The sequence below is a fragment of the Pseudonocardia aurantiaca genome (assembly GCF_039526725.1).
Lineage (GTDB): Bacteria > Actinomycetota > Actinomycetes > Mycobacteriales > Pseudonocardiaceae > Pseudonocardia > Pseudonocardia aurantiaca.
The window spans coordinates 53,817-111,138 of the sequence record NZ_BAAAJG010000011.1 but is presented as its reverse complement, the minus strand read 5'-3'; the positions used below and the strand labels follow the sequence as shown (position 1 = coordinate 111,138).

At 71.0% G+C, this 57,322-nt stretch carries 53 protein-coding genes and 2 pseudogenes (2 of these 55 only partly in view); 19 read left to right on the top strand and 36 right to left on the bottom strand.

The genetic code is table 11. The annotated features are described in order from the left end of the window. Positions 1-131 carry the 3' end of an ATP-dependent Clp protease ATP-binding subunit gene (locus ABD143_RS18320; protein ID WP_343979465.1) on the top strand. Its footprint begins 2,428 nt before the window's first position, so the window shows 131 of its 2,559 coding nt (coding positions 2,429-2,559); the start codon falls outside the window, past its left edge; its stop codon occupies positions 129-131. 82 nt (positions 132-213) lie between these two features. Here ABD143_RS18320 and ABD143_RS18315 read toward each other — a convergent pair whose 3' ends face one another. Beyond that, positions 214-531: a uracil-DNA glycosylase family protein gene (locus ABD143_RS18315; RefSeq protein WP_343980284.1), complete on the bottom strand. Its 318-nt coding sequence runs from the start codon at positions 529-531 to the stop codon at positions 214-216. 195 nt (positions 532-726) lie between these two features. Here ABD143_RS18315 and ABD143_RS18310 point away from each other — a divergent pair, with 195 nt between their 5' ends. Further along, positions 727-2,121, top strand: coding sequence for a N,N-dimethylformamidase beta subunit family domain-containing protein (locus ABD143_RS18310; RefSeq protein WP_343979462.1), 1,395 nt, complete (start codon positions 727-729; stop codon positions 2,119-2,121). Positions 2,122-2,124: 3 nt separating this feature from the next. Here the strand turns inward: ABD143_RS18310 and ABD143_RS18305 are convergent, their stop codons facing one another. From ABD143_RS18305 to ABD143_RS18295, 3 genes are read right to left on the bottom strand one after another with little or no spacing between them, the layout of a single operon-like run. After that, entirely contained in the window at positions 2,125-3,837 is a 1,713-nt protein-coding gene (locus tag ABD143_RS18305; protein WP_343979459.1) for a carbamoyltransferase family protein, read from the bottom strand. Positions 3,838-3,863: 26 nt separating this feature from the next. Next, entirely contained in the window at positions 3,864-4,055 is a 192-nt protein-coding gene (locus ABD143_RS18300; protein WP_343979456.1) for an MBL fold metallo-hydrolase, read from the bottom strand. 23 nt (positions 4,056-4,078) lie between these two features. Further along, entirely contained in the window at positions 4,079-5,302 is a 1,224-nt protein-coding gene (locus tag ABD143_RS18295) for a glycosyltransferase family 9 protein (RefSeq protein ID WP_343979453.1), read from the bottom strand. 42 nt (positions 5,303-5,344) lie between these two features. Between ABD143_RS18295 and ABD143_RS18290 the strand changes: the two genes are divergently transcribed. Then, positions 5,345-6,367 (top strand): glycosyltransferase family 9 protein, encoded by a 1,023-nt coding sequence (locus ABD143_RS18290; RefSeq protein ID WP_343979450.1) that lies wholly within the window; start codon positions 5,345-5,347, stop codon positions 6,365-6,367. A gap of 149 nt (positions 6,368-6,516) precedes the next feature. On the opposite strand, the gene ABD143_RS18285 is transcribed toward ABD143_RS18290, so the two are convergent. The 13 genes from ABD143_RS18285 to ABD143_RS18225 all read right to left on the bottom strand — a co-directional run bounded on the left by ABD143_RS18285 (position 6,517) and on the right by ABD143_RS18225 (position 20,687). Next, positions 6,517-8,031 carry a PfkB family carbohydrate kinase gene (locus tag ABD143_RS18285; RefSeq protein WP_343979447.1) on the bottom strand — a complete coding sequence of 505 codons (1,515 nt, stop codon included), beginning with the start codon at positions 8,029-8,031 and terminating at the stop codon, positions 6,517-6,519. Then, on the bottom strand, positions 8,028-8,855 hold the full coding sequence (locus ABD143_RS18280) for a glycosyltransferase family 2 protein (RefSeq protein WP_343979443.1): 828 nt from the start codon (positions 8,853-8,855) through the stop codon (positions 8,028-8,030). Before ABD143_RS18280 ends, ABD143_RS18285 begins: the two co-directional genes overlap by 4 nt. Next, the gene (rfaE2, locus tag ABD143_RS18275) at positions 8,852-10,411 is read right to left on the bottom strand and encodes a D-glycero-beta-D-manno-heptose 1-phosphate adenylyltransferase (RefSeq protein ID WP_343979440.1); all 1,560 of its coding nucleotides are present in this window, start codon (positions 10,409-10,411) and stop codon (positions 8,852-8,854) included. Before rfaE2 ends, ABD143_RS18280 begins: the two co-directional genes overlap by 4 nt. Further along, positions 10,387-11,622 (bottom strand): glycosyltransferase family 9 protein, encoded by a 1,236-nt coding sequence (locus ABD143_RS18270; RefSeq protein WP_343979436.1) that lies wholly within the window; start codon positions 11,620-11,622, stop codon positions 10,387-10,389. The genes rfaE2 and ABD143_RS18270 overlap by 25 nt, the downstream gene beginning before the upstream one ends. Then, positions 11,613-12,356 carry an SDR family oxidoreductase gene (locus ABD143_RS18265; protein WP_343979433.1) on the bottom strand — a complete coding sequence of 248 codons (744 nt, stop codon included), beginning with the start codon at positions 12,354-12,356 and terminating at the stop codon, positions 11,613-11,615. Before ABD143_RS18265 ends, ABD143_RS18270 begins: the two co-directional genes overlap by 10 nt. A gap of 13 nt (positions 12,357-12,369) precedes the next feature. After that, entirely contained in the window at positions 12,370-13,458 is a 1,089-nt protein-coding gene (locus ABD143_RS18260) for a glycosyltransferase family 9 protein (protein ID WP_343979430.1), read from the bottom strand. Further along, the gene (locus tag ABD143_RS18255; protein WP_343979427.1) at positions 13,455-13,994 is read right to left on the bottom strand and encodes a D-glycero-alpha-D-manno-heptose-1,7-bisphosphate 7-phosphatase; all 540 of its coding nucleotides are present in this window, start codon (positions 13,992-13,994) and stop codon (positions 13,455-13,457) included. Before ABD143_RS18255 ends, ABD143_RS18260 begins: the two co-directional genes overlap by 4 nt. 83 nt (positions 13,995-14,077) lie before the next feature. Continuing rightward, positions 14,078-14,644: a D-sedoheptulose-7-phosphate isomerase gene (locus ABD143_RS18250; RefSeq protein ID WP_343980282.1), complete on the bottom strand. Its 567-nt coding sequence runs from the start codon at positions 14,642-14,644 to the stop codon at positions 14,078-14,080. A gap of 50 nt (positions 14,645-14,694) precedes the next feature. Beyond that, complete coding sequence (locus ABD143_RS18245) at positions 14,695-15,963, bottom strand: glycosyltransferase (protein WP_343979424.1); 1,269 nt, start codon at positions 15,961-15,963, stop codon at positions 14,695-14,697. 5 nt (positions 15,964-15,968) lie between these two features. Continuing rightward, positions 15,969-16,988 carry a glycosyltransferase gene (locus ABD143_RS18240; protein WP_343979420.1) on the bottom strand — a complete coding sequence of 340 codons (1,020 nt, stop codon included), beginning with the start codon at positions 16,986-16,988 and terminating at the stop codon, positions 15,969-15,971. Positions 16,989-17,731: 743 nt separating this feature from the next. After that, complete coding sequence (gene zwf, locus ABD143_RS18235; protein WP_343979418.1) at positions 17,732-19,195, bottom strand: glucose-6-phosphate dehydrogenase; 1,464 nt, start codon at positions 19,193-19,195, stop codon at positions 17,732-17,734. After that, on the bottom strand, positions 19,192-20,208 hold the full coding sequence (locus ABD143_RS18230) for a UBP-type zinc finger domain-containing protein (protein WP_343979416.1): 1,017 nt from the start codon (positions 20,206-20,208) through the stop codon (positions 19,192-19,194). The genes zwf and ABD143_RS18230 overlap by 4 nt, the downstream gene beginning before the upstream one ends. A 23-nt stretch (positions 20,209-20,231) precedes the next feature. After that, entirely contained in the window at positions 20,232-20,687 is a 456-nt protein-coding gene (locus tag ABD143_RS18225) for a GreA/GreB family elongation factor (protein WP_343979413.1), read from the bottom strand. A gap of 602 nt (positions 20,688-21,289) precedes the next feature. Between ABD143_RS18225 and ABD143_RS18220 the strand changes: the two genes are divergently transcribed. The 3 genes and pseudogenes from ABD143_RS18220 to ABD143_RS38235 form a co-directional block, all read left to right on the top strand. Next, complete coding sequence (locus ABD143_RS18220; protein ID WP_343979410.1) at positions 21,290-21,820, top strand: alpha/beta hydrolase; 531 nt, start codon at positions 21,290-21,292, stop codon at positions 21,818-21,820. A gap of 55 nt (positions 21,821-21,875) precedes the next feature. After that, positions 21,876-22,319, top strand: coding sequence for a cation:proton antiporter domain-containing protein (locus ABD143_RS18215; RefSeq protein WP_343979407.1), 444 nt, complete (start codon positions 21,876-21,878; stop codon positions 22,317-22,319). 103 nt (positions 22,320-22,422) lie between these two features. After that, positions 22,423-23,049, top strand: a pseudogene (locus tag ABD143_RS38235) (S1C family serine protease); the annotation flags it as partial. Here ABD143_RS38235 and ABD143_RS18205 read toward each other — a convergent pair. Next, positions 22,992-23,225, bottom strand: coding sequence for a hypothetical protein (locus ABD143_RS18205; protein ID WP_343979401.1), 234 nt, complete (start codon positions 23,223-23,225; stop codon positions 22,992-22,994). The pseudogene ABD143_RS38235 and the gene ABD143_RS18205 sit on opposite strands and share 58 nt — an antisense overlap. Before the next feature lie 24 nt (positions 23,226-23,249). On the opposite strand from ABD143_RS18205, the pseudogene ABD143_RS18200 reads away from it, so the two are divergent. Continuing rightward, positions 23,250-23,492 (top strand): annotated as a pseudogene (locus ABD143_RS18200) (PDZ domain-containing protein); the annotation flags it as partial. A 14-nt stretch (positions 23,493-23,506) separates the two neighbouring features. Beyond that, entirely contained in the window at positions 23,507-24,646 is a 1,140-nt protein-coding gene (locus ABD143_RS18195; protein ID WP_343979398.1) for a baeRF10 domain-containing protein, read from the top strand. A 33-nt stretch (positions 24,647-24,679) separates the two neighbouring features. Here ABD143_RS18195 and ABD143_RS18190 read toward each other — a convergent pair whose 3' ends face one another. Next, complete coding sequence (locus ABD143_RS18190) at positions 24,680-25,237, bottom strand: type 1 glutamine amidotransferase domain-containing protein (RefSeq protein ID WP_343979395.1); 558 nt, start codon at positions 25,235-25,237, stop codon at positions 24,680-24,682. Positions 25,238-25,593: 356 nt separating this feature from the next. Here ABD143_RS18190 and ABD143_RS18185 point away from each other — a divergent pair, with 356 nt between their 5' ends. Continuing rightward, the gene (locus ABD143_RS18185; RefSeq protein WP_343979393.1) at positions 25,594-25,758 is read left to right on the top strand and encodes a hypothetical protein; all 165 of its coding nucleotides are present in this window, start codon (positions 25,594-25,596) and stop codon (positions 25,756-25,758) included. A 27-nt stretch (positions 25,759-25,785) separates the two neighbouring features. Here ABD143_RS18185 and ABD143_RS18180 read toward each other — a convergent pair whose 3' ends face one another. The 8 genes from ABD143_RS18180 to ABD143_RS18145 all read right to left on the bottom strand — a co-directional run bounded on the left by ABD143_RS18180 (position 25,786) and on the right by ABD143_RS18145 (position 32,818). Beyond that, a complete protein-coding gene (locus ABD143_RS18180) occupies positions 25,786-25,965 on the bottom strand; it encodes a hypothetical protein (RefSeq protein WP_343979391.1) in 180 nt (59 codons plus the stop codon). 142 nt (positions 25,966-26,107) lie between these two features. Continuing rightward, positions 26,108-26,320: a hypothetical protein gene (locus tag ABD143_RS18175; protein WP_343979388.1), complete on the bottom strand. Its 213-nt coding sequence runs from the start codon at positions 26,318-26,320 to the stop codon at positions 26,108-26,110. 496 nt (positions 26,321-26,816) lie between these two features. Further along, entirely contained in the window at positions 26,817-27,047 is a 231-nt protein-coding gene (locus ABD143_RS18170; RefSeq protein WP_343979385.1) for a hypothetical protein, read from the bottom strand. 672 nt (positions 27,048-27,719) lie between these two features. Further along, the gene (locus ABD143_RS18165) at positions 27,720-29,636 is read right to left on the bottom strand and encodes an MFS transporter (RefSeq protein WP_343979382.1); all 1,917 of its coding nucleotides are present in this window, start codon (positions 29,634-29,636) and stop codon (positions 27,720-27,722) included. Between the two features lie 194 nt (positions 29,637-29,830). After that, positions 29,831-30,031: a DUF2905 domain-containing protein gene (locus ABD143_RS18160; RefSeq protein ID WP_343979379.1), complete on the bottom strand. Its 201-nt coding sequence runs from the start codon at positions 30,029-30,031 to the stop codon at positions 29,831-29,833. Beyond that, positions 29,983-30,186, bottom strand: coding sequence for a YbbN family protein (locus tag ABD143_RS18155; protein ID WP_343979375.1), 204 nt, complete (start codon positions 30,184-30,186; stop codon positions 29,983-29,985). Before ABD143_RS18155 ends, ABD143_RS18160 begins: the two co-directional genes overlap by 49 nt. A gap of 172 nt (positions 30,187-30,358) precedes the next feature. Further along, entirely contained in the window at positions 30,359-32,050 is a 1,692-nt protein-coding gene (locus tag ABD143_RS18150) for a PucR family transcriptional regulator (protein ID WP_343979372.1), read from the bottom strand. A gap of 288 nt (positions 32,051-32,338) precedes the next feature. Continuing rightward, positions 32,339-32,818 (bottom strand): hypothetical protein, encoded by a 480-nt coding sequence (locus ABD143_RS18145; protein ID WP_343979369.1) that lies wholly within the window; start codon positions 32,816-32,818, stop codon positions 32,339-32,341. Between the two features lie 1,740 nt (positions 32,819-34,558). On the opposite strand from ABD143_RS18145, the gene ABD143_RS18140 reads away from it, so the two are divergent. The 7 genes from ABD143_RS18140 to ABD143_RS18110 all read left to right on the top strand — a co-directional run bounded on the left by ABD143_RS18140 (position 34,559) and on the right by ABD143_RS18110 (position 42,938). After that, positions 34,559-35,497: a LysR family transcriptional regulator gene (locus tag ABD143_RS18140; protein ID WP_343979367.1), complete on the top strand. Its 939-nt coding sequence runs from the start codon at positions 34,559-34,561 to the stop codon at positions 35,495-35,497. A 168-nt stretch (positions 35,498-35,665) separates the two neighbouring features. Beyond that, the gene (locus tag ABD143_RS18135) at positions 35,666-36,718 is read left to right on the top strand and encodes an aldo/keto reductase (RefSeq protein ID WP_343979365.1); all 1,053 of its coding nucleotides are present in this window, start codon (positions 35,666-35,668) and stop codon (positions 36,716-36,718) included. Between the two features lie 257 nt (positions 36,719-36,975). Next, positions 36,976-38,196, top strand: coding sequence for an acyl-CoA dehydrogenase family protein (locus ABD143_RS18130; RefSeq protein ID WP_343979362.1), 1,221 nt, complete (start codon positions 36,976-36,978; stop codon positions 38,194-38,196). After that, on the top strand, positions 38,193-39,539 hold the full coding sequence (locus ABD143_RS18125; RefSeq protein WP_343979359.1) for an LLM class flavin-dependent oxidoreductase: 1,347 nt from the start codon (positions 38,193-38,195) through the stop codon (positions 39,537-39,539). The genes ABD143_RS18130 and ABD143_RS18125 overlap by 4 nt, the downstream gene beginning before the upstream one ends. Further along, on the top strand, positions 39,536-40,924 hold the full coding sequence (locus tag ABD143_RS18120; protein ID WP_343979355.1) for an NtaA/DmoA family FMN-dependent monooxygenase: 1,389 nt from the start codon (positions 39,536-39,538) through the stop codon (positions 40,922-40,924). The genes ABD143_RS18125 and ABD143_RS18120 overlap by 4 nt, the downstream gene beginning before the upstream one ends. Continuing rightward, on the top strand, positions 40,921-41,880 hold the full coding sequence (locus ABD143_RS18115) for an acyl-CoA dehydrogenase family protein (RefSeq protein ID WP_343979352.1): 960 nt from the start codon (positions 40,921-40,923) through the stop codon (positions 41,878-41,880). The genes ABD143_RS18120 and ABD143_RS18115 overlap by 4 nt, the downstream gene beginning before the upstream one ends. Continuing rightward, positions 41,877-42,938, top strand: a complete 1,062-nt coding sequence (locus tag ABD143_RS18110) for an LLM class flavin-dependent oxidoreductase (protein ID WP_343979349.1) — start codon at positions 41,877-41,879, stop codon at positions 42,936-42,938. Before ABD143_RS18115 ends, ABD143_RS18110 begins: the two co-directional genes overlap by 4 nt. 234 nt (positions 42,939-43,172) lie before the next feature. On the opposite strand, the gene ABD143_RS18105 is transcribed toward ABD143_RS18110, so the two are convergent. The 6 genes from ABD143_RS18105 to ABD143_RS18080 form a co-directional block, all read right to left on the bottom strand. Then, positions 43,173-44,888 carry an ABC transporter substrate-binding protein gene (locus ABD143_RS18105; protein ID WP_343979347.1) on the bottom strand — a complete coding sequence of 572 codons (1,716 nt, stop codon included), beginning with the start codon at positions 44,886-44,888 and terminating at the stop codon, positions 43,173-43,175. A gap of 34 nt (positions 44,889-44,922) precedes the next feature. Next, a complete protein-coding gene (locus ABD143_RS18100) occupies positions 44,923-46,593 on the bottom strand; it encodes a dipeptide ABC transporter ATP-binding protein (RefSeq protein ID WP_343979344.1) in 1,671 nt (556 codons plus the stop codon). Positions 46,594-46,605: 12 nt separating this feature from the next. Next, positions 46,606-47,472, bottom strand: coding sequence for an ABC transporter permease (locus ABD143_RS18095; protein ID WP_343979341.1), 867 nt, complete (start codon positions 47,470-47,472; stop codon positions 46,606-46,608). Next, positions 47,469-48,455 carry an ABC transporter permease gene (locus ABD143_RS18090; RefSeq protein WP_343979337.1) on the bottom strand — a complete coding sequence of 329 codons (987 nt, stop codon included), beginning with the start codon at positions 48,453-48,455 and terminating at the stop codon, positions 47,469-47,471. Before ABD143_RS18090 ends, ABD143_RS18095 begins: the two co-directional genes overlap by 4 nt. 547 nt (positions 48,456-49,002) lie before the next feature. Next, positions 49,003-49,368: an NADPH-dependent FMN reductase gene (locus ABD143_RS18085; RefSeq protein ID WP_343979334.1), complete on the bottom strand. Its 366-nt coding sequence runs from the start codon at positions 49,366-49,368 to the stop codon at positions 49,003-49,005. A gap of 7 nt (positions 49,369-49,375) precedes the next feature. Continuing rightward, a complete protein-coding gene (locus ABD143_RS18080) occupies positions 49,376-49,981 on the bottom strand; it encodes a hypothetical protein (RefSeq protein ID WP_343979331.1) in 606 nt (201 codons plus the stop codon). 809 nt (positions 49,982-50,790) lie between these two features. Here ABD143_RS18080 and ABD143_RS18075 point away from each other — a divergent pair. Together ABD143_RS18075 and ABD143_RS18070 are read left to right on the top strand one after the other, a co-directional pair. Then, complete coding sequence (locus ABD143_RS18075; RefSeq protein WP_343979329.1) at positions 50,791-51,048, top strand: helix-turn-helix domain-containing protein; 258 nt, start codon at positions 50,791-50,793, stop codon at positions 51,046-51,048. Between the two features lie 148 nt (positions 51,049-51,196). Then, complete coding sequence (locus ABD143_RS18070; RefSeq protein ID WP_343979327.1) at positions 51,197-52,258, top strand: tyrosine-type recombinase/integrase; 1,062 nt, start codon at positions 51,197-51,199, stop codon at positions 52,256-52,258. Positions 52,259-52,672: 414 nt separating this feature from the next. On the opposite strand, the gene ABD143_RS18065 is transcribed toward ABD143_RS18070, so the two are convergent. The 3 genes from ABD143_RS18065 to ABD143_RS18055 form a co-directional block, all read right to left on the bottom strand. Continuing rightward, positions 52,673-53,722 (bottom strand): DUF6119 family protein, encoded by a 1,050-nt coding sequence (locus tag ABD143_RS18065; RefSeq protein WP_343980279.1) that lies wholly within the window; start codon positions 53,720-53,722, stop codon positions 52,673-52,675. 571 nt (positions 53,723-54,293) lie between these two features. Further along, positions 54,294-55,175 carry a DNA adenine methylase gene (locus tag ABD143_RS18060; RefSeq protein ID WP_343979324.1) on the bottom strand — a complete coding sequence of 294 codons (882 nt, stop codon included), beginning with the start codon at positions 55,173-55,175 and terminating at the stop codon, positions 54,294-54,296. After that, complete coding sequence (locus tag ABD143_RS18055; protein WP_343979321.1) at positions 55,172-56,722, bottom strand: hypothetical protein; 1,551 nt, start codon at positions 56,720-56,722, stop codon at positions 55,172-55,174. Before ABD143_RS18055 ends, ABD143_RS18060 begins: the two co-directional genes overlap by 4 nt. Before the next feature lie 359 nt (positions 56,723-57,081). Here ABD143_RS18055 and ABD143_RS18050 point away from each other — a divergent pair, with 359 nt between their 5' ends. Continuing rightward, positions 57,082-57,322: the 5' end (the start) of an HD domain-containing protein gene (locus ABD143_RS18050; protein ID WP_343979318.1), read on the top strand. 323 nt of this gene lie beyond the right edge of the window; 241 of the gene's 564 nt are visible here — the first part of the coding sequence; its start codon is at positions 57,082-57,084; its stop codon lies beyond the right edge, outside the window.

Here is a 57,322-nt window from a genome sequence, read left to right as displayed (position 1 = left end):
GCGAGGTGGACAACCGGCTGTCGGGCCTCCTGCTGGCCGGCAAGCTGCCGCCGGGCAGCCACGTGCGGGTGGACGCCCGCGACGGCGAGCTCGACATCCAGGTGGGCGGCGAACCGGCAAGCCTCACCTGACCGCCAGGGCGCGTACTCAGGGACGCAGCGCCGCCACCACCTGCAGGTCGGCCACCAGAGCGGCCAGCGCCTCGTCCCGGGCCTAAACCGGGCCCCGCAGGATCGCCGACGGGTGCAGGTCGCCACCAGCCGGCGGCCCTCCCAGTCGAGCATCTGCCCCCGCTGGCTCGTGAAGCCGGAACTTCGGACCGAGGAGCGTCTTTGGCGGCGATGGCGCCGAGGGTCGCCACCGCGTCCGGCCGCACCGCGGCAAGCTCGCAGTCCAGCCAGGGGCGGCAGGCGCGGATGCGCGCGCGATACCGGCGCGCTCCAGCAGCGTGTCGAGGACGCGGCCGGCCGGACCGACGAACGGCTTGCCCGCTATGTCCTCCTTGTCACCCGGCTGCTCGCCCACCAGCATCAGCCATGCCGTCGGCGGGCCCTCCCCGAACACAGTCTGGTGGCGGGCTCGTAGAGCTCGCATCTGGTGCAGGACGCCGCCTCGCGGCGCAGCGCGTCCAGGTCGATCTCGGCGGTCTCCACGACGTGCTGCTAACCGCGCCGGCTGCTCGGGAACCGTCGGGTTCGGGCGGCCCAGCACGGGAACACCGCGGGGGTGATCGAGGGGTATCCGGACGAGACCAGCGTCGTGCCCGGCGGCCGGTTGGTCCTGCGGGTGTCCACCGACGCGCCGGCGTTCCGGGTCGTGCTGCACCGCTGCGGCGCCCAGCTGGAGCCTGTGGCGGAGTCCGGGTGGCTCGACGGCGGGCACGCGCCGCATCATCTGCCCTTCCAGGACTGGGGGCGGCCGGGAATCGGACTGCACGGTGCGGAGCTGGCGGGCTGGACCGGCTACCCCCTCGACATCCCCACCGGATCCCGGCCGGGGATCTATCTGGCGGTGCTCGTCGAGGGGGACGGCCGCGGCAACCCGCTGCGCCCGCCCGCCGTCCCCGTTCCCGATGCCCGGAGCGCACAGGCCCTGTTCGTCGTGCGCGCCGCACAGCCGCGGGCACCGATCCTCTACAAGCTGCCCCTGCTGACCTACCACGCCTACAACCTCGGCGCTCCTCGTCGCGGGCCCTCCTGGTGCCTCTACTCCGTTCCCGCGCCCGGCTCGCTCCCGGCGCCGACGCCGCCGTCGGTGTCGGTGCGCCGGCCCGGGGGCGGCACGGGCGGCACCCCGTGGGACATCGGCAACTTCGACCCGTTCGACCCGACCCCGCGCCAGACCTTCGTGCACTGGGACGCACCCTTCGTCTCCTGGCTCGAACGCAGCGGATACGACGTGGACTACTGCACGGACCTCGACCTGCACCGGAACCCCCGGCTGCTCGACCGGCACCGCCTGCTCGTCGGCGCAGGGCACGACGAGTACTGGTCCGACGCGATGCGCGAGCACACCGAGCGGTTCGTGCAGGGCGGCGGCAACGTCGCCTTCTTCGGCGGGAACAGCTGCTGGTGGCGGGTGGAGTTCGACGACCAGAGCTCGTTCCGGCGCGTGGCCACCTGGTCGGACCCGGCGGGACCGGACCGCCCCGAGAACCTGCTGACCGGGGTGAGCTTTCGCAACGGCGGCGAGCGCGATCGCGACGACCACCCGCAGCCGGTCGGGTACCGGGTGCAGCACGCCGACCACTGGGTCTATGCCGGCACCGGCCTGGGTGACGGTGCGGTCGTCGGGGGCGGGCCCACCGAGTACCTGGTGGGCTACGAGTGCGACGGCGCCCACTTCGACCGCGGGCGGCTCGCGCGCGGCCGCCCGGCGGAGCCGACCGGTGACGACGGCACCCCTCACGACTTCACGATCCTGGGCGTCGGGGACGCCGGCGGCAGCGGATGGGGCCTGGGCAACCGGGCCGCCACCATGGGCCTGCACACGCCGGGCGGCACCGTCTTCACCGCCGCAACGACCGACTGGCCCCGCGTGCTCGCGGCGGGCAGGTCACCTGAGGTGGAGCAGCTGACCCACAACGTGCTGGACCGCCTCGGGGACGGGTCGCCGCGGTAGCGCCTATGGCGTCCCGTTGGGGGGCGTCCAGGCGGGCGGCACCGGAGACGCGTCGCGCTTGCGGATCAGGTACGGGTGCATCACCAGCGCATGCATCGCTGTGCCCGTCAGACAGGCCAGTGAGTCCTCCGGCGACTCGGTCAGCGGGTCGCCCTTCCCGTTCAGCGAGGTGTTGACCAGGACGGGGCACCCCGTCCGCCGGGCGAACGCGTCGAGCAGAGCATGCAGGAACGGTGTGTGATCCGGCTCGACCGTCTGGATGCGGGCCGTGCCGTCGACGTGCGTGATGGCGGGAAGCGTATCGCGGTGCTCGGGCCGGACGTCGATCGCGAGCTGCATGAACGGTGCAGGGCGGTCGACCTCGAAGATCGTCGGCGCAGCCTCGGCGAGGACGAGTGGCGCCAGCGGCCGGAACCACTCCCTGCCCTTCACCCGGAAGTTGATGAAGTCGCGCATCGCGGGGTGGCGGGCGTCGCCGATGATGCTGCGGTTGCCCAGTGCACGGGGCCCTGACTCACTGCGGCCCTGGTGGACGCCGACGACGAACCCGTCGTGGAGGAGCTCGGCGACGCGTCCCGCGAGGTCGGCGGGACGCTCGACGACCAGCCCGGGCTCGGCCGCCGCGGCCTGCGTGACGTCGCGGAGCGCCAGGGCGTCAGGCTCCGGCCCGAGGAAGTCGTCGGTCCACCGAAAGCCGCTCGGCTCACCGAGGCACTCGGTCATCCCGTAGAGCGCGCAGCCCAGCGCGGTCCCGCCGTCGTGGGCGCTGGGCGGGATGAAGACGTCGCGGAAGGCGGTCTCGCGCAGGATGCGGCCGTTGGCGGAGCAGTTCAGGGCGGTGCCGCCCGCAAACACCAGGTCGTCCATGCGCGTCTGCTCGTGCAGCCACGCCGTGACCTGCAGCAACGCCCGCTCGAACGCACGCTGGCCCTCCGCGGCCAGATTCGCGCAGTCGGCGAAGGAGCCAGGGCCGCCGAGGAAGTGGGAGAAGCGCTCGCGCTGCGCGAAGACGTCGAGCCACTCCTGCGGGATCAACACGCGGTGCCCGTCGACGGCGAGGCCGGGAAGCCCGGACGCCTCCGGGTCGCCGAACGGCGCGAGTCCCATCACCTTTCCCTCGCTGCCCTCCCCGGTGAACATCAACCGGGTGAGTAGGTAGTAGAAGCAGCCCAGGCCGGCGGGACGGTCCCAGTCGCCGTCCCAGAGCTGCTTGGCGAAACACTCGGGGGGCCGTCCGCGCTCGCACCGGTAGAACGAGGAGACCTCCAGCATGTCCGGTGGGGTCTCCTCCCCGAAACCACAGAACTCGGTGAAGTCGCGCACCGGGCTGCCCTGCCCATCGATGATCATCCCGGCTGCCGACGAGAATGGGGACGGTGGGAAAGCGCTGTAGAGGTGGGAGAGGTGGTGCGAGATCGTGACGATCCACGGCTCGTCACGGAACCGGAGCGTGTCGCGAACCTCCTGGTGGTAGGCGTCGATGTGCTTGACCTCGTCATCGGAGGAGAAGCACTCCACCACCACGTCCACGGGCTCGCGCAACGCCGCCAGCCGCGGCCGGTAGAGCGTCTGCAGGTCGCCGAGGCGTCCCCAGTGGTGCTTGCGCCGGGTCAGCCGCTCTTTCTGCAGGCTGTACACCGTGGACGGCCCCGTCGCGACGGCCACCGAGCCGTCCTGCGTGCGGTTGATCCCGACAGCGGTCGGCTCACGGTCCATCGGTGGTCCTCCTGGTCATCCTCCGGTCAGCGGTGCGGGAAGGCGGTGAGCTCCACCGTGTCGCCGCGGACCACCGGACGCAGCCGCCCGTCGTGGCCCCGGCGGCGCATCTCGGCGACGAAGTCCACCAGCGGGCTCCGAAAGACCCCGTAGTCGTCGTAGTGCACCGGCACCACGGTGGCGGGTTCGAGCAGCGTGAAGCCGCCGAGGCGCAGCACGGTCGTCGCCGTGCCGACGAAGGTCAGCGACCCTCGGCCCGTGGGTCGTATGTCGGCGCTGCCCGCGTCAACCGGCTCGGTGTCCGTCCGGTCCGCGTCCCTTCGGGCGCCCATGGCGCGGCGGTTACCCCACTGAGCAGGTCCGACACCTCCTCCTGCACCTCGCGTACCGGGATCTGGCCCAGAAACGACGGCCGGTGCTCGCATCCCTCGCCGGGCCGATGCGGATGACCGGCCGTGCTGCAATCGGCACCGCACTCCGGGCAGTGCACGGTCCAGCTCAGCAGCGGACGGTGCCGGGTTCGGGTCGGCGGGGCCGCGTTGATCGCGTTCCCGCACCAGTACAGCCCCACGGTGGCCGCGCCGACCGCCCTGGCCAGGTGCAGCGGGCCGGAGTCGTTCGCGACGACGACGGCGCAACGCTTCAGCACGGCGGCGAGCGTCCCGAGGTCGGTCCGCCCGGTCAGGTCGGTCACCGGCCCCACCGCCGCGGCGGCGACGGCGGCACTCGGTCCGGCGTCCGCCGCCGACCCGACGAGCACCGGGCGGGCACCGGTGGCGGTCAGCGCATCGGCGACGGCGGCGAAGCGCTCGGGCGGCCACCGGCGTCGGGGGTCGGTGGCACCGGCATGTATCGCCACCCACGGCCGGTCGCTCGGCAGCAGTGCGGCGGCAGCGTCCCGTTCCGCGTCCGACACGGCCAGTAGGGGGTAGTCAGCCGGGCCGTCGGCACCGACCAGCCGCACCACCTCGAGGAACCGGTCGGCCTCGGGCTGGTAGTACCGGTAGGGCACGGTGGCGTCCAGCGGCGGGGCGCCAGAGGCCCGCAACCCGACCGACCAGCGCGCGCCGAGCGCCCGGACCAGTGGGTTCGACGCGGCGCCGCCCCCGTGCAACTGGACGGCCAGGTCGTAGCCGTCCGTGCGCGCCGTGGCCAGGAAGCCCGCGAGCGCGGACACCGGCGGCACGCCCGACGGCTGCCCGGCCAGGCCGTCGACCTGCGGCACCACCAGCACGCGGTCCACCGGGCCGGGCCGGCCCGCGAGGAAGCTCTCGTGCCACGGCGCCCCGAGCAGCGTCAGCTCGGCCTCGGGGAAGCGGGCGCGAAGCGCGGCCAGCGCCGGCGTGACCATCAGATAGTCCCCGAGCGCGTTGCAGCGCAGCACCGCGATCCTGCGGACCGGGCCGGGCACGCCGGGCACGCCCACCGTCTGCTCCACCGGCACCGCGGCGGGGGTCGCGACCATGGTGACCCGGTTACCCCCGGCCCCGGCGGGTAAGCACGCCGGGTGGACGAGAACATCGTGCTGGCGCTGCGGGCGCTTCACCTCGGGGACCTCCTGGTGGCGGTACCGGCGCTGCGCGCGCTGCGGCGCGCCCACCCCGAACACCGGATCGTGCTGGCCACTCCGCAGGCGATGGCCCCGCTCGTCGAGTGGACCGGCGCTGTGGACGAGCTGCTCCCGACCCCCGACCCCGCGGGACTGCGGTGGGACCGACCACCGCCCGACCTCGTGGTCAACCTGCACGGCACCGGCCCGCAGAGCCACCGCGCACTCGACGCCCTCGCACCCCGGCGCCGGGTGGGCTTCCGCGCCCCGGGCTGGGATGGGCCGGCCTGGGACGATGTCGCAGCGCGGCACCCTCACGAGCGGGAACGCTGGTGCGCGTTGCTGGAGCACCACAGCGTCCCGGCCGACCCCACCGACCTGCGACTGCCCACACCCGGCCATGTCCACGCCGGGAGAGCCGGGGCGCCGGTGCTCGTGCACCCGGGTGCCCGGTTCGGGGCGAAGCGCTGGCCCGCACCGCGCTTCGGTGAGCTCGCGGCGGCGCTCGACCGTGCCGGGCGGCACGTGCTCCTCACGGGCACGGTCGACGAGCGCCCACTCGCGCGTTCCGTCGCGCTCATCGCAGGGCTCCCCGTTCACCGGGTACTGGCCGGGCGCACCGACCTCGTGCGACTCTGCTCCCTCGTCGCCGGAGCGGCCGTGGTGGTGAGCGGGGACACCGGGATCGCGCACCTCGCCGCGGCGTTCGGTACACCGTCGGTCACGCTGTTCGGCCCGGTCGACGCCGCGCAGTGGGGACCGCCGCCGGACGGTCCGCACCTCGCTCTGGGCGATGCCACCGTCCGCCGCGGCGACCCCTTCGCCGAGGATCCCGACCCCGCCCTGCTGGCGGTCGGGGTCGACAAGGTCCTCCGGGCGGTCGCGGCGGCGCAGCGCCTTGCCCGGGAACCTATGAACGAGGGGTCTGCTGATGAAAGGCCATCCTCCAGTCGTCGGGCCGGCGGACGTACAGGCTGCTGACCAGCGCGGGGTACCCCGGTGCATCCCCCGCCTCGCTACTCCGTAGGCGGCGATGCCGGTGCCGCCGTCGGGCGCAGGACCGTCGGCTCTTCCAGCCGGAACATCGGCTATCTCCAGCCGCACGAGCTCCTCGTTCTCCCGTTCCACCGTCACGGCCGCGATGGCCGTCGCTCCGCGCCCCGCTGTCGTGGACGAACCGGAACTGCAGCTCGCTGCCCGGCGGGCGCCGACACCACTGTCCTAGCCGCCTGGTAAGGCACCGCCACGACCTCTCCGCCCCAGGACCGGACGAGGGGGGTCTCGGGCAACTCCGCCGGGTCATGGTCGCCTCCCTTGACCCAGAGGTCCGGCCGCAGCGCCTCGAGGACGAGGCGCGGGTCGTCGGCATCGAAAACTGCCACGGCGTCCACGCACTCGAGCACCGACAGTGCGGCCACCCGCTCGGCCAGCGGGACCACCGGGCCTCCCGGCCCGGTCCGCCTGCGCACCGACTCGTCGGAGTTGACGAGTACCAGCAGGCAGTCGCCGAGTGCACGGGCGGCCTCGAGTGTGTCGGTGTGGCCGGTGTGCAGCAGGTCGAACGAGCCACCGGCGGCGACGACCGTTCCGCCCCCAGCCCGTACCTGCTCCGCCAGTGCCACTGCGGCGGCCAGGCCGGTGACGGCGGGCAGCAGCGCCGGGGCCACCGTCTCGGTGGGCTGGATCCAACGCGCCCCCTCGCGGCGCACAGCGGCACCACCGCCCCGCGCGACGAAACCCGCCGCCCCGACCACGGCCTCGGCCACGGCGTCGTCCACCGTCGCGCCGAGGGCCAGGGCGGCGGCGACCCCGCCGGCGAAGTGGTCACCCGCCCCGCACGGGTCGATCTCGTCGACCACGGGCGCGGGGGCGGCGGAACAGGCCCCGTGCCTATGCCGCACCACCGCACCGGACCCGCCGAGCGTGACGGCCACCGCGCGGGCTTCCCAGCGCCCGAGCAGGCGTGCGGCCAGTTCGAGGGCGGCGGGCACCCCGGAACCGGGGACGGCGCCACCACCGGCGGCGCCGCGTGCCTCCGCCAGGTTCGGGGTGACGACGGTGGCGCCGGGTATCGGATCCGCGCCCCGCGGGTGCGGGTCCCACACCACCGGCACCCGCCGGGCGACGGCCCGCGTCAGGGCGGCGCGCACGTCCGGATCGGCCGCGACGCCGCGGCCGTAGTCCGACACCAGCACGGCGCCCGCCCCGGCCAACGCGGCGTCCAGGTCGAGGCCGCAGGCGAAGTGGGCCACGGGCCTGCCCTCACCGCGGTCGGTCCGCAGCATCGACCGCCCGCCTGCCCGCAGCCGGCACTTCACCACGGTGCCGCCGCTCGCTGGACCGGCGACGACGTCGACCGCACCGACAAGCAGCTCGCGCAGCCGCTCGGCAGGCTCGTCGTCGTCGAGCGCGGTGACGAGCCGGACCGGCACGCCGCGGCCCGCCACCAGCACGGCGGCCAGGCCGGCACCACCGGGCCGGTCCCGCTCCCCCTGGACGGCGAGCACGGGCGCGGGCGCGTCGGGGCTCAGCCGGTCGACACTGCCCTCGACGTCGATGTCGAGCAGCGTGTCCCCGATGACGACAACCCGGCGCGCCGCGCCTTTGCGCCGTCCGCCCACCTCCCGCCCGACGCCTGGGCTCACCGCGGGCTCCCGGCGAACTGGGCGCCCACCACGTCGCGCGCCTGCACCGTCCGGTCCGGCACCGTCGTGGGCGACTCCAGGTGGTACGCGCCCGAGGGGAGGATCCCGGCGCCACCGGCGCGGGCCAGCACCCGCTGCTGCACGAGCACGTCCTCACCGCAGTGCCTCGCGGGCAGGAGAGGCCAGAACCCGAACCCGCCCACGGAGTCGAGCTCCCTGCGGTCGTACAGCACGCATCCCCCCACCCAGGCGATCTTGTACGGCACCCAGCGCTCCCCCGGCCGGACGTGTCGCTCCGCGAGGTGCACCGGGTTCGCCGCGTTGTGCAGCGTGAAGCGCTGCCACTCCGGTGTGCCCGGATCGATCTGCTCCGGCTCGGGACGACCGCGCCAGCGCTCGAACGGCATCAGCTCGTCTGGCCGGTGGTCGTCCAGGTAGGACAGGCCCTGGACCGGGGCACCGACGAGCCCGCACCGCAGCTCCACGATGGCCTCGTGCAGCCGGGCGACCGTGCCGGGTTCCAGCCACACGTCATCGTCGACGAACAGCGCGTACCGCGCGGTCGAGCGAGCCAGGAGGGCCGCCCGGTGCTCCGCGAGCCCCCGACGCGGAAGGTGGCGACCCACCCGCGCCGGGCGCCCGGCAGCGCGCAGCACCCGCAGCATCGTCTGCGCGGGCGGCGTCTCGTAGGAGGCCGCACCTGTGGACTGGTCACTCACGACCACACCGAACGGGTGGTCCTGCCCGGCGAGCCCGGCCAGTGTGGTCGCGAGCTCGACGGGCCGGTCGCGGGTCGGGACGAGGACGTCCAGATCGGGGTTCATGACCGGCCCGCCCGGATCCGACCCACGATCGCCGTGGTGGAGTGGTCGGACAGGTAGTCGAGCACCCGCACCTCACCGCCGAGACGCTCGACGATCGGCGTCTCCGGCAGCATCTGCGGGGTGTAGTCGCCCCCCTTGGTGTAGACGTCGGGCCGCACCATCTCGATCAGTCGGGCCGGGGTGTCCTGCGTGAACGCGGTGACGAGATCGACGCAGTCGATCGCCCCCACCACGCCGGCTCGGTCCTCCAGCGGGTTCACCGGGCGCTCCGGACCCTTGAGCCGCGACACGCTCTCATCGCTGTTCAACGCCACGATCAGCACGTCGCCGAGCGCCCTCGCCTGCCGGAGGTACGCGACATGGCCCCGGTGCAGCACGTCGAAGCAACCGTTGGTGAACACGATCCGCTGCCCGCGCCGGCGCTGGTCGGCGACGATCGCGAGCAGGTCCCGGTGGGTGAGCAGGCCACCGCGGTCGGCAGCGGCCAGCCGTGCGGTGAGCGCGCCGGTCGAGCACACGGCCGTGCCGTCCTGGTCCACCACCACGTCGGCGGCGCTCTGCGCGAGCACCAGCGCACCCTCCGCCGGAATGCCCGCCGCGAGAGCGGCGGTGTAGGCCGCGGCGAACGTGTCGCCCGCACCGCATGCCCTGGCCATCGCGCCCGGACGGGCGGTGGTGAGTTGCGGCTCCGCGCCCGGGTCGGCGGGCAGCCACAGCGCGCCGTCGATATCCAGCGTGACCAGCACGTCGGCCCCGCCTGCCGCGGCAACGAGCGCGTGCCGGTCGCGCAGAGCCCACTCGGTGCGCGCCGACGCAGGGGACACGGGCGGAGCGTGCAGCGGCGCCGGGACCGGCACCGCAGGCTCGGCGGCGATGAGCGCCACCGCCTCGGCCGCGTTCGGCGTGATGACGTCGGGACACAAGCGCGCCCAAGCCGCAGGTGAGCGGGCATCGACGACGAGCAGTGGCACGTTCGGTCGCAATGCCTCGAGTGCCGCGCGCACCTCGGCGGCCGCCGCGCCGAGGCCGTAGTCGGCCACCAGCACGGCGTCCACCCCACTGTGGACGGCGGTGCCCAGCGCCCCCGCGACCGCGGCGCGCGTCGACGGCGCGGGCGGGGCGTCCGGCCCGTCGTCGTAGCGCGCGACGGCCTGACCCGCCGACACCAGCCTGCGCTTGACCGCCGTGCGGCGGCCCGGCTCGGTGACGCAGTGCGCGGTGCGCACACCGGCGTCCTGCAGCAGCCCGCACAGCGTCGCGGCGTCGGCGTCGGTGCCGAGAACGGCCACCAGCTCGACCGACGCGCCGAGTGCCGCGAGATTGGCGGCGACGTTACCCGCGCCGCCAGGCGCTGAGCGGCTCTCCGCGAGCTCCACTACGGGCACGGGCCCGTCGCGGCCCAGCCTGCGGGCCGGCCCGGAGAGCCATTCGTCGAGCAGGGCATCACCGACCACGACGATCCGTGGGGCGCGCTCGGCGATGTGACCGGCGAGGGCGGCCGGGACCGGCCGGGCCACGGCGATCGGGGCTGTCAGGGGGTCGACGGGACGATCCATCGGTCCTCCTCAGGGGATGCGGGTGCGGCGGCCAGCGCCACGGCCGCGGCGGCGAGGTCGCTCGCGGTCACGTCGAGGCACTCGTGATCGAAGGGACACTGCAGCTGGCGGCAGGGCGAGCAGGCGACCGGGCGCGCGAGCAGGGCAGCGGGCACCGACCGGGGCTGCAGGTCACCGGGGAGCTCGGTGCCTGCGAAGGTGACCGCGACCGGGGTGCGCACCGCGTCGGCGAGGTGCATGCCGCCGGAGTTGTTGGTGATCGCGACGGCGGCGCGCCGCAGGAGCGCGGTGAACACCGGGAGCGGCACCGGCGGCACGGGCGCCACCTCGGGATGCGCGGCCGCCTCGACGACACGCGCAACCAACGTGCCCTCGCCCGCGGCACCGGCCACCAGCACCGGCAGCCCGGCCTGCGCCAGCTGCGCCGCGGCCGCGGCGAACCGTTCGGGCGGGTACCGACGGGCAGCGCAGGACGCGCCGGGGGCGAGCACGGCGAAGGCGCCGGGCGGATGCAGCTGCGCGGCCGCATCCTCCGCGTCGGGCGGCACCTGCAGGAATGGCGCCTGGCCACGGTCCGGGACACCGACGGCGGCCAGCAGGTGCAGCGCCCGGTCGACCTGGTGGGTCGTGTCCGGCGGGGGCGTCACCCAGTGCGTGGCCACGGCGCCGCCGAACTCCCGCGAGTGCAGGACGCGCGTACCGATGCCGGCCAGGAGCCCGAGGTGCGCCACGGGCCAGGGCGACTGCGAGAACGAGGTGAACACGAACAGCACGTCGTAGCGCTCCGCGGTGAGCCGGTCGAGCAGTGCACGCTCGCCGGACGTGGCACCAGGCGCGCACGACAGCTGCTGCCAGGACGGCGACACGACCAGCACACCGGAAAGGCCGTCGATCATCGGCGCGACCGCCGCCCCGACCGGAGAGGCGAGCAGGTCCAGCCGCGCGTGCGGGGCGGCGGCGCGGATCGCGTGCAGCGCCGGTGTCGTGGTGACCACGTCGCCGATGTTGTCGGCCCGGACAGCGAGGATGCGCCGGGCCGCACCGAGATCGACCGGAGCGCCGCGATCGGCGCCGGGGCGGCCGAGCCCGGCCGTCCGCGGGCGCGCGGCGGCGGGCGCCGGATCCGGTGGGCCGGCGTCGAACGGACCCGGGCGCCCGGGCCCCGGATCCGTCAGGGCCCCATCGATCAGGGCCCCATCGATCAGGGCCATGACGGCTCGCTCGATGCGCACACGACCATTTCCCGCACCTCGCAGCCCTCCGGGCGGGTCAGCGCGTACAGGACGGCGTCGGCGACCTCGGCCGGATCGTTGAGCTGCGCGTCGGGCCCCGGCTTGTACTGCTCCGGCCGGCCGTCGAAGAACGCCGTGTCCATGCCACCGGGCACGAGCAGCGTCACACCAACCTCACCCGCAAGCTCGGTGGCGAGCGCCCGGGTCATCCCGACCACCCCGAACTTGGAGGCGCAGTAGGCCGACGCGTCCGGGAGCGCGCGCAGGCCGAGGGTCGAGGCCACGGTGACCACCCGGCCCCGGTTCGCCTTGAGGGCGGGCAGCGCGGCGCGGATCACCGCGGCGGTGCCGAGCAGGTTGACCGTCACCACCCGCTCCCAGTCGGCGGCCGGCACGTCGCCGAGCGCGCCACAGCTGTCGGTGCCCGCCGCTGTGACCACGGCGTCGAGCCCGCCCGCCGCGTCGACGAGCTCGCGGATGGCCTCCTCGCTCGCCCGGCCGTCAGCGAGGTCGGTAACCGTCGAGAGCGCATTCCCGAGCTCTGGACCGGCGTCGACCACGATGCGGTCGACCAGCAACGGGCGCCCGCCCGCAGCGGCCACCGCGTGGGCGACCGCCCGGCCGAGGCCAGACGCGGCGCCGGTGACGAGCACGCTCCCGACCTGCCGCGGCGCGCGACCGGTCGCCGTGGGGGCCTCGAGGGTCTCCGTCATGGCTGTCCTTCCGTCACGTGTCGTTCGTCCTGCCTGTCCGGCCCGTGCCGGTCCTGCCGAGGAGTGGGTAGAGACGGCGCACCGCGGACACGACCTCCTCGGGTGCCACGCTGCTGAGGCAGGGGTGGCCGGGCACAGGGCAGTCGCGGGCGCGGCTGTCGCGGCAGGGCGCTGCCTGATCGCCGAGGAGCATCTGCGGCACCTTGTACGGGCGCCACTTCGCAGCGGGTACGACCGGCGCGAACAGCGACACCACGGGTGTGCCGACGGCGGCAGCCAGGTGCGCCGCACCCGTGTTGCCGGCAACGAGCGCGACGGCCCCGGCCAGCACGCCCGCGAGCTGACCCAGGTCGGTACGGCCGCCGAGATCGAGGGCGCACCCGTCGGCGACGGCGGCGGTGAGGCCGCGCTCACCGGACCCGCCGGTCACGACGACCGGCAGGCCGAGGCGCTCGAGCATCCGGGCGGCGCGGCGGTGGTGCTCGACCGGCCAGCGCCGGGCCGGCACCGCGGCGCCGGGATGCAGCACGACGTACGGGCGGTGCGCGACCGGCCCGAGCACCCTGCCCACCGGTGGCGGAGTGCACACCGCGAGCCTGCCGTCGTCGCCATGGGGCAACCGAAACCCGGCCGCGCGGGCGATCGCGAGTGCCCTCTCCGGCTCCGGCAGGTTCTCCGGCAGGTCGTCGCCAGGCCCGTCCCCGGGTCGCAGCCGCACGTCGAGCAACGATCCGGGGTAGTCGACCGAGGCGCCGGTGATCCGGCCGATCCCGGCGAGCCGCAGCAGCAGCGCGGTCGGCAGCGGCGACTGGTGGAACGAGGTGAGCAGCACCGCCTCGTCGAAGGAGTGTCCGGCGAGCTCCGCGACCACGAGGTGCAGATCGGCCGCCTGTACGGGAGGAGCGGGGCTCACCGTCCACGGGCTCGTCCACACCATGACGCGCCTGATGCCGGGCAGGAGCCGGCCGGCCGCCTCGCCGTCCGGCCCACACAACAGCGACACCTCCGTGTCCGACGCAGCGGCGACGGCGCGGACCGCGGGGCCGGTGAGCAGGACGTCACCGGCCCCGTCGAGCCGCACGACGAGGACGCGCCGGGTCACCGGACACCCACGGGCGCGAGCAGGTGCCGCACGGCGCCGACCAGGTCCGCCCGGACGACCGGAGCCGCCGCCACCTCCTCCGGTCGGCTCACCGGGGTGGGCACGAGCACCGAGGAGGCACCTGCCGCGGCGGCGGCCTCGACATCAGCCCCGATGTCACCGACGACCGCGATGCGATCGGGCGGAAGGCCCAGCTGTTGCGCAGCGGCGAGCACCATCCCGGGCCGTGGCTTGCGGCAGGCACACCCGTCGGCGGGACCGTGCGGGCACACCTGCCACACGGCGAACGGCCCGAGGAGCTCGTCGACGCGCCGGTTCACCGCCTCGGCCTGCTCCGTGCTGATCAGCCCTCGCGCAATGCCGGACTGGTTGGTCACCACGCCGACGGGTATCCCCGCGGCACTCAGGAGGTCCAGGGCCGCACGCGCTCCCGGAACAGGCCGCACCATGGCCGGGTCCCGGTTGTACGGCACGTCGAGGACCAGCGTGCCGTCCCGGTCAAAGAGGACGGCCGCCGGTGCACGTTGGACGATCACGGGAGAAGAGGTTTCCGAGCCCGGCGCCGATAAACCCCTCCGGCACAACTGCTACTCTTTGTGTGCGCTACTACTCACCGTGACTATCGGCCAAGGCCCCGGCCCTCGACGGCCTCCTCGATGGCCCGGCACACCATGTGCAGCGCCACCAGGTGCATCTCCTGGACAGTGGCGGTATCTCCGGGGAGACACACGGCATCGGTGCACACGCGGGCCAGCGGGTTCGGTCCCCGCCCGGTCAGCGCCCAGCTCGTCGCGCCGACCTCACGCGCCGCGCCGGCGGCCGCGAGCAGGTTCGGGCTGCGACCGCTCGTGGAGAACAGCATGACGACGTCGCCGGCACGGGCGTGGCCACGCACCTGCCGGGCGTACACCTGCACGTAGCCGTAGTCGTTCCCGATCGCGCTCAGGCTCGACGTGTCCGCGTGCAGCGCGATCGCCGAGAACGGGCGTCGTTCCCGGTCGAAGCGCCCTACGAGCTCCGCCGTCAGGTGCTGCGCCTCCGCGGCACTGCCGCCGTTGCCCGCGGTCAGCAGCCTCGCCCCGCCCAGCAGGCGGGTGGCGAGATCCCTGCCCCAGCCGGCGAGCGTGGGGCTGGCCCGGCGCAGCGCGGGCAGCGCCTGCGTGAGTCGGTCGACGTGGTCGCCCAGGAGCGTCACCGGACCGTCGACGGGAACCGTGGCCGGCGCGGCCGCGGGGGTCACCGAGCCACCCCTGCCGTCTCCGCGTCCGCCGTCCCGAGCTCGGCGGCGTCTGCGCCCGCGCTGATCCGGCCGCTGCGGGCGGCGATCACCTCGTCGTAGACCACCTCGGTGGCCGCGGCGACCCGCACCCAGTCGTAGCGGGCCAGCACCCGGGCACGCCCGGCGATGCCGAAGGCGCTCGCGCGCGTCGGCGAGCCGAGCAGTTCGCGTAGCGCACCGGCCAGGACATCCGGCCGGCGCGGCGGCACGAGGAGGCCGGTGACCTGGTCCACCACCGTGTCCTGGATCCCACCGACCGCGCTGGCCACCACCGGACGCCCACAGGCCATCGCCTCGAGCGGCACGATCCCGAACGGCTCGTACCACGGCACGCACACCACCGCGTCGGCCGACCGTAACAGGGCGGGCACGTCCTCGCGAGTCACCGGCCCGACCAGCCGCACGCGATCGGCCACGCCGAAGCGCGCGGCGCACGACCGCAGCCGCTCGGCGTCGGCGTCGGTGCTCTGGGCCCCGTCCGCCGGCGGGGTCGCGCCCCCTGCCACCACCAGTTCGGCGTTCGGGACGCGGCGCAGCGCATCCATCACCTCGTCGACGCCCTTGCGCCGCACCAGCCTGCCCAGCACCACCAGGCGCAGCCGGTCCGACCGCTGCGCCACCGCGCCGTCGGGGTTGAACAGGTCAGTATCCACCCCGCAGGGCACCACGGTGGTACGCCCTCGTGGCGCGCCGAGGCGGGCGAGCTCGAAGACCTCGTCGGTGCAGGTAGCGAGCACCCGGTCGACCTGGCGGGCGACGGCGAGCTCGGCGCGCACGCGCCCTTCCGGGCTCGTGTCGTCGCTGCCCTGGTGGCGACGCTTCACGCTGCCCAGCGCGTGGAAGGTCTGGACCACGGGAATCCGGCCCGCTGCCGCGGCCAGCGCGACCATGCCGGACATCCAGAAGTGCGCGTGGACGACGTCGGGGCGGTCGGTTGCCCACGCCGCCTCGAGCACGCGTCGGAACGCCGGGAGGTGCGGTATCAGCTCGTCCTTGGGTAGCGGTTCGGCCGGGCCAGCGGACACGTGCCGCACCACGACGCCCGGCCGCAGCGGCACCCTGTCGGCGAGCTCCGGGTGGTCACGGCGGGTCCAGACCGACACGTGGTGGCCCGCAGCGGCGAGCGCCGAGCTGAGCTCCAGGACGTGCACGTTCTGGCCGCCGGCGTCGGTCCCGCCCAGGACGGCGAGGGGACTGGCGTGTTCGGACACCATCGCGATGCGCATCGATATCAGCTCCTTCCGGTCGTGACGGTCGGGGCTGGTCTACGGGACAGGCGATCACGGCCGGTCGTTCGTCGCAGGACCTCGTCCCACGAGGCGAGGAACGTGTCCAGGCCGTAACGGTCGATGGCGTGAGCGCGGGCGGCCCTCCCCATCTGCTCGGCGAGCTCCGGTTCGGCCACCAGCTCGCGCAACGCCCGGGCGAGCCGGTCCGGGTCGGTCGAGCAGCAGCCCGTGCCGGGCGGCACGGCCTCGGGTGCCTCCGTGGTGGCCAGCGCCACGACCGGCATGCCCAGATGCATGGCCTCGATGAGCGACAGACCCAGCGAGGTCCAGCGCAACGGGTGCAGGTACACCCGTCGACGGGCCATCTCGGCGTGCATCCGGTGCTGGGGCAGGTCGCCCATACCGCGCACGGGCGTAGACGCGTCCGCCCCGATCGCTGTACCCAGGTCGTCGGTACCCATGCCGAACACGTCGAGCGGGGCGGTACGGGCGAACCACGGCAGGAGGTCGGTCCCCGTGACCCGGTTGCGGCGCACCGGCTCGTTGATCACGACGGCGGCGGCCGGGAGCTCACCGGTGTAGCGGTGACCGGGATCGACCACCCCGTGCTCGACGACCGTGGTGGGCGTGCTGCCGCAGTCCCACATCAGCTGGTTGAAGTGCGTGACGTGGACCACCGTCATGTCGTCCCGGTCGGCCATCGGGTGCCGGCTGGTGGCAGCGTGCCCGCGGGGCGCGTTGTGCTCCAGATAGATCACCGACGCGTCCCGCCCGGGCAGGCGGCCGAGCCAGTCCTCCGCGAGCTCCAGCTCCTCCGGGCGCTGGACGACGACCACGTCGACCTCGGCATCGGCGAGGTCGGCGGGAGCCATCTCGACAGCGTCTGCAGGCCAGTTCCACGCCGCGGGCCGACCCCCGCCCCATGGCCCACGCTCGGGCAGCGTCGGCAGGAGATACCGGTGCGGGCCCTGGACGAACGCCGTGGTCCAGGAGCCGTGCACGTGCCACAGCAGGATGTTCACGATGCAGAGGTGGCCACCCGCGCGACGACCAAACGCCGAGAAGCAGACTGCTACTCCTTGTGTATAGCTGCTACTCCTCGTAGTCACCCGGAGCCTGCTCGTCGTGCCGCACGGCTGTCGGGTTCCCCGAGGTCATGGGCGGTCGGGGACCCGGTGGATGGCCGGGGTACGTGAGCATCCGTGACGGTCTGCGGCGCATCGCCGCCGACACCTTCGCCTGGCCCGAGCTGCGTCCAGAGCAGCTTGACGCCATGGAGCACGTGGCCCGTGGCTGGCCACGACGTGCTGGCCGTGCTGCCACCAGGTCGGGCAAGTCGGCGATCTACCAGGTCCCCGCGCTGCTGCGAAAAAGGTCCCGCCGTCGTCGTCTCGCCGCTGATCGCTCTGCAGCGCGACCAGCGCGACCAGCGCGACCAGCGCGAGGGCCTCGCAGAGAGCGACGCCCCGGACGCTGTGGCCGTCAATTCGCCGCAACGGGCAGGCGAGACGAGGCAGCGTGGGATGCGGTGGACGCGCCCACCATGCCGGAATGATTTGCGCTCGCAGGCGGACGAGAGGACACCGACCATGAACGGCTTTTCGCGTCGCGGATTGCTCAAGGCGAGGCGGTTGCCGGCGCCGGTGCGGTTGCTCGCGGCGTCCGCGTTCTCTGACTGGGTTCGCCTCGCGAAATTTCCATTTCCGTCGTGTGTGCGGTGAACGCGCCGGGCGACGGCGTTCCGTTGGCCGAACGCACCCGGTCGCTATGAGTCGGGCAACCGCCACCCACGCTCGGCGGGAAGACGCAAGGCCTCGCTCGGCCCCCACGAGCCGCGTGGGTAATGTATCGGCCGCGGGGGGTTCCGCAGCAACGGGTCGCACAGTTGCCATAGCAACTCGACCTGTTCCGTGCTGATGAACAACGTCGAGTCGCCGCGCATGACATCAAGTAGCAGGCGCTCGTATGCCTCGAGCGGCTCAGCTTCCGGGAACGCCTCGACGAGGGCCAGCCGCATTCTGCCCCGACCGAGCCTGAACGCGGTGCCGGGTACCTTGGCCCGGACGTCGGCGAAGATCGTCGGCTCGTCGGTGAGCTCGAGGACCAGTTCGTTGCAGGTGTCGTTTACGTCCCCGGGGAAGATCTTCAATGGCGGTTCCCGGAAGCCGATTGTGATCGTGCGCCGGCTCTCGGCGAGCGCCTTCCCCGTTCGCAGGTAGAAGGGGACGCCGATCCAGTACCAGTCGTCGACGTAGACCTCCATAGCGACGAACGTCTCCACGGTCGAGGCCTCGTCGACACCGGCTTCGTCGCGGTACCCGTCGTACTGGCCGAACACGACACGCTCCGGATCGATGGGGCGGATCGCGCGGAAAACTTTGATCATCTCATGATGCAACGAGTCCGCGTCCATGTGTGCCGGCGGGGCCAGTGCCACGAAGCCGAGCAACTGGAACAGGTGGGTGGGGATCATGTCCCGGAACGTGCCGGTCGATTCCATGAACTCCGCCCGGCCCTGAATGTCGATCTGTTCCGGCACGTCGATCTGGACGTAGCAGATGTGCTGATAGTTCCACACCGGCTGGAAGATTCCGTTGGCGAAGCGCAGCGCGAGGATGTTCTGCACGGCTTCCTTGCCGAGGAAGTGATCGATCCGGTAAATCTGGCGCTCTTCGAAGAAGTCATGCAGGGTCTCGTTGAGCCTGCGGGCCGATTCAACGTCTTTGCCGAACGGCTTCTCGAGGACGATCTTCGCCGAACCGGGCACGTCGAACGTTCCGAGCATACGGACTACGCTCTCCGTCGCCGACGGTGGAACCGCGAGGTAGTACAGGATCTCGCAGTCGTTGCCCAGCTCCTTGGCCGCCTCCGCCACTGCCCTTTCCAGTGCGGCTCCGTCGTCCTCGGACGTGGGCACGAAGCTGATCCGGCGGGCGAACTCCTGCCACGCAGCGTCGTCGATCGTCCCCCGGTAGACCTCCACGGCCGCGTGCACCTTCGGAAGGAAGGCATCCTCGGTCCCAGGCGCGGTGCGACTGGAGCATACGAGGCGGAAACGTTCGGGCAGCTGGTGGAGCTGCCAGAGGTGGAACAACGCCGGGAAGAGCTTGCGCCGGGCGAGGTCGCCGGTCGCGCCCATGACGACGAGGACGTGCGGGGCGAGCGGACCCTCGTCGGCCGCCTCGATCGGTGGCCGGCCTCGAGCAGCGGATGCCGAGTGCGTTCTCATCCGAGTCCTGTCCGGTCCAGCGCGTCCTTGGCGGCGCTGATGTGCCGCAGCGCTTTCGCCGCGGCCGCGGCGCCGAGTCTGGTCGCGACCCTGCCTGGCTCGAACTCGGCGGTGAGGAGGTCACGGACGTCACCGAGCAGCCCGTACGCCCGGTTGCGTGCCTCCTCGAACGACATGATGTCCTGCGGTCGCACGGCGCCTCCCGATGCTGGGGTGCCGTCACGCAAGGCCTCGTCGACGTAGCACCAGCGCCAGGTCTCCCCGGGTTCCATGGACTGGACGATGGGGCGGCCGACCATACCGGCGTGCGCCCGCGCGTGCCGCATCGGCGAGGAGTCGCAGCACCCGACGTGACCGCACGTGAGGCACAACCGCAGCTGCACCCACGACGTGCCCATGCGCAGGCACTCCTCGCACAAGTGCGGGGTACGAGGGACGACGTCACGGATCGACGCGACGTCCAGGTCCATGACGCGGCTGGGAACCCGGTACCCCGCGGTCACCGCCCCTCCAGTCCCCGAGCACGAGCGCGGCACCGATGGCCGACCTCGCTGACCGAAAGCGCCTTTGCGAAGGCCGGGGTCGTGCTCCAGGGCGCGGTCTGCGGCGCGGATGAGCACCCGGCCTACCGCGGCGGTGGCACCCGCCCACAGGCAGAGTCTCTCAGCCCGACCACCGCTCGACCCCCTGCCGCGCTCCTCTCGAGCGTCTCGGCGACCACCGCTGCTCTTCCGCCCCTCGTACCGGTGCACCACCTGCTCGGCGCTCCTGCGGATCCTCCCAAGGTCGTCCTCGCGAGGGTGGACCACGAACGTCCCGGCTACGAGCTCCCACACAGTCGTGGCGAGGTGGTCGAGGAACTCGGGGAGCTCGTGCTCGTGGCCGCCGACGGCGACGATGTCGAACTCGTGACGGCGGGCCTCCTCGTCCAGCCGTTCGGCCCCGGCCCGGTAGTGCCGCTTCGCGAGCAGCTCGACACCAGCGCGGCGGTCACCAGGGCCGTGATCAGGCACACCGGCGACCGTCCGGAGGGCGGCTACAGGGGACGGCGGACCCGCTCGACACGGGCATGTAGCCGCCCTTCTGGCGCCGTCCAGGCGACCTCTTCGCCCGGCTGCGCCCCGAGTAGCGCCCGCCCTAGTGGGCTCTCGGGCGTGACGACCGGGACGTCCTCGTCGGGAAAGCGGGTAACCTGTACGGTCTCGCAGGAGCCGTCGGGGAAGCGAAGCGTCACCCCGCTGTAAAGGCCGACCCGCTCGGACGTGTCCCCCTCGGGCCGCCCCGCCTCCCAGAGGTAGTGCGCGAGGTCGCGGATGCGGCGGTGGACCCAGTCGATCTCATCCCGGAGCTCGGTTGTCTCTCCCTGCTCGCCGAAGTCGTGCGGCCGGTGATCGTCGGACACGAGACTCTCCTCGAGCTCGCGCCTGCGCGTCCGCAGCAGCTCCAGCTCCTCGAGCAGCGCGTGGCGCTCATCGTGCGCGGCTACGTTCATACACCACCGTCGCACCGGTAGCCGCCCGGCGCGTTGGCCCGCCAGGACGGATTTCCTCCGCTTACTTCGGTCCCGCAGGAGGAGGCATCAGCCGATCTTTCCGGAAGGGGCAATGGGCCGCCGGAATCGTCACCTGCCAAGGGGCAGGCTATCCGCGCGATCGGTCACGGTGGAGGTCGGAACCCAGCCGTCGACTCCGCGAAGGTGAACCGATGTGAGCGCCACGGGACTCGTTACGTTCGACTCGACGCTTGCGAAGACGAACGGCATTCTGAAGCAATCGGACGGGCCTACGACTGGCCGAAGGAGCGCCGCAACCAGCCATACAGCGCCCTCCGGGCTGTCCTGCACCTCGTGCGCGATCGAGACCGCAACGGTGCCCGCAGGGGGAATCGAGTGCCCATCCTGGCCATGCCAGGTCCGTGCCAGGACCGGTCCGGTCGAGGACAGTCCCTGCGATGACGGCCGTACCGCAATCCCGCACCTTCGACATCCTCGGCCTCGACCTCAACGGATACGTCGCGATGCCCCCGAACCCAACCGGGCTCGTGCTCTTCGCGCGGGGGCCAGGGGGCAGCCACGACGACAAGCGGGATGTGCGCGTGGCGAACGAGCTCAACGCGGCGCAGATTGCCACTGTCAGGGTGAACCTGCTCACAGAAGCGGAGCAGCGGATCGATGCCGCGACAGCAGAGCTGCGGTTCGATGCAAACCTCCTGGGCGTGCGCACGATCGCGATGATCGACCGGTTGGCGTCCGATCATGCGACCGCGAGCCTTCCCGGCGGCGTCCTGGGCGCCCACGCCGCCGCAGCCGCATGCCTGATCGCCGCGGCGGCGAGGCCGCATTGGGTGCGGGCGGTCGCCTCGCCGACGGGCCGGCCGGACCTCGCAGGCGAATTCCTCCTCATCGCGCGGGCGCCGACCCTGCTCGTCGTGGGCGAGTACGACGCGCAGTTACGCGCCAGCAACGAGGACGCCGCGGACCGCATCGCTGGCCCCACCCGAATCGCTGTGCTGGACGACGTAGGCCACGTGATCGACGAGCCGAGGGCGCAAGGGGTCCTGGCGGAGATGTGCCGAGACTGGTTCCGCGCGCACCTGCGCCCACGGGCGAAGGCGCACGCTCGGTGACCGAACGTGTCCCCGTCGGTCGCGCTGTTGTTCGAGCCTGGGCATCCTGCTGATCGTGCTGAGCGTGCTCGGCACGATCGCGCGCCGGCTGTCGCTGACACCTGTGCCGCTGTACCTCCTGGCGGGACTCGCGATCGGCGACGGCGGCCTCTCTCTCGTCCCGAGCTCTGGGGCCTACATCGAGACCAGCGCCCAGATCGGCCTCGTGCTGCTACTGCTCATGCTCGGGTTGGAGTTCTCGAGCGACGAGTTCGCCGAGAGCTTGCGGCGCCATCTGCCATCCGTCGCGGTCGACGCCGTTCTCAACGCCACCCCCGGCGCGATCGCCGGGCTACTCCTCGGTCTCGACTCCGTCGGGGTCCTCGCGCTGGCCGCGGTCACGTGGGTGTCGTCGTCCGGCATCTGCGGGAGCCGGCCGCGTTCGTCGCCGTGCTCCTCCGCCCGGCGCCGACGGTGGAGCGTCCCGTGCTGCCCTGCCGGGACGGCCAGATGCCCGTAGTTCGTCCTGCTGGGCTGTGCACTACGCCCTGCTGGTGCTGGCAACGTCCGTGCTGCCGACGAGTGGGAGCCGACACTCGTCCCGAGATCGAGGAGGCGGACCGATGCGACAGGTTCGCCGTGCGGATCCGGGTGCGAGTTCGGCGTGGGCTCACGTCCTCACGCTGCTCCTGGTGGCCACGGCCGCTCTGGCCGGGTGCTCCGGCCGCGACGACACGGCGCCCGCCCCGCGGATCGCGGAGGGGTTGTCGGAGGAGTTCGCCGCGGTCGTTCAGGCCGTCTTGCCGTCGGTCGTGGAGATCAACCAGCCGGGATCGGTGGGGTCCGGCGTCGTCTTCGACCGCTCCGGGCACATCGTGACCAACGCGCATGTCGTCGGTATGGGGAAGGCGTTCGAGGTCAGGTTCGCGAACAGCAGCGCCGTGCGGACGGCGACGCTCGTGTACTCCTGGCCGCTCGAGGACATCGCGGTGATCAAGGTGCAGGACACCGGCGGCCTGGTGCCCGCGCAGTTCGGCGCGGCTCGTGACCTGCAGGTGGGCGACATCGTCATGGCGATGGGCAGCCCGCTCGGGTTGGAGAGCAGCGTGACGCAGGGCGTCGTCTCGGCGCTGGGCCGGACCGTCTCGGAGCCGCCGGAGCCGCAGATCGGCTTCCCCGGGACCGTGCTCCGTCAGACGATCCAGACGAGTGCCCCGATCAACCCCGGCAACAGCGGTGGCCCGCTCGTCAGCCTCGACCGCAAGGTCGTCGGCATCCCCTCGGTCGCCGCCGTGAACCAGGGCATCGGCGGGGTGGCAGCCGGGATCGGGTTCGCGATCCCCGGCGACATCGCGAGCGACCTCGCCCAGCAGATCATCGACCACGGGCGCGTGATCAACTCGGGACGCGCGGCTCTCGGGATCACCGGGCTGACCGTCACGAACGACCAGGGGCAGCCGATAGGGGTCGCGTCGCCGCCCTTGATCCGAACGGGCCCGCCGCGAAGGCCGGCGTGCGTGTCGGCGACCTCATCACCCGCTTCGGGGGCGAGAAGATCCGGACCGCGCAGGACCTGCAGACGCAGATCGCCTCACGTCGTCCGGGCGACGCCGTTCGGCTTACGGGGACGCGGCCGCCGGCGGCAGAACCGTTCACGATCACTGTCACGCTCGGCGAGCTTCCGGTCACCTGAGAGGACGGACGGCGATGCTCGAGGTCGAGACGGTCGACCGCATCCTGCGGATGGACGGCGACGGTCTGCCGGTGCTGTCGGTGTATGTCAGCATCGACCCCGACGACCGCCGCGCCTTCCCGAGCCGCGTGGACGGGGTGCTACACGAGGTCCGCCTGCTCACCAAGGACCCCGACCTGGACCGGGAGGCCCGGTTGTCCCTGCGCGGGGACGTGGAACGCATCGTGGAGGCCGTGACGGAGGTGCACCTCCGCCCGCAGGCCGTCGCGTTCTTCTCGTGCTCCGGGCGGGGGTTGTTCGAGGTCGTCGAGCTGCCGCGCCCGGTTCGCGACCGCCTCGTGGTCGACGCGACGCCGTGGGTCCGTCCGCTGGTGGCGGTGCTCGACGAGTACCACCGCTGCCGTGTCGTGGTGGTCGACCGCGCGCATGCCCGCTTCTGGGACCTCTACCAGGACGAGATGGTCGAGCGCGGCAAGCTGCGGGACCGGGCGCTGCGCAAGCCCGACTACGCGTACGGGATGCGCGAGGTCGCCACGAGGAACAAGGCTGAGCTGCTGGCGAAGCGGCACTACCGCGCCGTCGCGCAGCGGCTGGCCGAGGATCTCCGCCGGCGCGAGTTCGACATCGTTGCCGTCGGCGGCCACGAGCACGAGATCCCGGAGCTCCTGGACCACCTGCCGCGAGAGGTACGTGACCGCGTCGCCGGGACGTTCCAGGTGCACCCCCGCGAGGAGGACCTCGGGACGATCCGGGACCGCGCGCAGGAGGTCGTCGACCGCTACGAGCGGACGGAGGAGGAGCGGCTGGTGGCGGAGGCCCTGGAGAAGCATGCCGCTGGTGGGCTCGCCGCCGTCGGTCTCGACGACTGCTTGTGGGCCGGCGCCACTGCCGCGGTCGAACTGCTCCTGGTCCACGACGAGGTCATGCGGCCAGGCGTGGTCTGTGCCGACGACGGCTGGATGGCGACCGCGGGCGACCGGTGCCCGATCTGCGGCAACCCGCTGCGCAGGACTCCGGATGTCATCGACGAGCTCGTACAGGCAGTCATCGACGAGGGCGGGAGCATCGAGCATGTGGTGGCGGAGACGCGGCTGCGCGAACATCTGTGTGCCGCGACGCTCCGCTTCCCATTGCCGCCCCTCCCGGCCGGCTGACGCACCGGGAGGGTGGCGTTGACCGGAGTGACGTCAGCGCGACACCGGCGCGCCGGCGAACTGTTCGACGATCGCCCGGCAGAACGCCGGAAGGTCGGCCGGCGAGCGGCTGGTGGTGAACTGGCCGTCGATCACCACCTCCTCGTCGACGACCTCGGCCCCGGCATTGCGCAGGTCGGTCCGCACGCTCGGCCACGAGGTGAACCGGCGCCCCCGGACGACATCGGCCTCCACGAGCGTCCAGGGGCCGTGGCAGATCGCAGCCACCGGCTTGCCCGTTGCGACGAATGCCTTGACGAACTCGACGGCGTCGGCGTTCATGCGCAGCTGGTCGGGGTTCACGGTCCCGCCCGGGAGGAGCAGGGCGTCGTAGTCGTCGACGTTCGCGTCGGAGACCTGCCGGTCCACCGGGAACGTCCCGGCGGACACCATGTCGAACTGGCGGGCCTGGATCTCGCCCGGGTGTATCGAGAGCAGGTCGCTCCGCGCGCCTGCGCCGTAGAGGGCTCCCCGTGGCTGTTCGAGCTCCACGCGCTCGACCCCGTCGGTCGCCAGGATGGCGATCGTCTTGCCCTGCAGCTCCGAGCCCATGAGTCGCTCCCCATTCCGTCTGTGGCCGTTAAGGTCGCCGCGGCGCTCGCTGCGCCGGCAGCGCGACCTTCCCGGAGCCGGGCCACGCGGCTCGTCGGCCTGACGGGACCAGAAACCCGCCCGCAGTCCACCCGGGGAGCCAGCCGGGGTAAGCCGGGTTCCCGGCAGAGGTCTCACAGGGTGGCCTCCGGGACGGGCCTGCCGGGCCGAGAACGGAGGGCGAGATTGCAGCCTGCGGACCGGTGCACGACGTGCCCCGGTGATACGACCGTCGCTGCATCAAGGTGGTGGAGGTGGAGGTCGTGGCCGCGCCCCGGATGTGACGGCGCTTCCACGTGTGCGGCATCCCGACGCTGATGGTGCTGCGCAGAGGCGAGGTGGTGGCCCGGCGCTACGGTGAGATACAGGCGCCGGCCCTGCGCACCTGCCTGGACCACGCACTGCGTGATCAGGCCGAATCGACGTCCGATGGCGGCATCGCGCTCCGCACCCCTCCGGCTGCCGACCTGGCCGGGGTGTAGCCGGACCACGAAAGGGCCGGGCTCCGGCTACACCCCGGGGTAGAAGTCGGCGAGGTGCAGGTCGAACTCCATCAGGTCCGGGTGCCCGAAGAAGGCGAGGTTCGCGCTGTCGGCGGGGCAGCCGGGCTGGTGGCGGACGGCGCAGAGGCGCCGGGTGGCAGGGCAGTGTTTGCACTGCACCGGCACCAGCGCGTGACGAGCGGTCACGCGTTCTCCTCGACGATCCGCGCGGACCGGGCGGGCGGGAGCGGGGAGCACCGGGTCACCGGTCCGCAGAGGAATCTCAGGCTATGCGGCGCGACAACGGTGCACCACTTCCTGTGCCGGGGGTTACGGCCGGGCGACGGACTCAGTCGGTGCTGGTCGCCCGGCGGTGGGCCTGCAGCAGGTGGCCAGCGAACCACACGAGGGTTCGCCCGGAGGTGTCCACCCCCGGCATCAGGCGCAACGACTCGTAGGCCGTCTCGACGCAGCGCGCCAGGAGCACTCGTTCCTCCTCGACGGCGGCGGCGAAGGAATCGGAGGAGCCCGAGTCCTGGCGGGTGGGAGCGGTCCTCGTCATGAGCCCTCCTCGTAGATCGATCGGCTTCCCGTAGGACGATGGTCTGCCCTGGTACTGCTCGCACGCACGGTGCCGGCGGCACGAATATCGCTGCAGGGAGTCGGCCCGGGAGGTCAGGTCGGCGTCGGCCGTGGTGGTCGGCCCGCGGTGCGGAGATTGCCGTACCGACTTCGGCCGAGCCGGGCCGGTGCGGTGCAGGCTCACGGTGCACAACGCCAGGTCCACCGACTACACCCTCATGATCATGACTGGGTGGCCGGCATCTTTCTGCCGATCGTGCTCGCCTACCAGGCGTGGACCTACTGGGTCTTCGCCCGGCGGATCGGTACAGCGAGCCCCCCGTCGAAACACCGGGCGGGCTGACGAGCCTGCGCCCACTGGATCCGCGGCTCGTGGACGCTGTCGGTTACCCGACGCTGGCCTGCGCCGCGCATAGCGGATGACCGACGCCGGCTTGCTCGCCAGCGGCGGGTTGTCCAGCGGCGCCGCAGGCCGGTCATCCTTTCCCCTCTCCCATCGGAGATGGCGGCGCAGCCGGGGGTTGCTCGGCGTCGAGGCGAATCGAGTGCCGCCACACCACAGCGGTGAGGGCCATGACGAGAATGAGCGCCATCAGGATGACCAGTTGAATCCCTTGCGGGTTCCACTGGAACGACCTCTCGGCGGCTGCGGTCAGGATGAGGACGCTTCGGACGGCGGCGACCAGGCCCACCACCAGGAAGGGCACGGGGTCCAGGGGCGCCCCGGTGTTGGACCGCGATCGCGACAGTGTGCAGCAGCTCGGCGACGATGAACAGCAGCAGAGTCTCCTCGAGAATCGCGAGCACGACCACCGGTAGGTTGTAGGGGCCGGCCAGTACGACTGCGATGAAACGCACGGTGTCGACGATCAGCACGATCCCCAGCACCGTGAGCAGGATCGCGACCACCACGTGGATGATGTCCTCGGTGGCCTCGATGGCCCGAACCACGCGCGCGAGCACGCCCCCGGGATGGACCGGCATGCCTGCTCCTCCCCGCGTCGGCCGAGGTTCATTCACCCTGGCCTCCGGATACCTCCTCCATGCGCTGCAACTGGGCCACCGTGAGTTCGATGTCGTAGTCCGTGCGCTGCCGGGGACCTGCACGAACCGCCGGGCCGTGGTACGCCCGACTGCAGATACGACGCTCCGCCGTCGTCACGGCCGCTGGCCGTCAGGACTCCACCCAATTAGCCTCGTCGCTTACCGCCCGCCAGTCCTCGGCCTCGCAGGCTCAGTAGTGCCCGCCCACCCTGCACCGCCGCGACTCGGCCGGCCGTGCCGGACCTCCATGGTCCGACCTCGCGGGCGTCATGAGACGGGCAGCGCAGGCGGCCCGTCTGGCGCGGAGCAGGAGAGCTGGTCCTGACGGCGCCGCGTCAGCGGTCGGCGCCGGCGCGTCGAGTGGTGCCGCGACCCCGGGGCGGGCCGTAGCTGTCGCGGGACAGCCGCTGCACGCGACCCTCATCCACCGCGTGTCGCAACGCCCGGCGGAAGCGGCCGGGACCCCAGAAACGCCCCCCGGCATAACCGGCCAGCGCCCCGCGCCGGGTCGGGCCCAGTCCTTCGACTGCCCCCTCGATCGCGGCGATCTCCCGGTCCATCGCCTCGTCCGACGCCGCTGCCCAGCGGCTCGTCGTGCCCGCGGTGCCGATCTGGCCGGGTGAGTAGAACGCGCAACCGGGGCCGGGCCGGACCGCCCGCAACCCGTGCCGCTCATCCGCCGCCCGCTCGGCGGCGCGCCGCAGGATTCGCATGTTCCGCTCGCGCGCCGCCCGATGCTCCTCCTCGGTGGTGCGGGCGGGCTCACGGGCCGCCTGGATGGCGCCCTGCTGCTGGGGGTCGGCGTCGGCCTCCTCAGCGGTGAGCGGGGTGGCGATGTTCTCCAGCGACCTGCCCTCGGCGCGCACCCCGAGCGCCAGCTCCGCCAGCCCGCCGACAGCCATGGCGCCGGCGCCGATGAAGAAGCCCAGCGCGATGAGCCGAAGGTCACCGCTGTGGATGAAGTTGCCGAAAAGCAACGGACCTGCGATACCACCCACCGCCGTGCCGACCGCGTAGAACAGCGCGATCGCGAGCCCCCGGATCTCCAGCGGGAACACCTCGCTGACGGTGAGGTATGCGGAGCTCGCGCCGGCCGACGCCAGGAAGAACGACGCGAGCAGCAGCACCATGAACCAGGTCGTCGTGAGCCTGCCGTCACGCAACAGGATCCCGAGGCCGGCGACCAGCACCGCAGACCCCAGATACGTCCCCGCGATCATCGGAATTCGGCCGACCGTGTCGAAGAGCCGGCCCAGCAGCAGCGGACCGAGGAAATTGCTCAACGCGAACACGGCCATGTACGCGGGCACCGCCGACGAGCTGACGCCGAACACCCCGCTGAGCAGCGTCCCCAGGTCGAACACGACCGCGTTGTAGAGGAAGGCCTGCCCGATGAACAGCGCGAGACCCAAGACCGCACGGTTGGGGTAGCGCCGGAAGGCGATCGCGACGAGGTCCCGGTAGCGAATGTTCTGCCGCAGCCGAATGACGATCTCGTAGGACGGCGGCGGCAGCTCGACGCCCGTTTCCGCCCGCACCTCCTCCTCGATTTGGTCGACGATGCGCTCGGCGTCGCCCGCCCGCCCACGAAGCAACAACCAGCGCGGGCTCTCCGGCACGTGTCTTCGCACGAGCAGGATGCCCAGGCCGATCACGAAGCCGAGGCCGAAGGCGATCCGCCAGCCGATGCTCGGCGCGAACAATGACGCGTCGAGCAGCAGCAGCGACACCAGAGCACCGAGCCCCGACCCCACCCAGAAGGTCCCGTTGATGGCGAGGTCCACCTGCCCGCGGTTCCGGGCCGGGATCAGCTCGTCGATCGCGGAGTTGATCGCCGAGTACTCCCCACCGATGCCAACCCCCGTGAAGAACCGGCACAGGAAGAAGTACCAGGGAGCAAACGCGAACGCGGTCAGGACGGTCGCCACCAAGTAGACGGCAAGAGTGACCATGAAAAGCTTCTTGCGCCCGAGCCGGTCGGTGAGCTGACCGAAGAACAGCGCACCGAGGCAAGCGCCCGCCACGTAGAGCGCCGCGCCCGTCCCGATGTCGGCGGCCGTCAGCATGATCCCGCTGCCCGGCTCGATCATCCGGGAGGCCACCGCGCCGACGATCGTGACCTCCAGGCCGTCAAGGATCCACACCGACCCCAGGCCGATCACGATCCGCCAATGGAACGACGACCACGGCAGCCGGTCGAGCCGAGCCGGGAGTGCGGTCCGGATGGTCGTTCCCGAGCGGGGGGCGTCCATCGGTGCCACCTCCACCAGATCGGGCCAGCCATCAGCCGCATTCTGCGAGTCGCCGGCGCCCACTGGCACCGACCCGGCGACGCAACGCCTCGACGTCTCGTTCGACCCGCCAGCGCGACCGGGAGCAACAAATGGCGTCGAAAAGCCATCCGCGAGACCGCGGGCGAGGTCGACGTCGCGACCCCGCAGACCCGTCAGCGGTTGAACAACGAAAGGGCGAGCGACACGAGCAGCATCGATGTGATCGGGATGTAGATCCTGGTGTTACCACTGACGATCCGGATATCGCCCGGGAGATGCCCTAGCCAGGACAGCAATCCTGTCCACGCAAGGAGCCCCGCGACGATCAGGAGGATCCCTCCGCCCACCAGCCATGTGCCCAGGAGCTTAGCCATCGCACGAGAATGCGCCTGAGCTGCGGTTCCCGCACGCGGCACCGCGCGGACCTCGATGCGCCCCGCGAGGGCGGGGCCCGGTCGATGTCGACCTTAACGAGCTTGATCCGGCCCGCCCGCTCGGTGACCGACTGCTCCAGGGCCGGGCTCACCATGCGGCACGGGCCGCACCACGTGGCCCAGAGATCCACCAGGAAGCAAGGAAGTCGAACGCACCATCCAATCAGCTCAAGAACTTCCTACGACAAACGCGCCTATGTCTTCCACAGCACCGTCACTGTCGCCGCGATCCGCTTATGGCTCCGACCGTGATCCGCCGGACAGGCCCTAGTCAGAGCCTCGCAGGATCTGCCAGGCTCTCGTGGCGACATGCAGGTTCAGCCGGTTCTCGACATCGCCGAGCTCGCGGCCGGTGAGCTCGCGGATTCGCCGGAGCCGATACCGCAGTGTGCTGCGGTGAATCGCGAGTGCGCAGGCCGTCATGTCATAGTTCCCGCCGCATTCGTAATACTGCCAGAGCGTGGTGACGAGGTCGGAGCGGTGGGCTGCATCGTAGTCGACCAACGGGCCGAGCCATTCGCGGACGAACTCGCGGAGTTCGCGGTCGCGGTCACCGTCGCCGGTGGCGAGCAGCCGATAGATGCCGAGGTTGTCGAAGACAGTGACCCCGTTGGGTGCCATCGACTCCTGCCTGATGCGAAGGGCCCGAAGGGCCTCCGAGTAGGAGCGAGGAAGCTTGGACGGCACGTCGGCCGACCCGCCGACACCGATTGCACCGTCCTCGTTCTGAAGTCTCGTGCTTATCGAACGGTACAGTTCCCTCCACCGCATGCCGGTCCATCCCGGGCTCGGGGTGAGTACGTCCACCGCTCCAGCCCGCCAGCTCAGCAGTACTCCGGTATCCAGCATAGTGGCCGCCACCCGCTCGATGGTGCGTGCCACCAGCTCACCGGTCCCGGCGCCCGGCCATTGCATGACCAGGACCTGATGCGGCAGAGACAAATCGTGCCCCAGGGCGGTCGATCGAAACCGTGCGCTCTCGTCGTCGGTACCGGTGAGGAGATCATGGACGAGATCCCCGCGTAGGCGCAGCTCGGTTTCGGCCATACCGCGACGATGGGCCAGCTCCATGGCGAGGACGACCGCGGCGTGCTCGAGAGCGAACAGATCGTGCTCAACGGCTCGGTGGTCGGGGTCGATCAGCACGAGTACCCCGAGCACCTCGTTGCGGGGCTGGGCCAACGCGACGAACCGATCGCGCTGGCGTATCGGACGTCCACTGCGCCGGGCGGCCGTGAGCAGCTCGGACCGACGGTGTGGCGACATTCGCGGGTAGGGCATCGGCCGGCCCGGACCGCACCACTCCAGCAGGTTGCCGAAGGTGTCCTCGATCGCGACCGCTAGACCGGTGAGGTTGTGCAGGCTGTTGGCGATGCCTGCCTCGCCCCCACCGGAGGCAGCCACGGCATTGAGCCGTTCGTCGGCGTGGCGTCGTCGCTCGAGATCGGCCACAGCGTTCGTGAGCTGCTCGTTGAGCTCGCTGAGCCGGGTGTTGAGGTTACGCAGCTCGACGACGTTCCGCCGCTCGCGCCAAGTGAATCTGGCACTGTTCAGAGCGGCACCGATTTGCTGGGCGAGTGTCCTGAGAAGGTACTGCTGGTCCATGGGCGGTTCGGTGTCCGCGGTGACGACGAGGTAACCGGCGTGGCCTCCGACGGCGCGCAACGCGTAGGCCCGGGCCCAGGGGGCGCCCGCGACGTGGACCGAACCGTCCGACCCCGCCAGGGAACGAAGCCGCAACTGCAGCGCTGCGCTGCCGTCGCCGACGCGCCTCAGATCGTCGCGGAGCAGGTATGCGCCCTCGGTGCGAGCCGACCCCAATGCGGCGACGGAATCGGCCGCGAACTGGATGATCTCCGTCTCGTAGGTGCGGTCGAACATCACCATCGACAGCGCGAAAATGCTCGAGAGCTTGGACATCCGCTCCCGCGTCGAGTCGATCAGCTTTCGGCTATCCATCGGGCTCCTCGGTCCAGGACGGCACAGCGAACCCCAGAGGACGCTACTCGCCGAAGGTTGCAGCCTGAGCTGGAAGAACCCATCCGGCCAGCAATCCGGGGCCTTGCATTCACCCAAACGGGGAAGCCGCGTCGCGGGGGGACCGAGTACCGACGGATGTGGAACTCTTGTGCCGCTCCACGCCCCACCCAGACCCCGGCCTGCTACCGCGGGCCAACACATCGGCGTAGAGCTGCAGGTAGCGCTCCGCCATCCGTGCGGGGGGTGAATCGGGTGGCGGCCACGCGGCTACACTCCGCCGGATCCGGCCGCCCTGCCGCACAGAGTGTTGGCCGCAGTTGAGCGTGACGGTGTCGGCGCCATTGACGGTGACGATGTCGTCGACGTGCGCAGGCCCCTTCGGCGGGTGCCGGACGGGCCTGGTCGTCGAGGTGGCGGCTTGGTGATCAGGGTGGGGTGTTGGTCATGGTAGTCATTCGGCGGTGACCTCGGCGACCCGGCGCGGGTGGAGGATTCGTCGACTATGGCCTTGTCGGCGGCGAACGCGGCGGCGAGGGCTTGCAGGGCGAGGTTGTTGACCGCGCGGGGATAGCCGCGGCTGGTCTGGTGGATCAGCGCGGTGGCGTCGTCGGAGAACAGCGGGTCGGAGCGTCCGGCGAGGGTGAGGTGGTGGCGCAGGTAGCTGCTGGTCTCCTCTCCGGTCATGGGCGGAATGGCGTAGCGCAGCCCGATCCGCTGATCAAGTGCGGCGAGCACGTCGAGTTTCATCCGCCCGCGCAGGGGGACTGCCCGACGAGCAGGCAGGCGTTATGCAGGTGATCTTGTCAAGAGTTTCCGGGAAGAATCTTGGAAACTGGCCGTCGGTGCGGGTGAGCAGCGTCAGAAGGCCTCGTCGCCGAGCCGGGTGAGGAGCCCTTCGAAGATCTTCTGGCGGCCGTCCGCCATCGACATCCCCGGCCTTTCGCCGCCCGAACCGCTGATCCGGCTAGATGCTGATCTTCACCAACGAGGTCGGTGTCGGCGGACGGCGCGGGCCGCCGCCGACCATCACGACCGCGCCACGCGCCACGCCCCGCAGGACGAGCAGGAGATCGGTCGCACCGAGTGCCACTGCCGGGGCGAGCAGCGCTACGCGCTCGCCGGCGTCGGCCCACCGTTTCCGCCGTCGGTGCCGGGCGGGGCAGCGCCACGAGCGGCCGGTGCGGGCAACTCGGAACCCTGCCGGACCGACGCACATTCGGCGGTTGCCGGACCGGCTCCGGTTTTCACGATCCAGAAGCGGCGCAGGCGATGCCGTGAACGGACCGGGTCCCCGATGTGCGGCACCGCCGGCGGCTCCGTCTCCGCGCGATGTCTAGGCGCCTGCTGAACTGGGAAAGGAGCACAACGGGCGGGATCTGGATGCGCTTCCGAACGGCATGCGCGCCGTTCCGATGGGCCACCCGCGGTGCGCGGCCGGAGCCTGCGCACCGCGGGTGTCGCACCGGCGTACCGCGGCCCCGGCGGCAGGGGTCGCGATCAGCCGGATGTCTCGACGCCGCGCGCCGGTGGGCAGGGCTCGCCCGGCGTCACCTCCGAGCCGCCACCGCCAGGGCCGGAATGGCTTCGGGGGCGTCGGGGGCGTCGGGGCGCGTGGCGGAATTCACCTGCCGATGCGCTTTCGGGCAGCCCGGAACCACTGCCGGGAATTCAGCCGAGAAGGAGCCCTCGAGCAGCCCGAACCGGAGCTCAGCTCACGAGGAGTGCCGGGCGACACCACTGGCCGTGCGCATGACCGAAGTCGATGTGCAGGCGCGAGGTCAGAATCGGCACAACGGAAAGAATACATCACCCGATCAGCACACGGCAACCAGGCGCTATTCGGCACAATTGTCAGGACATATACGGCGACTTTCGTACCGGACGTGCCGGCGGACCGGGCGCCGGAAGGACCGCGGAACGGACGTGAATGCCCGTACAGCACAACCGCGGGGGCCGGGTCCGGCGAGGGCGCCGGGCGGAGTCAGCGACAGCGCTCGTCGAAGGTGTGCATGCGGCGCGACGGCCAGAACAGCTCGAGATCCGACGACGGCACGCGGCATCGCGCGGCACGGCCGCGGGCCGGGAAGGTGCTCGCCGGGATCACCGCATCATCGTGGGCGCCCGGGACGGGCGTCCACAAGGCGTCCGCCAGATGGCAGGACGGGCCCGCGAATTGTCCGTACCAGCGGAAACAGGCCGACCAACCGGTCGTTCGTGTGATGGGTCACAGGCCGCGCAACGCTCCGCTGCCGCGTTGCTACGTTGCCGTCGTGCCCACCACGGACCTCACGAGTCGGCGTCACGTCGATCTGGTCCGCGTCGGCTCCGCACGCTGTCCGCGCTGACCGGCGCACCCCGGACGGTCCCGTCCGGCGGCCCGCGCCCCGAGCGGACGGGAACGCCGACCCGCCCGCTCCCCGGCCGGCCCCACCCCGGTGCGCCCGTTCGGCGGGGCGCCGCCGCCGGGGACAGCACAGCGGAGATCCCATGTACGACGTCCGGCGGCTCGTCCTGATCCGCGACCTCGCCGAGCACGGCACCGTGACCGCTGTGTCGGAGCTGCACGGCATCAGCACCTCCGCCGTGTCGCAGCAGCTGCGGGCCCTCGAACAGGAGGTCGGCAGCGTCCTCGTGCGCAAGGTCGGCCGCAGCCTGCGGCTCACCCCCACGGGCGAGGTGCTCGTCGAGCACGCCCGCCGGGTGCTGGTGACCCTCGACGAGGCCGAGAGCGCCGTCGCCGCGACCAGGGGCGCGGCCGGCGGCGACGTGCGCGTCGTCGGGTTCCAGTCGGCCATCGCCGCGCTGGCCGGGCCGCTGTTCACGCAACTCCGCCAGGACCACCCGGAGCTGCGCATCCGGCTCGTCGACGGCATCCGCGAACCCGCGCTGCGGGCCGTCCAGCTGCGCGAGGCCGACCTCGCGATCACCTACCACTACTCGTTCGGGAACCGGGAGCTGCCGAGCGGGATCGGTTCGGAGTTCCTCTTCCCCGACCCCCTCGTCCTGCTCACGCCCGTCCACCTGCACCCGGCGGTGGCCGCGGAGGGCACGGCCGCGCTCGCCGACGAGGACTGGATCGCGGTGCCCGACGGCGGCCCGTCCATCGAGTCCCTGTCCTACCTGTGCCGCCGCGCCGGCTTCCACCCCCGCATCCGGCACCGGATCAGCAACTTCTTCGCCATGGCCCGGCTCGTCGAGGCCGGGGCCGGGGTCACGATCCTGCCGTCGCTCACGGTGACCCCGGAGCTGGAGCACCTGGTGGCGTGGACGTTCGCCGAGGACACCCGCATGATCGAGGTCGCCTACCGCACCGGCACCACCGCCCACCCGTCGGTGGCGGCGACGATCCGGGCGCTGCACCGGGTTGCGCGCGCCCGGCGGCAGGCACCGGCCGGCTTCCGCGGTCCGATCGGGCGCACGGCCTGAGCCCCCAACCGTGTAGCGGGCGCGCGGTCGAAGCAGGACCGCGGGTGAAGCAGGACAGCGGGTGAAGCAGGACTGCGCGGTTCCGGAAGCCGGGCGTCCTTGTGCCCGGGGGGAGCGGTTGCCGAGACTGGCGGGGCCCCCGCCCCCTGAGAAGGAGCACGCGAGCCCATGCCCGACACCGTCCGCCTCGGTCGCACCGGAGTCGCGGTCAGCAGGCTGACCCTCGGCGCCATGAACTTCGGCGCCTGGGCCAACCGCGACCACGACGACGCCGTACGGATCATCCACGCCGCCCTGGACGCGGGGATCAACGTCGTCGACACCGCCGACGTCTACTCCGCGGGCGAGAACGAGGAGATCGTCGGCCGCGCGCTCGCGGGCCGCCGCGACGACGTCGTGCTCGCCACCAAGTTCCACGGCGTCCGCGGCGAGGACCCCAACCGTCGCGGCAACTCCCGCCGCTGGATCGCCCGCGCCGTCGAGGAGAGCCTCAGCCGGCTGCGCACCGACCACATCGACCTCTACCAGGTCCACCGCCCGGACCCCGACGTCGACCTGGAGGAGACCGTCGGCGCCCTGTCCGACCTGGTGCACCAGGGCAAGATCCGCTACTTCGGCACCACGACGTTCGAGGCCCACCAGCTCGTGCAGGCCCAATGGGTGGCGCAGCGCCGCGGCCTGGTCCGCCCGGTCACCGAACAGCCGCCCTACTCGATCCTCGCCCGCGGCGCCGAGCGGGCCGTGCTCCCGGTCGCGCAGGAGTACGGGCTCGGTGTGCTGTCGTGGAGCCCGCTGGCCGGCGGCTGGCTGTCGGGGCGATACCGGCCCGGTGCCGCCGACACGCCCGAGTCCACCCGCCTCGCCCGCCAGCCGCACCGCCACGACCCCGAACTGGCCGCCAACCAGCGCAAGCGCGACGCCGCCGAACAGCTCGCGAAGCTCGCCGACGAGGCCGGGCTCACCGTCGCGCACCTGGCCGTCGCGTTCGTGCTGGAGCACCCGGCGGTCTCGTCGGTGATCATCGGACCGCGCACCCGCGAGCACCTCGACCAGCTCCTCGGCGCCGCCGACGTGCGACTCTCCGACGACGTGCTCGACCGCATCGACCAGATCGTCCCGCCCGGCGTGACGATCAGCCCCGCCGACGAGGGGTACCTGCCGCCCTCCCTCACCGACCCGGCCACCCGCCGCCGCCCGCTCCCCCGCCGCCCGGCCCCCTGACCGGGCCCCTGGCCGGACCGCGGGACCGCCCGACGGGCCCGCTCGCACCCGGCTCCGCGAGCACCCCTCCCATCGACGGGATCGGTCGAACAGTCTCGCCCTCCCGGGTGTCCACGGCCCATCGCGAAGCGGGGCTGCGCGGTTCCGGAAGCCCGACCTCCTTGTTCCGCGGGCCCGGCCCTCCCAACACTGGGACGACCCCCACCCCCGGCACCGCCCGGCCGTCTCGCCCGGCGTCCCGACCACCAGGAGGAACCGTGACGACGCAGGCCGAGCCCCGCGCACCCGGGCGGTCACCCACGGACGAGGAACTCGCCGAACGCTTCCGGCCGGTGTTCGACCGGATCGCCGAGCACGCCGTGGAGCGGGAGTCGCAGCGGCGGCTGCCCCACGAGGAGATCGGCTGGCTGCGGGCGGCCGGGTTCGGCGCCGTGCGGGTGCCCGTCGAGCTGGGCGGCTCGGGCGCGACCCTGACCCAGCTCGTCGCGCTGCTGATCGACCTGGGTGCCGCGGAGTCGAACCTGCCGCAGGCCCTGCGTGCGCAGTTCGGGTTCGTCGAGGGCCTGCTCGCCGACCCGGGCACGGAGCGCTCCCAGCGGTGGCTCGCCGCCGCCGGCCGGGGCGTCCTCGTCGGCAACGCGACGTCCGAGCGCGGCGCGAACGTGCGCGGCATCGCCTCCACCACGCTGTCGGAGCGGGACGGGCGGCTGCTGCTCAACGGCACGAAGTACTACACGACCGGGAGCCTGTTCGCCGACCACCTCTCCGTCGCCGCACAGGACGCCCGCACCGGCAGGCGGGTCGGGGTGCTGGTCCCGGCCGACGCGCCCGGCGTGGAGCGCCGCGACGACTTCACGGGCATCGGGCAGCGGCTCACCGCGAGCGGGACGACCGTGTTCACCGACGTCGAGGTCGACCCCGCCGAGTTGGGGGCGGCCGGGACGCTCGCGGGCTACCGGGCGGGGTTCGCGCAGCTCGTGCTGCTCGCCGCGCTGGCCGGGATCGCCCGCCGCGCGGCCGACGACGTGGCCGACTATGTGCGGCGCCGCACCCGCACGTGGGGCCACGGCAACGCCGACCTGGTGCGGGCCGACCCGCTCGTGCAGCAGGTCGTCGGACGGGTGGACAGCGCCGCGCACGCGGCCCGCGCGACGGTGCTGGCCGCGGCGGCGGCGCTGGAACGGTCGGGGCCGCACGACCGGGACCCCACGGGCGAGATCGACGTCTACCGGGCCCAGGTCACCGTCCCGGACCTGGTGCTGCGCGCGACCTCGGAGCTGTTCGAGGTGGGCGGGGCGTCGTCGGTGGACGAGGACCGCGGGCTCGACCGGCACTGGCGCAACGCCCGCACGATCGCCGTGCACAACCCGGTGATCTACAAGCAGCGGATCGTCGGCGAGTACCTGCTCGACGGGACCGCCCCGGAGTTCACCCCGTCCGTGGGGATCGCGCCCGCACTCGTGGAGGGGCAGCGGTGAGCAGGCAGGTCCACCTCAACGTCAACATCCTCAACGCGGGCGTCTTCGGCGGGTCGTGGCGTTTCCCGGACACCGACCCGCTGGCGAGCTTCACGCTCGGGCACTACGTCGACATCGCGCGCAAGGCCGAGGCGGCCGCGTTCGACGCCGTGTTCCTGGCCGACGGGCCGGGCGTGCGCGAGGACCTGCGGTACCGGCCGTTCAACAACCTCGAACCGACCGTGGTGCTGACCGCGATCGCCGCCGCGACCAGCCGCATCGGGCTGATCGGCACGCTGTCCTCCACGTTCAACGACCCCTACGACGTCGCCCGCAGGCTCGCCACCCTCGACGTGATCAGCGGCGGGCGGGCCGGCTGGAACGTCGTGACGACCGCGGGCGCCGACGTCGCCGCGAACTTCGGGCTGGACGACGAGGTGGAGCACGCGGCGCGCTACCGCCGCGCGGCGGAGTTCGTGCAGGTCGTGCGGGCGCTGTGGAACAGCTGGGAGCCGGGGGCGTTCGTCGGCGACGTCGAGCGGCACGTCTTCGCCGACGCCGACCGCATCCACGCCGCCGAGCACCGCGGCGAGCACCTGTCGGTCGCGGGCCCGCTCAACGTGCCGCGCTCCCCGCAGGGCGAGCCGGTGGTGGTGCAGGCCGGCGCGTCGAGCGACGGGCGGGCGCTGGCCGCCGCCGTCGGCGAGGTGATCTTCACGGCCGCGCAGACGATCCCGGACGCGCGCGAGTACTACGTGGACGTCAAGAGCCGGGCGGCGCTGCTGGGCCGCGACCCGGAGCAGGTCGTCGTGCTGCCGGGGCTCTCGACGGTGATCGGCGCGACGGAGGCGGAGGCCCGGGAGCGGCGGAAGCTGCTCGCCGAGCTGGTGCCCCCGGAGTACGCGCTGAACCGGCTCGCCGGGCAGCTCGGCGTGGGCCGCGAGGACCTGGACCTCGACCGCGAGCTGCCGTGGCGCCTGCTGCCCGAGCCCGACGCGTCGGGCGGCTCGCAGACCTTCTACAAGGTGGCCACCGACCTCGCCCGCCGGGAGCGGCTCACCGTGCGGCAACTGCTCTTCCGCCTCGGCGGCGGGGCCGGGCACCGGATCGCGACGGGCACCCCTGAGCAGGTCGCGGACACGATCCTGGAGTGGGTCGACGCAGGTGTGGCCGACGGGTTCAACCTCATGCCCGACGTCCTCCCGGAGGGCTTCGACGCGTTCGTCGACCACGTGGTGCCGGAGCTGCGCCGCCGGGGCCGCTTCCGCACCGGGTACACGGCGACGACCCTGCGCGGGCACCTCGGGCTGGACGAGCCGCAGTGGCAGCGGCCCGGCGCGCGGGCCGAGGCGGTGGCGCGGTGAGCACCGCGTCGGGGAGCGCGGCGGGGAGCGGGTCGCGGACGCTGCACTTCCTGGTGAACGTCGGCGGGGCCGGCTACCACCCGGCCGCGTGGCGGGAGCCCGGCGCGGAACCGGCCGGGTTCGTCGACCCCGCGCACTTCGTGCGGGTGGCCCGGGTCGCCGAGCGCGGACTGTTCGACGCGGTGCTGCTGCCCGACATCCCGGTGCAGCAGCCCGGGATCGCGCGCGGCCCGGCGGCCACGCTGGAGCCGACGCTGGTGTCGACCGTCATCGCCGCAGGCACCGAGCGGATCGGCGTGATCCCGACGGCGTCGACGTCGCTCAACCACCCCTACAACCTGGCCAGGCGGATCCTGTCCCTCGACCACGCCAGCGGCGGGCGGGCCGGCTGGAACGCGGTGACGACGTTCCACCCCGGCGCCGCGCGCAACTTCGGCGTCGAGGACCTGCCCGAACGTCCCGAGCGGTACCGGCGGGCGGCCGAGTTCGTGCGGGTCACGACGGCACTGTGGGACTCCTGGGAGGAGGGCGCGCTCCTCGGTGACCAGGAGGGCGCCCGGTTCGCCGACGCCGCAAAGGTGCACGCGCCCGGCCACCGCGGCGAGTTCTTCGCCGTCCGCGGCCCCCTCAACGTCGTCCGCTCACCACAGGGGCGGCCGGTGCTGGTGCAGGCCGGGGCGTCCGGGCCGGGGGTGGCGTTCGCGGCCGCCCACGCCGAGGTCGTCTACGGCTCCCAGCTGGGGCTGCCCGGCGCGCTGCGCTTCACCGCGGAACTGCGGCGGGCGGCGGGCGAAGCGGGGCGGGACCCGTCGGCGATCCGGGTCGTGCCGGGGCTGGTGCCGGTGGTCGGCAGCACCGAGGAGGAGGCCCGGCGCCGGTTCGACGCCCTGGAGGCCCGCCGTCACCCCGACGACGAGCCGCTGCGCGCGTTCGCGGCCTGGCTCGGGATTCCCGTCGAGGACATCGACCCGGACGCGCCGCTGCGCCCCGACCAGCTCCGCCTGCCCGCAGGCCGCATCGGCCCGGAGGGCTTCTTCGCCTCCCTCGCCGCTCACGCCGCCGAGAGCGGGCTGCCGGTGCGGGAACTGCTCGCGCAGTTCCTCGGCGGCCACCGCGTCGTCGCGGGCACGCCGGAACAGATCGCGGACCACATCGAGACCTGGTGGCGCCGCGGCGCCGTCGACGGCTTCACGATCGTGCCGCCGGTGCTGCACCACGACCTGCCGGCGTTCGTCGAGCACGTGGTGCCGGTGCTGCAGAAACGCGGCCTGTACCGGACGGAGTACCCGGGCCTGACCCTGCGCGCGAACCTCGGCCTGCAGATTCCGCCGAACACGTTCGCGCCGGCCGGACCCGACGGCACCCGACCCCTGGAGGCATCGTGACCGCCACGGCCGGCATCGTCGACGAGACCACGGAGCCGACCACAGGGCCGACCACAGGGCCGACCGACGCGCAGCTCCGCGCGAGGTTCGGCCCGCTCTTCGAGCGCATCGCCGCAGGAGCTGTCGAGCGGGAGCAGAACCGGCGCCTGGCCATCGAGGAGGCGGGCTGGCTCCGGGACGCCGGTTTCACGGCGATCCGGGTGCCGCGCGAGCTCGGCGGGGACGGGGTCGATCTGCGACAGCTGTTCGCGCTGATCGTGGACCTGGCCGCCGCCGAGTCGAACCTGCCGCACGCGCTGCGCATCCACTTCCGGTTCCTCGAAGAGCGGCGCCGAGAGCGCGACATCGAACGAGGCCGGGACTGGCTGCGGCGGATCACCGGCGGCGCCGTACTCGGCACCGCGGTCAGCGAGCGGGACGGGAAGTTCCAGCAACCCGCGACGACCTTGCGGCAGGTCGGCGACCGGCTGGTGCTCAACGGCACGAAGTACTACAACCACGCGATCTTCGAGGTGGGCGGGTCGTCCGCGCTGGACCACCGCTTCCAGCTCGACCGGCACTGGCGCAACGCCCGCACGCTGGCCTCGCACAACCCGGCGACCTACCGGGAGCGGCAGCTCGGCGACTTCGTGCTCACGGCAACGCACCGGTGTTCCTCACGGTGGAGGACAACTCGGGCGCTGCGACGGGAGAGCCGCGATGACCGGGTTGCTGCTCGTCGGGCCGAACAGGTCGCCGACGACCTGCAGGCGTGGTCCGAGGCCGGCACCGCCGACGGCTTCACCGTGATGCCCGCCGAGACCGGCGTGGACCTGGAGAACTTCGCCACGCTCGTGGTGCCGATCCTGCAGGATCGTGGACTCTTCCAGAAGGAGTACGCCGCGCCGACCCTCCGTGGCCGGTTCGGCCTCCCCTTCCCGCACCAGCCACACGTCGCGAACGGAGTTGCCGTATGAGTCGCGAGTTCCTCTGGTACATCCCCAACACCGTCGAGCCGGGCCACCGCGGCGACGACACGGTCGACGGCTGGGGCAGCCTCGACTACTCCGTCGGACTCGCGAGGACGGCCGAGGAACACGGCTGGGGCGGTGCCCTCATCGGCACCGGCTGGGGCCGTCCCGACACCTTCACCGTCGCCACCGCCATCGCCGCCCGCACCACGTCGTTCGTCCCGCTGGTGGCGGTCCGGCCGGGCTACTGGCAACCCGCCCACTTCGCCAGCGCCGCGGCCACCCTGGACCGGCTCTCCGGCGGCCGCCTCTACGTCAACGTCGTCACCGGCCGGGACAACCTGTCCGCCTACGGCGACGGGGAGTTCGACTACGCCCGCCGCTACGACCGCACCCGCGAGTTCCTCCAGGTCGTGCGGCGGCTCTGGCACGAGGAGGACGTGACGTTCAAGGGCGAGTTCTTCCGGGTGGAGAACTCGACGGTGGCGCCGCGACCGACCGGCGGGCGGCACCCCCGGCTGTACTTCGGGGGCGCGTCGAGCGCCGCCGAGGAGGTCTCCGCGACCGAGGCCGACGTCCAGCTGTTCTGGGGCGAGCCGCTCGACGGCGTCGCCGCGCGGATCTCCCGTCTTCGCGACCTCGCCGAGCGGCTCGGCCGCGAGCACGATCCGCTGGAGTTCGGGCTGCGGATCACCACCGTCGTCCGGGACACCACGGAGGAGGCCTGGCGCGACGCCGAGGCCAAGGTGGCGCAGATGGCCGGGCAGCACGAGCCGCTGCGCGGCAACCACAACGGCTCCACCGGGCAGCAACGCCTGCTCGACCTCGCCGCGCAAGGCGAGGTGCTCGACTCCTGCCTCTACACAGCACCCGGCAGGTACGGCGGCGGCGGCGCGGCCACCACCTGGCTCGTCGGTTCGGCCGCGGACGTCGCCGCGGCCCTGGAGCGCTACGCCGACCTGGGCATCACGCACTTCGTCCTCTCCGACACGCCCTACCAGCAGGAGGTGGCCCGCATCGGAAACCAGCTGCTGCCCCTGCTGTGCGAGCCGGCGACCAGGTGAACGTGCCGGGCTGAGCCGGGCTGAGCCCTCATCGTCCGGCGGCCAGGAACGCCTCGACGGCGCCTTGCGCGTGCAGCGCCAGCTCGGCTCTTGCGTCCGGCGCGGCCTGCTGCGCACCCAGGAACCGCAGGAGCGTTCGGGACGGACGGCCCCGATCTCCTCCCCGGATTGCAGCAAGGCCACCTTCACGCCGTGTCGTGGCATGAAGGTGGCCTTGCTGCGATCCACCGGTCCCTACACCGGGCTCTTCCAGGTGTTCACGAAGTGGTTGCGGGCCTGGGCGTCGAACACGATCCCGTGCACGGTCGGCGCGTGCGCGATCACCTGCGACGGCGTGTAGACCGGGTTGGTCAGCGCGAACTCGTCGAGCACCAGGTCCTGCGCCGCCTTCGCGTACTCCCGGCGCTGCTGGGGGTCGAGCGTCGTCTCCAGCCGCGAGAGGCCCTCCACCAGCCGGTCCCGGCCGGGGAGGTCGGCGGGCAGGAAGGCCGTGTTGTCCAGCGCCGGGTTGTAGGTCAGGTTCAGCACCGAGGCGTCGTTGCGGCTGCGGTTGCCCGCGACGATGTTCCAGTCGGTGAGCGCGTTGGCGCGCAGCGCCGTCGAGTCCGGGATCGGCACGACCGTGAGCTGCAGGTCGATGCCGACGCCGCGCAGGTCCTGCTGGATCGACTCGTAGGCCGGCTTGTTGACGACCAGGTTGTTGATCCCCAGCAGCTTCACCACGAGCGGCACGCCGTCCCTGACCCGGATGCCGTCGGGGCCGGGGACCCAGCCGGCCGCGTCGAGGAGGCGCCGGGCCTCGGCCTGGTCGAACCGCAGCGCGGTGGCGCTGTGGTCGACGTAGCCCTCGACGTTGTCCGCGAGCACCGACGTCGAGATCCGGTAGGAGTCCGACAGCACGGTCTGCTCGATCGCACGCCGGTTCCAGCCCAGCTGGATCGCCTTCCGCACGGCGATGTCGTTGGTCGGGGCGAGCGAGAGGTTGAAGTCGAAGCGAATGTCCGCGCCCCCCACCTGGCCGGAGACGACCGGGTAACCCTGCGCGGCCAGCGGGGCCTCGTCGGTGGGCTGCACGTCGAGGATCGCGTCGACCGTCCCGGACGTCAGCGAGCCCGTGCGGACGCTGCCCTCGGGCACGACGTTGAAGACGATCCGGTCGAGGTACGCCTCGCCCTCGTGGTTCAGCGCGGGCGGCGCCCAGTGGTAGCCCTGCCGCCGCACCAGCACCGTCGAGACCTGCGACTGCCACGACTCGTACACGAACGGCCCGGTCCCGATCACGTTGCGCGGGTCGGTGCGCTCCTCCGCGCTCCGGGCGAGCGTCGAGAGCGAGAGGAACCCCGGCTGGTTGTTCGCCGTGAACGACGACGCCTGCAGGAAGCTCGCCACCGGCCGGGAGAACCGCACGACGGCGGTGTACGGCTGCGGGGTGGCCGTCTCGACGTACCCCGGCAGGTAGACCGCGCCGTTGGGCTTGATGCCGAGCCGCTCGTCACCGCGGGCGTACTGGTCGAAGTTGGCCTTCACCGCCGCGGCGTCGAACGGCGTGCCGTCGCTGAACGTCACGTCCTGGCGCAGGTGGAAGGTGAACTCGGTGAGGGCGTCGTTGAATTCCCACGAGGTGGCGAGCCACGGCGTGATCTCGCCGGTCTCCGGGTCCTGCCAGGTCAGCTTGTCGGTCACGTTGTTGCCGATGATCGACTCGGCGTAGTTGCTCCCGGCGTGCACGTCCGGGCTGCGCTGGAAGTCGATCATGGCGAACTGGAGCGTGCCGCCGCGCACGGGCGCACCGCCGGCGACGGCGGCCGGGTCCGCCTGCGGGCGCGCCGTGCTGGTCACGGCGACGACGGTGGCGGCCACGGCGACCACCACCACCGCGGCCGCGGTGATCCACGGCCACCGCCTGCGCGGTCTCGCCTCGCCCTCGATGTGGGTCGTCGGTGCGCTCATGGTTGTCCTCCTGCAGCTACGGGGTCGGTCTCGGTCACGCGACCTCCTGCCCGATGCGCTCGCCGGGGACGGCGGCGAGCAGGCGGCGCGTGTAGTCGTGGGCGGGCTCGGCGAAGACCCGCTGCACGGGCCCGCTCTCCACGACCGCGCCCGCTCGCATGACGGTGACGTCGTCGGCGACCAGCCGGACCACACCGAGGTCGTGGGTGATGAAGACGTAGGTCAGGCCGAGCCGGGCCTGCAGGTCCACGAGCAGCTGCAGGATCTGGGCCTGCACCGAGACGTCGAGGGCCGACACGGCCTCGTCGAGCACGAGGACCTCCGGCTCCAGCGCGAGGGCGCGGGCGATGGCGACGCGCTGCCGCTGCCCGCCCGAGAGCCGGGCCGGGGTGCGGTCGAGGAACTCACGACCCAGCCCGACCCGGGCGAGGATCTCGCCGACCCGGTCGGCCCGCTCCCGGCGTCCGGCGCCGAACGCCCGCAGCGGCTCGCCGACCAGCCTGCGCACGGTGAACCGCGGATCGAGCGAGCTGTACGGGTTCTGGTACACGAACTGCAGGTCGCGACGCAGCTCCCGCCACTGCTTCGCCGAGAGCGCGAGCAGGTCCCGCCCGTGCAGCCGCACCTCACCGCCGTCGGGGCGCACGGTGCCCACGAGGATGCGCGCGAGCGTGGACTTGCCCGCCCCCGACTCCCCCACGATCGCGTGGGTGCGGCCGCGACGGACGGTGAGGTCGACGCCGTCGAGCGCCCGCAGCTCCGCGCGCCGCTCGCCGTGCCCGACCCGGTAGGTCTTGGTGACGCCCCGGACCTCCACCGCGGTGCCGTCCGGCACCTCCGGGACGGCCCCTGGGTTCGCCCCCACGTCCGCGGGGAGCAGCCGTCCCACGTGCCGGGCGGGCGCCGCGGCCAGCAGCCGGGCGGTGTACGCCGAGCGCGGGCGCCGCACGATCCGCTCGACCGGCCCCTGCTCGGCGACCCGTCCCTGCTCCATCACCACAACCCGGTCGGAGCGGTCGACGGCGATGCCGAGGTCGTGCGTCACGAGCAGGATGCCCAGGCCGAGCTCGCGGCGCAGGCCGGCGAGGTGGTCGAGGATCACCTTCTGCACGGTCACGTCGAGCGCGCTCGTGGGCTCGTCGGCTACGAGCAGCTTGGGCTCCCCGGCCAGCGCGATCGCGATGAGCACACGCTGCTTCATCCCGCCCGACAGCTCGTGCGGGTACTGGTCGTACACGCGGTCGACGTCGGTGAGCCCGGCGCGGCGCAGGCTCTCCCGCGCCCGCCCGGCCTGTTCGGTGCGGGAGAGCCGCGCGCTCGGCGGGGTGTTGAGCTGCACGGCCTCGAACACCTGGACGCCGACCCGTTTCACCGGGTTCAGCGAGGTGCCGGGGTCCTGCGGGACGTAACCGACGTAGTTGCCGCGCACCCCGGCCAGGCGCTTCTCGCTCCAGCGGGTCACGTCCACACCCGAGAACGCGATCGTGCCCGCCGTGATCCGGGCGTTCGCCGGCAGCAGGCCGAGCGCGCCGTGGATCAGGGTGGTCTTGCCCGACCCCGACTCCCCCACGACCGTCACGAACTCCCCGGCCTCGACGGTGACACCCGCCTCCTGCACGGCGGTCGCGGTGCGGTGCCGTCCGGTCGTGTAGGTGACGGTGAGCCCGTCCACCCGGAGCAGCGGCGCAGCGGCAGGTGTGCTCATGGGTCCTCGTTCTCAGCGGTTCGGGCGCAGCGACGTGCTGATGCGGTGGGTCGCGATGACGACGAGCGCCAGCACGGTGCCCGGGAGCAGGGAGATCCACGGGTAGAGCGCCACGAAGTCGCGGCCCTCGGCGACGAGCAGGCCCCACTCCGGCTCCGGCGGCGGGGCGCCGTACCCGAGGAACCCCAGGCTGGCCACGGCGATCACCGCCGTGCCGAACTCCAGCGCGGCCAGCGCCAGCACCGGGCCGAGCGCGTTGGGCAGCACGTGCCCGGCGACGACGCCCCACCGGCTCACCCCGAGCCCGTGCGCGGCCTCCACGTAGTCGGTGTGGGTCACGCGGATCGTCTCCGCGCGCATGACCCGCGCGAACGAGGCGATCGACGCGATGCCGACGGCGAGCGCCACGTTGTAGGTCGAGTAGCCGAGCACCGAGACGATGACCATCGCCAGCAGCAGGCTCGGGATCGACAGGAGCACGTCGACGACCCGCATGACCGTGGTGTCGAGGGCACCGCCGGCGTACCCGGCGGCCAGGCCGATCACGGTGCCGGCGCCGAACGCGACCAGCACCGCCACCAGCGTCGCCGTCAGCGTCGTGCCGGCCCCGTGCACCGCGCGGGAGAACAGGTCGCGGCCGAGCTGGTCGGCGCCGAAGGGGTGCTCCCAGCTCGGCGGGGCGAAGCTGAGCGCGGGGTCGCCGGCGTACGGGCCGTGGGCGGTGAACAGCCCGGGGAACACCGCCCACGCCACCACCAGCAGCACCAGCAGCCACGACAGCACGAGCCCCGGCGGCGGGACGGCGGGACGGCGGCGCGGCTCCGGTGGGGCGGCGACGGGAACGGTCACGTCGGGGGGCGGGGCGGTGCCGATCGTCACGAGGGGCTCCGTTCGGTCCGGGCCGGGACGGGCGCGGTGGCGCCCGCGCGCAGCTCCGCGCGCAGCCGGGGGTCGAGCAGCGGGTAGACCAGGTCGACGACCAGGTTGATCAGCGCGAACGACGCCGAGACGAACACGACGATGCCCTGCACGAGCGGCACGTCGAGGGTGTTGATGGCGGTCTGGGTGAGCCGCCCGATCCCGGCCCGCGAGAAGATCGTCTCGACGATCACGGCGCCCGCGACGAGGTTGCCGAACGTGATCCCGGCGATCGTGAGCGCGGGCAGCGAGGCGTTGCGGAAGACGTCGCGCACGACGATCCAGCCGCGGGTGGCGCCCTTGGCCGCCGACGTGACCACGTACGGGGAGGCGAACTCGTCGGTGAAGCTCCGCACGAGCAGCTGCGCGATGGGCCCCGACACCGGGATCGCCAGCGTGACGAGCGGGAGCACGATGCTGGCCGCGCCGACCTCCCCGAACGACGGGAACCAGCCCAGGGTGAACGAGAAGACCTGGATGAACAGGATCCCCAGCAGGAACACCGGCACGGACACCGCGGCCGGCGGCAGCGCCTCCACGAGGTCGCGCAGCCACCGGTGCCGGGTGTAGGTCGCCACGAGCGCGATGGCGAACGCGGCCACGACGGCGAGCGCGAGCGAGCCGACCGCGAGGAGCAGCGTGCCGGGGAGCACGTCGAGGATCGATGCGACGACCGGACGGCCGGACTGCACGGAGGTGCCGAAGTCACCCGTCAGGGCGGCGCCCAGGCGCAGCAGGTACTGCACGAGCACCGGCTGGTCGAACCCGTAGAGCGCCGACACCTGCGCGCGGATCTCCGGGGTGATCGAGTTGCGCTCCGCCGGGTCGAACAGCAGGTCCACCGGATCGGCCGGCAGCACGAAGAGCAGTGCGAACGTGAGCGTGAACGAGGCCCACACGACGAACAGCGCCCGGCCCACCTTGGCGGTGAGGTACCTCGCCATCGTCGTCCACCTTTGCGTCGGGAGGGCGCGCGAACGCCCCGGCCGCCACTGGCGAACGGGAGGCACGACGGGCCGGGGAGGAGGGGGAACCGGGGAAGAGCGGCGCTGCCCTGGAGCGAGCGGGGTCAGGCCCGACAGCAGCCGGAGAGCTCACACCTCGGCGCGGGACGGCCGGTACACACGTCGTGCGCGGGGGTGTGCGCGGGGGTGTGCGCGGTGGCGTGCGGCATTGCGGCCTCCTTCCCGGTCCGATCGAGGCACCACAAGTTTCGGCCGGTGCGCTCCCCGTGAACAACGCCGCCGCGCTACGAGAACCGTGCAGGGTGGCTTCACGGACGGAACTGGCGGCGCCTCGTCACGTCGCCGGTGGGTGTGGCATGCCGGCACCGCCGCCCGAGCCCGGGGCTGCCGTCTTCGACGGGTCCGGACGAGCCCGCCAACCCGGGGGCGCCCAGCAGAAAGGCCACGTCCAGGGCGCTGCTGCGCCCCGGACGTGGCCTCTGCACGTCCTGTTACCCGAGCATCCGTCGCATCCCGACGGCCCCGCTCAGACCGTGACGGCCTCGGTGGGGCGGGCGGAGCGCAGCGGGGCGAGGGCCCGGGACCACGCGACCACCTCGTCGAGCAGCTCGCCCAGCGTCTCCTCCTGGTGCGGGCCCGGCCGGAAGACACCCTGCTCGGTGGGGTCGGTGATCTCGAAGTCGGTGAACAGCGACAGCGCCACCTGGGTGCGCACGTCGGCCACCTTCACCTCGCCGAGCGCCAGCCGCAGGTGCTCCACCGAGCGGGTACCGCCGTGCACCCCGTAGCTCACGAAGCCCGCCGCCTTGTCGTTCCACTCCGCGAACAGGTAGTCGATCGCGTTCTTCAGCGCCGCGGGCACGGAGTGGTTGTACTCCGGCGTGACGAACACACGTAGGTCAACCGGACGGACGCGCGTTGGAACCGCCCGCAGGACCAAACCCCTCGGTTTCCAGCCGCCCTGAATCAAGCAACCCCACCGCCCCGTCGTCGAGGTGGCCCCACCCGAAGCCCTGGTTGCCCCGCGCACCTGCCGCCGTCACGGCGCGCAGCATGTGCGCTCGCATGTCGCTGAGAGCCGTGGCCGTCTTCGAGGGCAACGGGCTCGGCCGCGCGCACACACCGACCATGGCACCGCCGGGCAACTCGATCGTCCCGACATCGATCGCACCGCGCACCGCCAATTCGAGTCCCGGAGAGCCGAGCAGAACGCGGAACCACATCGCCTCGCCAGGGTTGTACGGCGGAAACAACGCAAAACGACCGAGTCGCTTCTCCGGTCGCAGAATCCCGAGGCTGTCGCACCCAATGATCACCGTGACCGCATGGCACCAGCCCGGCCGCACATCGTCGGGTCGTTCCCACCGCGTGAGCACCCGGTCGGCACCGGCGGACAACCCAACCGCGGCGGCGCCCTCGGACGTCCAGGCCATTCGCCAGCGCCCGCTGCGGTGCAGCGACAACTTGATGTACGCCATGTCGGCGCGCGTGACCGAGGTAAACATCCGGCTCTGTCGTCCCACCGACGACCATCCACGACTGCGAGCGCAACCCGTTGCGGTCACCGACGGCCCAGCGAATCGTGCCGCCACGCTTCACGCGTTGCGGCGGCGGGATCGGGTCCGGCTCACACGACACGGAGTAGGAGTGTGGCAGCGACTGCAGACGCGGCGGTAGCCGATTCACGAAGCAGCAGCCGAGACGGCTCGGCAGCGGCCGAGGACCGGCGAGAGAGTGGGCGAGGCCTCGGCCAAAGCAGGCGTACCGGAACGCCCTCGTTCCGGCTCCGCGGCCGGATGTATATCTTCCGGCATATCTTGCTCCCGGCAGGGCAACAGTTTGACCACAGCACACGCCCGGGCGACGTAGGCGACGTCCGAGGAACGCTCTCCCGCGGCGCCCACCTGAAGGAAGATCACTCTCGAACCGTTCCGGCTGCGTCGAGGCGGTGCTCGAACGGACCCGGCACAGCACACGTGACACAGCTTGCTTCCGCACTGGCGAATCGACTCCTTCCCGGCCGCATGCGGACCGAGGTTAGGGGCGCCGTGGTTGCCCTTCCGCGCGGGATCGGGAAAGCAGATCGACCACACGTAGTTCACGGCGTGGTCACGGATCGGCAGACGGACGTCGGCCCGGTCACCGCGTGCTCACAGGACAGCAACGAGGACGCTCAAGCCGCCGCGGTCCACTGGCTCGAGTCGCGACCGGGGCGTGAATGCACGCTGCTTGATCACGGCACGGCAACGCTCGCTGGGAGACTTCGGCCGCCCATGACCACGGTTCGAACCACGCGCGTTACAACCGTTTTCGTGTGACATCACGCCAAGGCAGGACAGCCCAGAAGGCCACCCCGGCCGACGCACCCGCAAGCACGAGGCGGCTGTATCGGATCGCGGAAGCCACACAGATGCTCTCGCTCAGCCGCACCGTCATCTACGAACAGATCCGCAGCGGCCGGCTCCGCTCCGTCGTGCAGGGCCGGACCCGCCTCATCCCCGCAGACGCGATCGCCGATTACGTCGCTCTGCTGTACAGCGAATCAGGACACGATAATGCCGGCGCGTCGTAGTCGCGGCGACGGCGGCCTTCACTGGGACGAAGCGCGAGAGCGCTGGATCGCCAGCCTCACCGTCGGCTACACCCCGGCCGGCAAACGAATCGTTCGCCGAGGAAGCGGTCGCACCAAAACCGAAGCAAAGAACAAGCTCAGAGAAATTGTGCGTGACTACGAGGACGGCCTCGCCGCCGCGCAACACGGCTACACCGTCGCCGACGCGGTCAACGACTGGCTCGACTTCGGCCTCAGCTCACGAGACCCCAACACCGTCGCAACCCGACGCAGCCTCGCCACCCACCACGTCATCCCCGCACTGGGCGCGCGGAAGCTGCGGGAACTCTCGGCCGAGGACGTCGACCGGTGGCTACAGGAGAAGTCCAGGACGCTCAGCACCCGGACGTTGCAGGACATCAAGTCGATTCTCAGCCGGGCGATCAAGCGCGCCCAGGCCCGGGACAAGGTCAAACGCAATGTCGTACTGCTCTGCGACACCCCGACCGGGCAAGTCGGCCGCCCCTCGAAGTCGCTGACCCTGCCCCAGGCAGAAGCGCTCCTGGAGCACTGCGACGGCTCCACGATGGGCACCTACGTGCTGCTGTCGCTGCTGACCGGCGCCAGGACCGAGGAGTTGCGCGCCCTGACCTGGAGCCACATCGATCTCCGGGGCGATCCACACACAACGCCACCGATCCTGCCCCACATGATGGTCTGGCGGTCGGTTCGCGCCGGTGGCGACACCAAGACCCGCACATCCCGCCGGACCCTCGCCCTGCCACAACGCTGCATCGACGCGCTACACGGACACCGGACCCGGCAAGCCGCACAGCGCAAGCTCGCCGGAGACCGGTGGGCCGACCACGACCTGGTCTTCGCCTCCGAAGCCGGCACTCCCCTGGACTCGGCGAACGTCAGGCGCGGCTTCCGGCGCATCGCCGCAGCCGCCGGACTCAACGCCACGGACTGGACACCCCGCGAGCTCCGGCACAGCTTCGTGTCCGTGCTCTCCGACGCCCGCGTGCCCATCGAGGTCATCTCCCGGCTCGTCGGCCACGCCGGCGGCTCATCGGTCACCGAGGAGATCTACCGCAAGCAACTGCGACCCGTGATCGACGAAGGCGCGACCGCCATGGACCGCGTCTTCCCCACCGCACCCGGTAGTCACTCAGTTAGTCACTCACCCCGGCCCCGAACAGCAGAACGGCCCGGTCCTGAGCTCCGTTAGGGCTCCTGACCAGGCCGTTCGGCGTGGGCGATACTGGGATCGAACCAGTGACCTCTTCGGTGTGAACGCGGATCACCGGTATCGGCGGGTGTCGCCCGGCCGCGTTCTCGCTGGTCGCCCCGCTGTGCAGTACCGGTCCGTGCGCGATGGTGTTGATGGTCGTGATGCCCTTCTGCTGCCTCGCGCAGCGGAGTTCGACGTTCGCCTCGTGCTACGACGCTGACACCTGCCAGACCCGGTCACCGGTACCGCGCCCCGCCGAAGTAGTCCCGCAGCGCGACCGTCAGGTCGCTCGCCGCGCCTTCATGGCGTTGAAGCGTGCCGTGAGGACGTACAGGTAGTCCAGCAGCGCCTCATGAAACGCGATCGAGTCTCACGACCGTGATCTCGCCGATGCGCCACTGAACTATCGCGCTATTGTGAGGCTCCGATGCCCACGATGTAGAGGGTGACACCTAAGTCTTCGAGCGCCTGCGAGACTCTAGCGAGGGTAATTCGCGCAGCAGCGGGAATCTCTCTCATCGAGACCTCAGGCGCCTCATTTGAAGGGAAGGAAAGCACAACTACCCGAGGTGAAAAATCCGCCGGCAGCCTGCGATCGACCGAGCGGTCCGAAACCAGTTCAATGAAGGAATTGCGCGCCTCTGCAGAGCGAAGTAACAACTCAGTCGAGACCAGCGCCTGATTGAATAGATGTCCGAATGATGCACTGGTTCGCGCACGCCTCACGTGGATGAGTTCACCGTTAGGCCCAAGTAGATCACAGGGCTCGAAACGACCACCGCCGGGGATTGGGATCAACACCCTATCTAGCACGAGTAATCCTCTGCCTGACTGCCCGGCCGCCGCAAGGTAATTGGCTTCGGTCCAATCCTGCGGCCAGTTCGGCAACTCAATTGATGCAGAGCGGGACAGTAGTCGTGCAACGTCGAATTCGATCTCATCGACAACGAGGGCCGAACGGCTGGTCCGGTCGATTTCATTGCGAATTCCCAAGAACTCCGCATCAACTAATTCGAGAAGACCGGCAAGCCTAGAGAACCGTCGCTTTATCTCAGACGGAACACTGACACTGGGCTTGTAACTCAGATCATGCTCGATTTCAGCCCAGGCATGCTGCAGGATGGATCGAATTTGCAACTCGAACTTCAAGCCCTTATATCCACTATACTCAGGCAACGCCGAACGACCTGCGTCCAACTGTAAGACGTAGTGAAGAGATAGGTACCCAAACCGATCCGGATCAAGAAGTGTTCGTTTATCGATTGAGTTGTCGATATCGACTTCGAACTCTCTCTCAATGAGGTTCCCGATCGCATCAACCTCATCAGGAAAGTAGGTAACTACGCGAATCCCAAGCACATCGGTAATGTCGCCAAATTCTCGCGATCTGTCCGAACGTTCGAGCTTGCGCATTATACTTGTCTTAGACTTCACTCGACTCGTGACACTATGAACTCGCATGCCCTCTACTTCAAGTAGCGTGCGGATCAAACTCTCCAAGGGCAAGCTAAAGCTCTCCATGAGCCTCATTCTCGATTCGATCTCTACAGTAGAGTCAGTCATATCGTTGCTTCCCTTCAGCGGTTCTCCTCTTTGGGCAGACACCGTCGGAGGTTACAAGGTCGAGGCAGTGCGCTGCTTCCAACTCGGACGATTGTTAGTTGCCAATTTGGAAGACTGCCTCGGGGTCCACTCTCCCGCCGCTGACCTGCGCTCGGCCGTGCAGCGTCCTGCACGACGTGACCCGCGGTGACCCTGATTAGTTGCACGCCAATTGCACGTCGAACCACCGGAGCATGTCTCCACGCTGGGACCCGTGTGGCATCCCGTCGACCTGGCGCAGCCCGACCGCGCGGCGACTCGGGCGCAGCCTCCCAACCAACCGCAGCCGATCATGCCAACCCTGCGCCCGGGGCGCCGTGTGGTAGCCCTCAGGGAGGTCGACGGGATGCCACACCCCTCTCGCGTCTCCCAGCTGCACGGGACATCCCACTCGGTCATCCCGGAGACCTGCCGCCCGGCGAGGGAGCATTCAGGCGAAGAGGGCAGGGCGATCGATCTCGATCGCGTCGGAATAAATCATGATCTCTTTTGACTTCGTCACGTTTCGCGCGGAATAGTAGACGCCGATTTCTTCTTTTCGGCGATCGGGATAGAGGTTGGCCACCTCCTCCACGTTGTCATACGTTAGAACCCAGCGACCTTTTGCTGCCGAGTTCAAGCAGTCTGCGAGGTTTTGGTGGTCCTGACCCCGGAAGGAGTTCATGTACAGTGAGCCGGCCTTATAGAAGTACGGCGGGTCCGCATAGATGAATGCGTCGGGATCGCCAGTATTTGCCCTAATTACGGACAGTCCGTCATCATTAGAGACAGTGATTTTCTTAGCGTACAAGCCAATGAGGCGCATACGCTCGGTGAGAGTTTCTCGATTGAATCGTGCGTCGATTTTGTAGGGTCCAGTCTGGTCGTGCCCGCCGATCGGGCCGCCGTTCAGAACCCCAGACCTATTAGTTCGATTAAGAAAGAAGGTCGCAAACCCTAGGGTCAATTCGTCGCATTGGCCAGGATTATCGTATGCCTCACGTTGCCTACGCCACTCCGGTATCGTCACCGGGACACTGCGGATGCGTTCGATGAGCGCGGAGTTCTGCTTGATGCATGCCTGCCAAAATGCGTGAATTGCGGGATCGAGATCGTTGATGTGTATACACTCAACTTCGCCTGTAATCAACAGGCCAAGGGCGGCGCCAGCACCACCCGCGTAGGGTTCGATGTATTTGGGCCGCGAGCTACTATTCAAGCGTATCAGCTCGCGAAGGCGCAAATAAAGAGAACTCTTTCCACCCGGGTACCGCAGGGGGGAAAGCCTAGGCCTCCTCATGCCGGAGTGAACACGCTCCCCGCTGATCTTCATTTGAGCATCAGTCGCATCAGGCTAATCATAGCTTCCCAGAGTTCGTGCGCATCACCCGGCGTCGCATGCATGTCCGGATTGTGGTTAATGTCGTTTAAGTAGGCAGCACTTGTTGGGTACAGCCTTGAGTCGCGGGACTGAATTCGATTGATGACCGAACTCAGTCCTTTGTAGTTTGGCAAATTTCCGACATGGGCATTAAGCCAAACTAGACAGTCGCTCAACTGAACGTGGTTGCCATTCCGTGGAACGATTTTGTAGTCGCCCTCGCGAGCGTAAGCCTTGATCACCTTCTCAAGGAAGGTTCGAAGCAGGTCCATAACGGCGTTTGGATACTTCTGAACATGTATCTCGATTAGCTCGGCAAATATCTTATGGATTGCTACAGGGAAGCTTTGGGGGACGGAAAGGCCATGCGGGTCGAGTCGAACGGAGTTCGGCTTGCGCGTTGGGTCCGCCTGTGGAGCTCCATTTCCCGTGCCGGACTGCGGCTCACCACCTGAACCGTTGCCAGGCTGTCCGCTACCAGCCGGACTATTCGAGACTCCTGTTGCGCCACCGCCTGGGCTTCCCGTCGCGCCATCATCGTTCGACTGGTCGCCTGTTCCCTTGTTCCCGTGTCCGCCATCACGCGGCTCAGCCTTGCCGTTGTTGGCTTGCTCGCTGGCGCCGCCGCGTCCAGGTTCGTTAACAATCTGTTGAATCTTGTTCATCAGATCGGTGAACGTCTTTGAGCTCGTTTTTGGCATTGTCCGCGCCGTCAGGTCGCCATCACACATGCCCTGAATTATGAGAGTGGCAAGCCGATTAAAGCGCGCATCGGTTGTTGACGTCCGAATGCTGCCGTTGGGGCGCATTTCGATGCCGAGAATTCGATTGAATTCGGCAGACTCGTAGATTCTGGCAAGCGTCGATGTTGGAAACTTTGCGGAGTGGATGTAGTCGGACAGCTGCGGGTCTCGGTACGGGACGTTCTTGAACTTGTTGAGTAGCTGACTTGCGCGGACGTAGCGCCGCACAGAAGATAGGGGATACTCCTCAAGCAACACTTGGAGCGTCTTCCCGGCGTCGACCTGCGCCTGAAAGAATGCTGCCTGTCGCGGAGGTTTCCAAGGGCTCCGAATGTTGCTAGTGTGAATCGCGGCGATAACTCGATTTGCTAGATCCTGATCCGGCGCCTTCTTTACGCGGATGACGCGGAGATTGTCGCGGCCGCTGAAGTCCTTAGTTAGCGTAGTGATCCGCGCCTGGTATTCTGGGATCAGGTATGGATTCTGGATAGCCTTAAGCGCTGCTAGCCGGCGATTGCCTTCAACGACGAATGTTCCTCCGTCACGGTCGAGCACTATCGGTGTCTCGTGCGTCAGATAGCCAACTTTGACAATACCCTCGACCAGCGAGAACGCGTCGCCATTGACGAAAATGTCGCGCATAATATCAGGCTGGGGTGCGTTGACTGGCATTTCTAGTCGAATGTTTGCCGGGTCTAGCGCGACATCATCAAGCACGTCCACGTCAAGCTCGGGCCAACTTGTCATGTCGATCACAAGCGGGTCGCTCCTGCAGTCGGTGGCGTGGGTAAGGGACAGCTTCCAGACCCTAGTGCACTTGCGATCATGAGTCCTGTGTCCCCTGAGGTGTGTTCTCCTTGAGAGGCGGCGCCGGACCAGCCGCGCGCCGCGCGGGGACCGGCCGGAGGCCGCACGCCCCGCGCGAGCGCTTGCGGCTGCATCAGACACAGGGCCGCGCGGCGCCGGAGGCGCCGCCTTGAACAAGTAGGGAAACTCTGAACACGCGGCCTCCTGTGGCGCGCTGAGCTGCGAAGACGTGTCGCGGGCAGTCCCAATAGATGGGTGACACCGCTCGTGAGCTTCGACCGCCAGCGCGTCGCTTCTACACTCGCCGGATGCGCGAGATGCCGACGGTCGAAGAGGCTGAGGAGCTAGCGCGTGAGCTGCTGGAGCCGCTAGGGAACCGGTGGGCGCACGTGCAAGCCGTGGCTGCACGCGCCGATGGACTCACGCCGGCCATCGAGGGTGAGGACGAACAGCACCTGCTCGTCGTAGCGGCCTGGCTGCATGACCTCGGGTACGCCGCCCCTCTACGGGACACCGGCTGTCACCAAATCGACGGCGCTCGCTACCTCA

What these genes read in the sequence shown, in the direction of transcription:
- ABD143_RS18160 (WP_343979379.1), bottom strand. Translation starts at nt 30,031, where the DNA reads ATGGCTAAGCTCCTGGGCACATGGCTGGTGGGCGGAGGGATCCTCCTG.
- ABD143_RS18100 (WP_343979344.1), bottom strand. Translation starts at nt 46,593, where the DNA reads ATGAGCACACCTGCCGCTGCGCCGCTGCTCCGGGTGGACGGGCTCACC.
- ABD143_RS18105 (WP_343979347.1), bottom strand. Translation starts at nt 44,888, where the DNA reads ATGAGCGCACCGACGACCCACATCGAGGGCGAGGCGAGACCGCGCAGG.
- ABD143_RS18150 (WP_343979372.1), bottom strand. Translation starts at nt 32,050, where the DNA reads ATGGATAGCCGAAAGCTGATCGACTCGACGCGGGAGCGGATGTCCAAG.
- ABD143_RS18270 (WP_343979436.1), bottom strand. Translation starts at nt 11,622, where the DNA reads ATGGCCCTGATCGATGGGGCCCTGATCGATGGGGCCCTGACGGATCCG.
- ABD143_RS18195 (WP_343979398.1), top strand. Translation starts at nt 23,507, where the DNA reads ATGCTCGAGGTCGAGACGGTCGACCGCATCCTGCGGATGGACGGCGAC.
- ABD143_RS18225 (WP_343979413.1), bottom strand. Translation starts at nt 20,687, where the DNA reads ATGAACGTAGCCGCGCACGATGAGCGCCACGCGCTGCTCGAGGAGCTG.
- rfaE2 (WP_343979440.1), bottom strand. Translation starts at nt 10,411, where the DNA reads ATGGATCGTCCCGTCGACCCCCTGACAGCCCCGATCGCCGTGGCCCGG.
- ABD143_RS18060 (WP_343979324.1), bottom strand. Translation starts at nt 55,175, where the DNA reads ATGAAGATCAGCGGGGAGCGTGTTCACTCCGGCATGAGGAGGCCTAGG.
- zwf (WP_343979418.1), bottom strand. Translation starts at nt 19,195, where the DNA reads ATGAGAACGCACTCGGCATCCGCTGCTCGAGGCCGGCCACCGATCGAG.
- ABD143_RS18245 (WP_343979424.1), bottom strand. Translation starts at nt 15,963, where the DNA reads ATGCGCATCGCGATGGTGTCCGAACACGCCAGTCCCCTCGCCGTCCTG.
- ABD143_RS18280 (WP_343979443.1), bottom strand. Translation starts at nt 8,855, where the DNA reads ATGAACCCCGATCTGGACGTCCTCGTCCCGACCCGCGACCGGCCCGTC.
- ABD143_RS18305 (WP_343979459.1), bottom strand. Translation starts at nt 3,837, where the DNA reads ATGGACCGTGAGCCGACCGCTGTCGGGATCAACCGCACGCAGGACGGC.
- ABD143_RS18175 (WP_343979388.1), bottom strand. Translation starts at nt 26,320, where the DNA reads ATGACGAGGACCGCTCCCACCCGCCAGGACTCGGGCTCCTCCGATTCC.
- ABD143_RS18165 (WP_343979382.1), bottom strand. Translation starts at nt 29,636, where the DNA reads ATGGACGCCCCCCGCTCGGGAACGACCATCCGGACCGCACTCCCGGCT.
- ABD143_RS18265 (WP_343979433.1), bottom strand. Translation starts at nt 12,356, where the DNA reads ATGACGGAGACCCTCGAGGCCCCCACGGCGACCGGTCGCGCGCCGCGG.
- ABD143_RS18190 (WP_343979395.1), bottom strand. Translation starts at nt 25,237, where the DNA reads ATGGGCTCGGAGCTGCAGGGCAAGACGATCGCCATCCTGGCGACCGAC.
- ABD143_RS18065 (WP_343980279.1), bottom strand. Translation starts at nt 53,722, where the DNA reads ATGCGAGTTCATAGTGTCACGAGTCGAGTGAAGTCTAAGACAAGTATA.
- ABD143_RS18155 (WP_343979375.1), bottom strand. Translation starts at nt 30,186, where the DNA reads ATGGTGAGCCCGGCCCTGGAGCAGTCGGTCACCGAGCGGGCGGGCCGG.
- ABD143_RS18090 (WP_343979337.1), bottom strand. Translation starts at nt 48,455, where the DNA reads ATGGCGAGGTACCTCACCGCCAAGGTGGGCCGGGCGCTGTTCGTCGTG.
- ABD143_RS18110 (WP_343979349.1), top strand. Translation starts at nt 41,877, where the DNA reads ATGAGTCGCGAGTTCCTCTGGTACATCCCCAACACCGTCGAGCCGGGC.
- ABD143_RS18145 (WP_343979369.1), bottom strand. Translation starts at nt 32,818, where the DNA reads ATGAAACTCGACGTGCTCGCCGCACTTGATCAGCGGATCGGGCTGCGC.
- ABD143_RS18080 (WP_343979331.1), bottom strand. Translation starts at nt 49,981, where the DNA reads ATGTTTACCTCGGTCACGCGCGCCGACATGGCGTACATCAAGTTGTCG.
- ABD143_RS18185 (WP_343979393.1), top strand. Translation starts at nt 25,594, where the DNA reads ATGGTGCTGCGCAGAGGCGAGGTGGTGGCCCGGCGCTACGGTGAGATA.
- ABD143_RS18315 (WP_343980284.1), bottom strand. Translation starts at nt 531, where the DNA reads ATGCTGGTGGGCGAGCAGCCGGGTGACAAGGAGGACATAGCGGGCAAG.
- ABD143_RS18135 (WP_343979365.1), top strand. Translation starts at nt 35,666, where the DNA reads ATGCCCGACACCGTCCGCCTCGGTCGCACCGGAGTCGCGGTCAGCAGG.
- ABD143_RS18295 (WP_343979453.1), bottom strand. Translation starts at nt 5,302, where the DNA reads ATGGTCGCGACCCCCGCCGCGGTGCCGGTGGAGCAGACGGTGGGCGTG.
- ABD143_RS18140 (WP_343979367.1), top strand. Translation starts at nt 34,559, where the DNA reads ATGTACGACGTCCGGCGGCTCGTCCTGATCCGCGACCTCGCCGAGCAC.